This is a genomic window from Thalassospira sp. SN3W (genome assembly GCF_038070535.1).
GTDB lineage: Bacteria > Pseudomonadota > Alphaproteobacteria > Rhodospirillales > Thalassospiraceae > Thalassospira > Thalassospira xiamenensis.
Map to the genome: position 1 here is coordinate 550,687 of NZ_CP121124.1, position 57,538 is coordinate 608,224.

57 protein-coding genes and 2 tRNA genes (2 of these 59 running past the window's edge) are annotated in these 57,538 nt (G+C 53.2%); 24 read left to right on the forward strand and 35 right to left on the reverse strand.

Annotation, left to right across the window (positions count from 1 at the left end):
• The 14 genes from P8T57_RS02335 to P8T57_RS02400 form a co-directional block, all read right to left on the reverse strand.
• Positions 1-1,877 carry the 5' portion of a heavy metal translocating P-type ATPase gene (locus P8T57_RS02335; protein ID WP_063093927.1) on the reverse strand. 580 nt of this gene lie to the left of the window's left edge, so 1,877 of the gene's 2,457 nt are visible here — the first part of the coding sequence; the start codon lies at positions 1,875-1,877; its stop codon lies beyond the left edge, outside the window.
• A 188-nt stretch (positions 1,878-2,065) separates the two neighbouring features.
• A complete protein-coding gene (locus P8T57_RS02340; protein ID WP_063093929.1) occupies positions 2,066-2,806 on the reverse strand; it encodes a cytochrome c biogenesis protein CcdA in 741 nt (246 codons plus the stop codon).
• A gap of 84 nt (positions 2,807-2,890) precedes the next feature.
• Positions 2,891-3,538 carry a hypothetical protein gene (locus P8T57_RS02345; RefSeq protein ID WP_062956572.1) on the reverse strand — a complete coding sequence of 216 codons (648 nt, stop codon included), beginning with the start codon at positions 3,536-3,538 and terminating at the stop codon, positions 2,891-2,893.
• Entirely contained in the window at positions 3,535-3,984 is a 450-nt protein-coding gene (locus P8T57_RS02350) for a copper chaperone PCu(A)C (protein WP_062956573.1), read from the reverse strand. The genes P8T57_RS02345 and P8T57_RS02350 overlap by 4 nt, the downstream gene beginning before the upstream one ends.
• On the reverse strand, positions 3,981-4,631 hold the full coding sequence (locus tag P8T57_RS02355) for an SCO family protein (protein WP_063093931.1): 651 nt from the start codon (positions 4,629-4,631) through the stop codon (positions 3,981-3,983). Before P8T57_RS02355 ends, P8T57_RS02350 begins: the two co-directional genes overlap by 4 nt.
• Positions 4,632-4,693: 62 nt before the next feature.
• Positions 4,694-4,954: a hypothetical protein gene (locus P8T57_RS02360; RefSeq protein WP_063093933.1), complete on the reverse strand. Its 261-nt coding sequence runs from the start codon at positions 4,952-4,954 to the stop codon at positions 4,694-4,696.
• Positions 4,947-5,363, reverse strand: a complete 417-nt coding sequence (locus P8T57_RS02365; protein WP_197464517.1) for a hypothetical protein — start codon at positions 5,361-5,363, stop codon at positions 4,947-4,949. The genes P8T57_RS02360 and P8T57_RS02365 overlap by 8 nt, the downstream gene beginning before the upstream one ends.
• A gap of 13 nt (positions 5,364-5,376) precedes the next feature.
• Positions 5,377-5,979 (reverse strand): TlpA disulfide reductase family protein, encoded by a 603-nt coding sequence (locus P8T57_RS02370; RefSeq protein ID WP_223305185.1) that lies wholly within the window; start codon positions 5,977-5,979, stop codon positions 5,377-5,379.
• Positions 5,976-6,581: a DsbE family thiol:disulfide interchange protein gene (locus P8T57_RS02375; RefSeq protein WP_063093935.1), complete on the reverse strand. Its 606-nt coding sequence runs from the start codon at positions 6,579-6,581 to the stop codon at positions 5,976-5,978. Before P8T57_RS02375 ends, P8T57_RS02370 begins: the two co-directional genes overlap by 4 nt.
• Complete coding sequence (locus P8T57_RS02380) at positions 6,578-7,063, reverse strand: cytochrome c (protein ID WP_063089329.1); 486 nt, start codon at positions 7,061-7,063, stop codon at positions 6,578-6,580. The genes P8T57_RS02375 and P8T57_RS02380 overlap by 4 nt, the downstream gene beginning before the upstream one ends.
• Positions 7,060-7,218 (reverse strand): hypothetical protein, encoded by a 159-nt coding sequence (locus P8T57_RS02385; protein WP_022733241.1) that lies wholly within the window; start codon positions 7,216-7,218, stop codon positions 7,060-7,062. The genes P8T57_RS02380 and P8T57_RS02385 overlap by 4 nt, the downstream gene beginning before the upstream one ends.
• The gene (locus P8T57_RS02390) at positions 7,211-7,699 is read right to left on the reverse strand and encodes a DUF411 domain-containing protein (protein WP_196871077.1); all 489 of its coding nucleotides are present in this window, start codon (positions 7,697-7,699) and stop codon (positions 7,211-7,213) included. The genes P8T57_RS02385 and P8T57_RS02390 overlap by 8 nt, the downstream gene beginning before the upstream one ends.
• A gap of 14 nt (positions 7,700-7,713) precedes the next feature.
• Positions 7,714-8,670 (reverse strand): hypothetical protein, encoded by a 957-nt coding sequence (locus tag P8T57_RS02395; protein ID WP_197464518.1) that lies wholly within the window; start codon positions 8,668-8,670, stop codon positions 7,714-7,716.
• A 350-nt stretch (positions 8,671-9,020) separates the two neighbouring features.
• On the reverse strand, positions 9,021-9,350 hold the full coding sequence (locus P8T57_RS02400) for a hypothetical protein (protein WP_063089330.1): 330 nt from the start codon (positions 9,348-9,350) through the stop codon (positions 9,021-9,023).
• 355 nt (positions 9,351-9,705) lie between these two features.
• On the opposite strand from P8T57_RS02400, the gene P8T57_RS02405 reads away from it, so the two are divergent.
• From P8T57_RS02405 to P8T57_RS02445, 9 genes are all read left to right on the forward strand, one after another.
• A complete protein-coding gene (locus tag P8T57_RS02405; protein ID WP_139834769.1) occupies positions 9,706-10,062 on the forward strand; it encodes a hypothetical protein in 357 nt (118 codons plus the stop codon).
• Positions 10,063-10,216: 154 nt separating this feature from the next.
• A complete protein-coding gene (locus P8T57_RS02410; protein WP_082822664.1) occupies positions 10,217-10,783 on the forward strand; it encodes a plastocyanin/azurin family copper-binding protein in 567 nt (188 codons plus the stop codon).
• Between the two features lie 78 nt (positions 10,784-10,861).
• Positions 10,862-12,544, forward strand: a complete 1,683-nt coding sequence (locus P8T57_RS02415; RefSeq protein WP_341364459.1) for a copper resistance system multicopper oxidase — start codon at positions 10,862-10,864, stop codon at positions 12,542-12,544.
• 2 nt (positions 12,545-12,546) lie between these two features.
• Positions 12,547-13,269, forward strand: coding sequence for a copper resistance protein B (locus P8T57_RS02420; RefSeq protein WP_022733249.1), 723 nt, complete (start codon positions 12,547-12,549; stop codon positions 13,267-13,269).
• 70 nt (positions 13,270-13,339) lie between these two features.
• A complete protein-coding gene (locus tag P8T57_RS02425; protein WP_341364460.1) occupies positions 13,340-14,539 on the forward strand; it encodes a hypothetical protein in 1,200 nt (399 codons plus the stop codon).
• A 551-nt stretch (positions 14,540-15,090) separates the two neighbouring features.
• Positions 15,091-15,426 carry a YHS domain-containing protein gene (locus P8T57_RS02430; RefSeq protein WP_211219034.1) on the forward strand — a complete coding sequence of 112 codons (336 nt, stop codon included), beginning with the start codon at positions 15,091-15,093 and terminating at the stop codon, positions 15,424-15,426.
• Between the two features lie 109 nt (positions 15,427-15,535).
• Positions 15,536-15,985: a c-type cytochrome gene (locus tag P8T57_RS02435; RefSeq protein WP_341364461.1), complete on the forward strand. Its 450-nt coding sequence runs from the start codon at positions 15,536-15,538 to the stop codon at positions 15,983-15,985.
• A gap of 7 nt (positions 15,986-15,992) precedes the next feature.
• Complete coding sequence (locus P8T57_RS02440; protein WP_341364462.1) at positions 15,993-17,330, forward strand: APC family permease; 1,338 nt, start codon at positions 15,993-15,995, stop codon at positions 17,328-17,330.
• A 42-nt stretch (positions 17,331-17,372) separates the two neighbouring features.
• Positions 17,373-19,739 (forward strand): heavy metal translocating P-type ATPase, encoded by a 2,367-nt coding sequence (locus tag P8T57_RS02445; RefSeq protein ID WP_074624822.1) that lies wholly within the window; start codon positions 17,373-17,375, stop codon positions 19,737-19,739.
• Positions 19,740-20,154: 415 nt separating this feature from the next.
• Here the strand turns inward: P8T57_RS02445 and P8T57_RS02450 are convergent, their stop codons facing one another.
• Together P8T57_RS02450 and fliN are read right to left on the reverse strand one after the other, a co-directional pair.
• Positions 20,155-21,582: a hypothetical protein gene (locus P8T57_RS02450; protein ID WP_341364463.1), complete on the reverse strand. Its 1,428-nt coding sequence runs from the start codon at positions 21,580-21,582 to the stop codon at positions 20,155-20,157.
• Positions 21,583-21,783: 201 nt separating this feature from the next.
• The gene (gene fliN / locus P8T57_RS02455; protein ID WP_007090379.1) at positions 21,784-22,086 is read right to left on the reverse strand and encodes a flagellar motor switch protein FliN; all 303 of its coding nucleotides are present in this window, start codon (positions 22,084-22,086) and stop codon (positions 21,784-21,786) included.
• A 185-nt stretch (positions 22,087-22,271) separates the two neighbouring features.
• On the opposite strand from fliN, the gene P8T57_RS02460 reads away from it, so the two are divergent.
• On the forward strand, positions 22,272-23,375 hold the full coding sequence (locus tag P8T57_RS02460) for a PLP-dependent cysteine synthase family protein (RefSeq protein WP_341364464.1): 1,104 nt from the start codon (positions 22,272-22,274) through the stop codon (positions 23,373-23,375).
• Positions 23,376-23,456: 81 nt separating this feature from the next.
• Here the strand turns inward: P8T57_RS02460 and P8T57_RS02465 are convergent, their stop codons facing one another.
• Complete coding sequence (locus P8T57_RS02465; protein WP_341364465.1) at positions 23,457-23,960, reverse strand: Hsp20/alpha crystallin family protein; 504 nt, start codon at positions 23,958-23,960, stop codon at positions 23,457-23,459.
• A gap of 308 nt (positions 23,961-24,268) precedes the next feature.
• On the opposite strand from P8T57_RS02465, the gene P8T57_RS02470 reads away from it, so the two are divergent.
• Positions 24,269-25,363 (forward strand): NADH:flavin oxidoreductase/NADH oxidase, encoded by a 1,095-nt coding sequence (locus tag P8T57_RS02470; RefSeq protein WP_341364466.1) that lies wholly within the window; start codon positions 24,269-24,271, stop codon positions 25,361-25,363.
• 122 nt (positions 25,364-25,485) lie between these two features.
• Here the strand turns inward: P8T57_RS02470 and groL are convergent, their stop codons facing one another.
• Entirely contained in the window at positions 25,486-27,141 is a 1,656-nt protein-coding gene (groL, locus tag P8T57_RS02475; protein WP_037990063.1) for a chaperonin GroEL, read from the reverse strand.
• 59 nt (positions 27,142-27,200) lie between these two features.
• The gene (gene groES / locus P8T57_RS02480; protein WP_007090384.1) at positions 27,201-27,488 is read right to left on the reverse strand and encodes a co-chaperone GroES; all 288 of its coding nucleotides are present in this window, start codon (positions 27,486-27,488) and stop codon (positions 27,201-27,203) included.
• 437 nt (positions 27,489-27,925) lie between these two features.
• Between groES and rfbC the strand changes: the two genes are divergently transcribed.
• Entirely contained in the window at positions 27,926-28,489 is a 564-nt protein-coding gene (rfbC, locus tag P8T57_RS02485) for a dTDP-4-dehydrorhamnose 3,5-epimerase (protein WP_341364467.1), read from the forward strand.
• Positions 28,490-28,497: 8 nt separating this feature from the next.
• Here rfbC and rfbA read toward each other — a convergent pair whose 3' ends face one another.
• The 5 genes from rfbA to glmU all read right to left on the reverse strand — a co-directional run bounded on the left by rfbA (position 28,498) and on the right by glmU (position 34,619).
• Positions 28,498-29,379: a glucose-1-phosphate thymidylyltransferase RfbA gene (rfbA, locus tag P8T57_RS02490; RefSeq protein ID WP_341364468.1), complete on the reverse strand. Its 882-nt coding sequence runs from the start codon at positions 29,377-29,379 to the stop codon at positions 28,498-28,500.
• A gap of 3 nt (positions 29,380-29,382) precedes the next feature.
• A complete protein-coding gene (gene rfbD, locus P8T57_RS02495) occupies positions 29,383-30,285 on the reverse strand; it encodes a dTDP-4-dehydrorhamnose reductase (RefSeq protein ID WP_341364469.1) in 903 nt (300 codons plus the stop codon).
• 2 nt (positions 30,286-30,287) lie between these two features.
• Positions 30,288-31,343 (reverse strand): dTDP-glucose 4,6-dehydratase, encoded by a 1,056-nt coding sequence (gene rfbB, locus P8T57_RS02500; protein ID WP_341364470.1) that lies wholly within the window; start codon positions 31,341-31,343, stop codon positions 30,288-30,290.
• A 44-nt stretch (positions 31,344-31,387) separates the two neighbouring features.
• Positions 31,388-33,211 (reverse strand): glutamine--fructose-6-phosphate transaminase (isomerizing), encoded by a 1,824-nt coding sequence (gene glmS / locus P8T57_RS02505; protein WP_341364471.1) that lies wholly within the window; start codon positions 33,209-33,211, stop codon positions 31,388-31,390.
• A 64-nt stretch (positions 33,212-33,275) separates the two neighbouring features.
• Positions 33,276-34,619 (reverse strand): bifunctional UDP-N-acetylglucosamine diphosphorylase/glucosamine-1-phosphate N-acetyltransferase GlmU, encoded by a 1,344-nt coding sequence (glmU, locus tag P8T57_RS02510; RefSeq protein ID WP_341364472.1) that lies wholly within the window; start codon positions 34,617-34,619, stop codon positions 33,276-33,278.
• Between the two features lie 245 nt (positions 34,620-34,864).
• Here glmU and P8T57_RS02515 point away from each other — a divergent pair, with 245 nt between their 5' ends.
• Both P8T57_RS02515 and P8T57_RS02520 read left to right on the forward strand, forming a co-directional pair.
• Entirely contained in the window at positions 34,865-35,548 is a 684-nt protein-coding gene (locus P8T57_RS02515; RefSeq protein WP_341364473.1) for an HAD-IA family hydrolase, read from the forward strand.
• 79 nt (positions 35,549-35,627) lie between these two features.
• Positions 35,628-35,704, forward strand: a tRNA-Val gene (locus P8T57_RS02520).
• A 154-nt stretch (positions 35,705-35,858) separates the two neighbouring features.
• On the opposite strand, the gene araD is transcribed toward P8T57_RS02520, so the two are convergent.
• From araD to chvE, 4 genes are all read right to left on the reverse strand, one after another.
• Complete coding sequence (araD, locus tag P8T57_RS02525) at positions 35,859-37,607, reverse strand: L-arabinonate dehydratase (protein WP_071240520.1); 1,749 nt, start codon at positions 37,605-37,607, stop codon at positions 35,859-35,861.
• A 153-nt stretch (positions 37,608-37,760) separates the two neighbouring features.
• Complete coding sequence (gene mmsB / locus P8T57_RS02530) at positions 37,761-38,948, reverse strand: multiple monosaccharide ABC transporter permease (RefSeq protein WP_071240519.1); 1,188 nt, start codon at positions 38,946-38,948, stop codon at positions 37,761-37,763.
• Between the two features lie 11 nt (positions 38,949-38,959).
• Positions 38,960-40,483: a multiple monosaccharide ABC transporter ATP-binding protein gene (gene mmsA / locus P8T57_RS02535; RefSeq protein WP_341364474.1), complete on the reverse strand. Its 1,524-nt coding sequence runs from the start codon at positions 40,481-40,483 to the stop codon at positions 38,960-38,962.
• A 148-nt stretch (positions 40,484-40,631) separates the two neighbouring features.
• Entirely contained in the window at positions 40,632-41,711 is a 1,080-nt protein-coding gene (gene chvE, locus P8T57_RS02540) for a multiple monosaccharide ABC transporter substrate-binding protein (RefSeq protein ID WP_007090395.1), read from the reverse strand.
• 223 nt (positions 41,712-41,934) lie between these two features.
• On the opposite strand from chvE, the gene P8T57_RS02545 reads away from it, so the two are divergent.
• From P8T57_RS02545 to msrB, 5 genes are all read left to right on the forward strand, one after another.
• On the forward strand, positions 41,935-42,921 hold the full coding sequence (locus P8T57_RS02545) for a LysR family transcriptional regulator (protein WP_007090396.1): 987 nt from the start codon (positions 41,935-41,937) through the stop codon (positions 42,919-42,921).
• Positions 42,922-43,034: 113 nt separating this feature from the next.
• Positions 43,035-44,072, forward strand: a complete 1,038-nt coding sequence (locus P8T57_RS02550; protein ID WP_341364475.1) for a hypothetical protein — start codon at positions 43,035-43,037, stop codon at positions 44,070-44,072.
• A 170-nt stretch (positions 44,073-44,242) separates the two neighbouring features.
• On the forward strand, positions 44,243-44,797 hold the full coding sequence (locus P8T57_RS02555; RefSeq protein ID WP_341364476.1) for an AAA family ATPase: 555 nt from the start codon (positions 44,243-44,245) through the stop codon (positions 44,795-44,797).
• Positions 44,798-44,829: 32 nt separating this feature from the next.
• Entirely contained in the window at positions 44,830-45,294 is a 465-nt protein-coding gene (locus tag P8T57_RS02560) for a thermonuclease family protein (protein ID WP_341364477.1), read from the forward strand.
• A gap of 101 nt (positions 45,295-45,395) precedes the next feature.
• Complete coding sequence (gene msrB, locus P8T57_RS02565) at positions 45,396-45,836, forward strand: peptide-methionine (R)-S-oxide reductase MsrB (protein WP_007090400.1); 441 nt, start codon at positions 45,396-45,398, stop codon at positions 45,834-45,836.
• Between the two features lie 45 nt (positions 45,837-45,881).
• Here msrB and P8T57_RS02570 read toward each other — a convergent pair whose 3' ends face one another.
• From P8T57_RS02570 to P8T57_RS02595, 6 genes are read right to left on the reverse strand one after another with little or no spacing between them, the layout of a single operon-like run.
• Positions 45,882-46,373: an HAD family acid phosphatase gene (locus tag P8T57_RS02570; protein ID WP_082822713.1), complete on the reverse strand. Its 492-nt coding sequence runs from the start codon at positions 46,371-46,373 to the stop codon at positions 45,882-45,884.
• A complete protein-coding gene (locus P8T57_RS02575) occupies positions 46,370-46,960 on the reverse strand; it encodes a histidine phosphatase family protein (RefSeq protein ID WP_341364478.1) in 591 nt (196 codons plus the stop codon). The genes P8T57_RS02570 and P8T57_RS02575 overlap by 4 nt, the downstream gene beginning before the upstream one ends.
• 17 nt (positions 46,961-46,977) lie before the next feature.
• Complete coding sequence (locus tag P8T57_RS02580) at positions 46,978-48,066, reverse strand: MBL fold metallo-hydrolase (RefSeq protein ID WP_341364479.1); 1,089 nt, start codon at positions 48,064-48,066, stop codon at positions 46,978-46,980.
• Positions 48,066-49,142, reverse strand: coding sequence for an ABC transporter ATP-binding protein (locus P8T57_RS02585; protein ID WP_341364480.1), 1,077 nt, complete (start codon positions 49,140-49,142; stop codon positions 48,066-48,068). The genes P8T57_RS02580 and P8T57_RS02585 overlap by 1 nt, the downstream gene beginning before the upstream one ends.
• The gene (locus tag P8T57_RS02590) at positions 49,130-50,866 is read right to left on the reverse strand and encodes an iron ABC transporter permease (RefSeq protein ID WP_037990921.1); all 1,737 of its coding nucleotides are present in this window, start codon (positions 50,864-50,866) and stop codon (positions 49,130-49,132) included. The genes P8T57_RS02585 and P8T57_RS02590 overlap by 13 nt, the downstream gene beginning before the upstream one ends.
• Positions 50,866-51,849: an ABC transporter substrate-binding protein gene (locus P8T57_RS02595; RefSeq protein ID WP_258548392.1), complete on the reverse strand. Its 984-nt coding sequence runs from the start codon at positions 51,847-51,849 to the stop codon at positions 50,866-50,868. The genes P8T57_RS02590 and P8T57_RS02595 overlap by 1 nt, the downstream gene beginning before the upstream one ends.
• 228 nt (positions 51,850-52,077) lie before the next feature.
• On the opposite strand from P8T57_RS02595, the gene P8T57_RS02600 reads away from it, so the two are divergent.
• Positions 52,078-52,851, forward strand: coding sequence for a DeoR/GlpR family DNA-binding transcription regulator (locus P8T57_RS02600; protein ID WP_037990920.1), 774 nt, complete (start codon positions 52,078-52,080; stop codon positions 52,849-52,851).
• Positions 52,852-52,853: 2 nt separating this feature from the next.
• On the opposite strand, the gene P8T57_RS02605 is transcribed toward P8T57_RS02600, so the two are convergent.
• Positions 52,854-53,648 (reverse strand): class II glutamine amidotransferase, encoded by a 795-nt coding sequence (locus P8T57_RS02605; RefSeq protein WP_341364481.1) that lies wholly within the window; start codon positions 53,646-53,648, stop codon positions 52,854-52,856.
• A 220-nt stretch (positions 53,649-53,868) separates the two neighbouring features.
• On the opposite strand from P8T57_RS02605, the gene P8T57_RS02610 reads away from it, so the two are divergent.
• The 4 genes from P8T57_RS02610 to P8T57_RS02625 form a co-directional block, all read left to right on the forward strand.
• Positions 53,869-53,944 (forward strand) — tRNA-Thr (locus P8T57_RS02610).
• 197 nt (positions 53,945-54,141) lie between these two features.
• Positions 54,142-55,905 carry a hypothetical protein gene (locus tag P8T57_RS02615; protein WP_341364482.1) on the forward strand — a complete coding sequence of 588 codons (1,764 nt, stop codon included), beginning with the start codon at positions 54,142-54,144 and terminating at the stop codon, positions 55,903-55,905.
• The gene (locus P8T57_RS02620; RefSeq protein ID WP_037990915.1) at positions 55,905-56,546 is read left to right on the forward strand and encodes a hypothetical protein; all 642 of its coding nucleotides are present in this window, start codon (positions 55,905-55,907) and stop codon (positions 56,544-56,546) included. Before P8T57_RS02615 ends, P8T57_RS02620 begins: the two co-directional genes overlap by 1 nt.
• Before the next feature lie 259 nt (positions 56,547-56,805).
• Positions 56,806-57,538 carry the 5' portion of an RNA polymerase sigma factor gene (locus tag P8T57_RS02625; protein ID WP_007090411.1) on the forward strand. Its footprint extends 482 nt past the window's final position, so the window shows 733 of its 1,215 coding nt (coding positions 1-733); it begins with the start codon at positions 56,806-56,808; its stop codon lies beyond the right edge, outside the window.

Sequence of the window (57,538 nt, forward strand, 5' to 3'; positions counted from 1 at the left end):
ATAACAGCAGCAACCTGTCCGTCAATTGCTGCGTACAATGCTGTTCGCCCGTTTCGTGAGAGCTTTTGAACAACTGCAGGAAAATCTTTGAGATCAATCTGTTCTCGTCGCATCAGGCGTTCAGTTCCAACTAGGACAGTTGCATCATCAACCTTTGCTCGGACGCCGTAACCAGTGAATGAGGTGAAATCTGTAACTGGTTGGTCTGCGTCAATATTCTCACGGCGCGCCGTAGATACGATTGCGTTGGCAATCGGGTGTTCCGATCTGGCTTCAACAGCAGCTACATACCTTAAAACTTCAAGTTTTGTGAAGCCTTGAGCAACCACAAAATCGGTTACCTCTGGCCGCCCTTCCGTCAAAGTACCAGTCTTGTCGAGCGCAACGATCTGAACGGAACGAAGTTCCTGAAGTGCGTCTCCCTTGCGAAACAAAATACCCATTTCAGCTGCACGACCTGTTCCAACCATGATGGAGGTTGGTGTGGCTAACCCCATTGCGCAAGGACAGGCTATTATTAGAACAGAAACACCTGCCACCAACGCCATTGTAACGGCTGGCTCAGGACCGAACAAAAACCATGCCAAGACACTTAGTGCAGAAAAAAACATGACTGCAGGTACAAACCATTGAGTTACGCGATCAACCAGACTCTGAATGGGAAGTTTGGTGGATTGGGCTTCTTCAACCATCCGAATTATTTGCGATAATGTTGTGTCTTCACCAACACGAGTTGCGCGAAAACTGAAGCCTCCTGCACCATTCACGGTTCCTCCTGTGACTTTTGAATCAGCTTGTTTGGCAACAGGAATTGGCTCGCCCGTTATCATGCTCTCGTCAATATGACTGTTTCCCTCAACAATTACACCATCAACCGGGATTCGTTCACCCGGGCGCACTATAATAACATCGCCAACTTGAAGGTCATCAACAGGAACAATGACGCTTTCGCCATCGCGTTGTACTCGTGCTTCTATAACTTGAAGTCCCAGAAGTTTTTGGATCGCCGCTCCAGTCCTCCCCTTTGCACGGGCTTCCAGAAAACGGCCAAGCAGGATGAGAACAATGATGACTGCTGCGGCTTCGAAATATACTGCGCGAACTTCCACAGGTATAAGTTCAGGAAGAAATGTGGAAACGGTAGAGAATATATAAGCCGCTCCCGTTCCGAGTGCGACCAGACTGTTCATATCTGGAGAACCTTTCAGAAGAGAAGGGACACCTCTGATGAAGAAGTATCTGCCCGGCCCGGCAAGAATTGCTGTTGTTAAGATAAATTGCAGCGTCCAGTAAGTTTGCTGCCCGATCGTGCTTTCGATAACATTAGCAAGTTCCGGGATGATATGACCGCCCATTTCGGTCAGAAAAATAGGCAGAGTTAGCAAAGCAGCCCAAAGCGTACGGTAGGCTATTTCACGCGCAACCTGTTTATTCTTGATAGAACTGTCCGTTGTTTCTTTGATCTCAGATGGATAACCGGAAGCAGTCAGTTGGGAGGACAATTCAGTCGGAGAGACAACATTCTGTAGGAATTTCACCGCTACAGTCTCAGCTGGAAGGTTGACGGCTACGTCTATTACGCCGGTGACTTGGCCAAGCGACTTTGAGATGCGATTAACACAAGAGGCGCATGACATTGAATTCACACTTAGAGTTACGTTGCCATATTGGGGGGCATAACCAAGTTTCTGAAGCGCTTGAGCAATCTCGACAAGCCTTTGCGCCTTGTCGACCTTCATTCGGGCTGTCTCATTCGCCTGATTGACCGATACTTCTCCGACACCTTTCATCGCGGATAGAGTTTGCTCGATTCTTGCTACGCAAGAGGAGCAGGTTATGCCATCAAGTTTTATTTGCACGTGATTATGGTTTTGCATCTGAACCTCTGATTGTCTGCTGTTTAAGCAAGCATGAAGGTTCCAGTCACTGGAAGGTCAAGTATTTTGTTCGAAGTGTCTCACACGACGTGTACTTTGCTGTTTTCTTCCAATTTTTCGGCAAAAAATAGCGCGCACAAGTCACTGCTAAGAAAGCCATTAAGTGTTGGAAGGTTCTTCCTGGCCCGTCAACCAATGCGCCCCAAAAGCGGGAATGTTTCCAGCAGCCAGAACGCAAAGGCGGACATATAACCGGTCATCATCGCCGTCCCCATAGCAATCATGATCAAGGCCGCCGCTGCACGGAGATAACGCCCAAAGCGTCCTATGGATTTCAATCTGACAGACAGACTCTCGGTAAGCAGTGCTGCCAAGAGAAACGGCACACCAAGCCCCACGGAATATACGATCAGCAAAGCAATACCATCGCTGACAGTTGCCGACGCGGCGCTGACAGTCAGAATGGCACCGAGAATAGGGCCAATGCAGGGCGTCCACCCGAACGCAAAAGCAAGCCCAAGCACATATGCCGAAGTCACACGCCCACCAGGCAGATCAAGATGAAAGCGTGCTTCTCGCATCATCCACGCCGGACGGAGCGTTCCCAGCATGAACAGCCCGAACAGAATGACAATGCCGCCACCAATCAGATTCATCTCGAACCGGTACCCGAGCAGGACCTGACCAAGTGCTGTTGCACTGGCCCCCAGAAGGACGAAAACCGTGGTGAAGCCCAAAACGAAACACAGGCTGAAACCAAGAGATGACAATCGACCAACTCGGATTGCCTCCGTTCTGGTCGAAAGAGAGGCACCACCCGCGATATAGGAGATATATCCGGGAACCAGAGGCAGCACGCATGGCGAGAGAAACGATATGAGGCCTGCGGCGAACGCGCTTATTATGCCGATATTGGAAAGTTCAGGCATTAATCTGTATTCCGTAAAATCAGGAACCAAGTATTCAGAGAACAGGAAGGTCAGCTAACCAAACAGTGCTAAGCCTATCTTTGTTCAGGGCTCTTTTCCTACTTTTGAGAACCAGTCTGTTAACTGATCGAGCCACCCCTTTTCAACAGGCGGCTTTGGGGGGTGGACAGCGTTTGTCAATCCGTTCACGTAAAGGATCAGATTCATCTGATTGAAACTCGTGCCGTGAAAAATACCGGCATGGCGGGTATTCCGATCGATAATATGAATCATCGGCGCAGACCCGTCACGCTGGCTCAATTTGGCGAATTTATCGGCAACAGTTACAGCACTGATATCCGAAGACGGCATAACAGGCCGCCAGTTCACCAGATCCCAAGAAGGAGTATCTGAAAAATCTTCGGAATGAACGGTAATGAACGTGACCATTTCCCGCATCGGGCTAATATTCAGCCTCGCCTGAGAGGACGCCAGTAGGGTTTGCTGTTCTGCACAGGCTGCACCACAATCCCTTGGCACAAAACTTAAAATAAGTATCTGATCATCAAGGTCGCTCAAATTAAAGCGACCTTGATTTTGGTTAAAAAGTTCTATCTCTGGAACCTTTCCGGTGTTTGTCACCTCAAAATATGGCTCTTTATCCGCCATCACCTCGTCAAGGTGTTCACCGGGATGATTCGCAAAAGCTGGTGAGGCCGTCAACGCCAGGATCAAAAACAACCACCGGATCATTCTGTTTCCCCCTGCGGCCCGGCGGCAGCTATGCCAAGAATGGCGACGTCAATGCTAATCTCGCCTGCGTTTTCAAAGCGCAATGTCATGGGAAACTTCTCACCTTCACGGAGTTTTTCATGCAATCCCGTCAACATGAGATGCATTGCCCCCGGCGCCAGAGTGACCGGGCGGTTGGCCGGAACATCCAGAGCCATGACATGTCGCATCCGGCGAACATCATCGACCGTGACGACATCATGTATCATCACATGGTCGGCCACAGCTGTGGTGATTTCCAGAAGGCGGTCGGTCGCAGCGCTTGTGATCGTAAGATATGCCACACCCGGACGGGATGTCAGAATCGTGGCACGTGCCCAGGCGTCAGATATTTCGACAAGGTTTCCGGCAGAAACCGGTAGTGCTGATAGCAAGGTCATGACGAGGGCGATGGCTGTTCTTTTCATATTGTACTCCCATTCATGATCGCGAGAATCCGGATTGCCATGTCTTCTGCCGGCTGATCTCCTTCACGAAAGACAGTCAGGTAACGCCCATCCGGTGCCATCAGATAAAGATGCCCGGAATGGGCCATCAAATAGCCGTCCGGTGCTGTATCGTCGTCCAACTTTTCGTAATAGACCCGAAAAGCCTCGGCGGCTGCAGCGACATCCTCCTTACTACCGGTCAATCCGATCAGCGCCGGATGAAAGGCCTCGACATATTCAGCCATGACATCAGGTGTATCGCGTACCGGATCAATTGTAATGAATATCGGTGCCACACGGTCGGCTTCGGATTCCATTCGGTCAAGCGCATCCGCCATATAGGCAAGTGTGGTCGGACAAACATCAGGGCAGTGTGTGAAACCAAAAAAGACAAGTTGCCAACGCCCCGGAAAGCTTGCTTCGGTCACACGGTTTCCCTGATGATCGGTCAAGGAAAAATCAGAGTGAATGGCGGCTTCTCCCGTCCCTTCGGCCCCCGACGACATTTGCTTGCGGTCGGAAGCCTGGAAGATATATGCGCCGCCAAAGAGCAGGGCAGCAAGAACAACCATCCCCCATAATATAGAACGGATGAAACGTAACCGGTTGAAATTATGCGATGTCATGAAACGATCCCGTAGAAAATCCCGCCCGGGTATTTGTCCCGGGCGGGTGTCATGTCACGATGTTATTTGTCGGAAGGCTTCGGCATTTGATCGGTCATTGCAGCCATCATTTCAGTACACTGCTCCATCATCGGACCCATCTGGCTCATCATCTTCATCATACCCATCATGCCCTGCATATCCCCCATGCCGGAATTGCCGTCATGCTCCATCATCGGGGATTGCATGTCCGGAGTTTGGGCTTCCTGGGCATAAAGGGCTGTTGTCGCCAGTCCCGCGACCATCATTGTGGCAATAGCGGTGAGTTTGATTGACTTACGCATCTTTAACATTCCTTTCGGTTGTGGACTCATGTCCCGACTGCGGAGTTAAAGACGCTATATTTGCGCCTGATGCAGCCGGGGACCTTCCGGCCTCATTGCCGGGAAGACTGTTTTTCGGGATTTCATCGGAGGAAGGGGCGATATCGCTGGCGCTCTTTTTCGACGAACAGGCCTTTTTGTTCATGCATAAACCCAGCGCACACATCGCTACGCACGGCAGAACGGAGAGGAGCAAAGGCGCGATGCCGGCGGCAACCAGCCAGCTCCAGTTAAATGCAAGTCCGGCGACAAGTGCGGTTCCTGCCAGCACGAGCAAACCGCGACGTCCCTTCAGGTAGTATCGAACGGCATGAACCACGTCATGTCCAAGCGAGGTATTGCCGGATTTGGTCCGTTGTATTTCAGTCATAGGGGATCCTTCCTCAATCGGTGTAGATGTGGGTTTCAAGAAATTTTATCATCTCTGCTGTCGCCCATTCGGTCGGTCCGACAAGTCGACCAAGCTCGCGGCCGTTCCTGTCAATCAGAAGCGTCGTCGGTAAACCGGGGATACCCAGAGCCGTCGTGGTTTTCATGGTTGGATCGATGAAGAAGTCCAGATTCCGGATACCGATTTCGGTATAGAAATCCTGCACGACATCCACTCCGGCCCGGTCGATCGACAAGGCAACGACTTTGAACTCCGAACTGCCGAGTTCGGCCTGCAGGGCATCCAGAGTCGGCATTTCCTCCCGGCATGGAACACACCAAGTAGCCCAGACATTCAGCAAGACGACCGTTCCCTCGAAATCACTCAATGTCATGGGTTGACCTTCGACGTTTTCGAACCCGAACTCGGGAAGAGGCCGGGGAGCATCATGCATGACAAACGAGCGCTGTTGACTCTGCCTTACATTGTCCGCTGCCTGATCGGTGACATTCTTCTCGTTGCGTAACGAAACTATGGTCAATGTGGTAACAACCACCAGTATGATGCCAGCGGCAAACCCCACTTTCAGGTTCATATGCACTAAGAGGCTCTTCATCGAGGTGCCTCCGCAGTTCCGGCACCTGAGGCCTCATTACGCAATTTTTCGACCCTTGGCAGAATGGTCTCGGCCATCACTTTTTCCGTCACCGGCCCGACATGCTTGTATGCAATGTTCCCTTTCGCATCGACAACGAAGGTCTCGGGGACGCCATAGACGCCCCAGTCGATCGCCACACGTCCATTAATATCCGCGCCGGTTCTCGTATAGGGATCACCAAGACTATCGAGCCATTCTGCAGCGTCGTCAGGTTGATCCTTATAGTTCAGGCCATGCAGTGGGACGGTGCCGTCGCGAGCCAGTTTCATAAACACGGGATGCTCTTCGCGACACGCAACACACCAGGAGGCAAAAACATTGACCAGCGACACCTCACCTCTGATATCTGTACTCGACAAACCTTGTGTTCGACCTTTTACCGGTGGAAGGTCAAATTCCGGGACCTGTCTACCCAACAGGGCAGAGGGGAGTGTGTTGGGATCAAGAGTTAATCCCTTCGCTAGGGCCACACCCAATATCAATGCTATGCCAAGCGGTAAGAAATAGATCAGCCGGTTGAACCGTTTCTGCGGGCGATGTTCTTTGGGGACTGCAATCATCTCGCCCTCCCGTCTTTAAGATTGAGATTGTGCTGGAATTCGCGTTCTTCGTCCGACCAGACACTCTTGATATAACCGAGTACCGCGATGATCTCCTCATCACTCAGCACATCCTCAAATGCAGGCATATCGCTCTCATACCCCGGCACGACAGCGCCAACCCCGAACTTGGTGATCGCAAACAGTTCCTGATCGCTATGGCGCCATGTGTGGCCACTGGCATCGTGTGGCGGCGCGGGCATCCGCCCGGTGTCAAGGCGGCGCTTCCAGTTTTTCTGCCCCTCAAGATTTGAGCCATGACACGATGCGCAAAATTCAACATAGTCATCCTTGCCCAGTGCTATCTGTTCCGGAGTGAGCGGCTTTTCGAGAAAAGTCAGATTCTCGGGCTTCGCGCTGGCATCCATCACGCCGAACAACAAAGCCATGCCGACGCCAGCCATTAATCCGGTGACCATTGATCCGGGCGATACCGCACTCATTTCCCGCCCCGAAGATATTTAAACAACGCGAGAACGCTCATGATCAGGATCGCAAGGATCAGAAGAAACACAAGACCGCCTCCTGCCATCATCAGCATCATCATCGGGCCACCCATCATCGAACCATCCATCATCTGTCCAAAACACTCATTCATTGGCGTAAACGGCAATGCCGTCCTCTCCGAACGCATAGGTTTTCAGCGTCCCGGTTTTTTCACGTGCCATGCCCGGCGCATTTGGTGGCATGCCGGGCAGCGTGATACCCGTTATATCCGGGCGTTCATCAAGCATCCGTTCAATGATCTCGGCGGGAACCAGCCCGCTTACGACATATCCGTCAATCTCGGCCAAATGGCAGCCCAGCCCTTGCTCCGGGACACCGGCGGCAACGGATCGCTTGTCGAAATCGCGATCATCGACACGGGTAACCTGATATCCATTGGTCTCAAGATATTCGCCATAGGCATCACAGCATCCGCAGTTCGGGTCCCGATAGATTGTGATCGATTTGCTTCTCTCACCAGCTACTGTCACGTTCGTTTGCGCCTCTCCTTTTCCCGGAGCAAACATTGTAAATGCAGCACTTCCGGCAACAGCCAGAATCGCAACACCTGTCACAATCACTAATTTTCTCATCTGTTTCTCCATCATCATATGTTCGCAATGGCGGTCCACGTCCTGCCACCGTCTGGGCTTTGTAAAACCCCGTCGTTATTCACAATTACGAGATCATCAGCGCGTAGCGGATGAACCGCGAGTGCTGTTGCGATAACTTCTGAACGCTTTAACCAGGTGACACCCGCATCCTGCGATTGCCAAATTCCGGATGGCAATCCGGCATAAAGTGTGGCCGGTCGCGATACCGCACTGACCAGCGCACTCACAGGTTCACCCTCAGGTAAGGGTACTTTGGGAGTTGCCTGCTTTCCGGACGCAAGAGCATCCATGGCATCGCCCGGCTGAACATCCTGCCAACGGCAGAAACAATCCGGCACACGCGTTACACCGGTATCGGTTCCGGCATATAGCCAGATCCCACCCATTCCGGTTGCCAGATCGACTGAAGACAGTGCTGTCAGATCTCGCTCGGCATTCGCTAACCATGGCCGGTCCATGACAAACACCCATGACTGACCAGCATCATCGCTCTGCCATAAGCCGTCACCGCGAATGGCGGCATATATGGTATCTGGGTTTGTCGCCGCAGTTGTGATGGCAGTGACTGCCGCTTTTGGCAGTCCTTGCCCACGTACGTCCCAACTTTTCCCGCCATCTACAGACAGAACAATCCTGCCGGTATCCAGACCACCAATAACTCGGCCCGGCCGTTCCGGATGTGTTGCAAGTGTGAGAATGGAACCTGCCGACATCTCCGGCAATGTTATCCAGTTTCGATCCCTATCGCGATACAGAAGCAATGACCCGCGTGCAATAATCAGCGCATTGCTATCAAAAGCAATTGCACTGTTTGAGCTTTCACTAACCGCGGCAAGGGTTGTTGCTGGCAACAGGTAGAGGCCAGCACATGTCACGAGACCGCGAAGCAGCGCACGTCTGGAAACAGAGCCCGCGACTATGGTATTTCTTTTCATATGCAAGTTTCTCAAGGAGTTGGAGCATCAGAACGTAATCCGAATCCCGCTCACAATGATCCTATAAGGTTTGATCTTCAGAGGCCGGGCACCAGTAAAAGCGGGACGCTCAAGGCCGGGGCGGATTGCCGCCTGCTCGTTGAGTGAAGCTGAAGCTATGCTTTGGTGCATGTCGCGACTGCGCCAAGAAATACCGACCAAAGCCGACATTTTGGCACCCGTAGATCGGAAAACATGATTTCCAACCTTGTCTGAAGAAGCTGTAAGGCCCACAACAAAAATTGCGGGCACGAAGCATGTCATGAGAAATCGCGGTGATGCCCCATGACACTGATATCCTCAAACCAAAACGGATTAAGGAGATATCAGTTCAGAGTGTTGGTTCTGGGAGGGAATGGATCGGGAGAGTTTGAGCGGCCGGTAAGGCTGCCTGTCGGCCCGAAATGCTCGACTGAGGCGAGTGCAGGTATTGCAACTTGTACAGGCGAAATTGCGATAGTTGATACCTGAGGGCACGCAATATCGCAGTCCGGCATGATGTCGCCGCTGCCAGAACAATCCTGACAATTGTCCATTGCCAATTCCGCCATCGGCATCCCGACCTCCATAACAGCAGCATTGACCGTCTGGAAACTTGTCCCGACGGCAAAAGCAGCTATCAAAAGTATGGTCAAAAACCTGATGCGATTGAGCATGGTTTACTTCTATCCCAAGGATGCGATGCTGTCTATATCGAACTACAGTAAATCCTATTGCTGCACCTCTGTGCCCATATCCAGAGACTAGGAGAATTGTTGGGTTACGCAGCATTTAATAGGATTTGATTGTGCTTCATCTATAAATTGATTGTTAGCAAGTCATACCCGCAGATTAGTGAATAACTCAGCACAACAGGTTGTTCATCTGTAGCGCATAACGTGATTTCATGGCGACGAATGCAGTAATCTATTGTTTTCACCTTGCTGATGGCTCAAGCAGCAGATGTAAATTCGTGAAATAGTCTGTCTTTGCCACAATATTGCCACTTGACGAAACCGGGGGAGCCCGATATTGCGTATGTTGCAATGCATCACTAAGGAACGTTCCGTGCGCATTCTTTCCTGCTTTCTTGCAATCGCGATAGCCATGACAGTTCTGCTGTCGGGGGTTGAGGGTGTGCAAGCAGGTTCGGGACATGGCCATGACAATCATCACGGCGTCATGATCGATGTTTCTGATAGCTCGCAACATGATCGACGTGACATGCATGCGGATCTTTGCGGTATGGCGGTTTGCGGCCCGTTCGTTAAAGAAGTAGAAGGTGTTCTGTCTTCCAGCCCAACGGTGCTTGCGGTAACATACTGGTATCAGGACCTGACTTTGACTTCCGCAGGTTTGGACGTTAGAGCCAAGCCTCCGCGTTCCTGAGATATTTCAGATTTTCCGAACATCCCTTTGCCTGGTTCAATCACTGTTCCTCGAATGAAACAGCGTTTTGCCTGAATTACAGCAGCGCAGACTGTTGTCGTGATTGAACATGGGACGAGGGCCTTCTTACTGAATATCTATTAGGAGCATATACATGCCCAACTTCAAGAATTCCCTTATGCGTCGCGTTAGCGTTTCAACCTTTATTCTTGGCGCGCTTGTCGGTCTTCAGTCACCTGCCTTTGCGGGTGCGGGTCATAGTGGCGGTCATAATGACGGTGCATCGGAAATCGGGGCACCAGGCGAGATATCTGATGTGCGGCGCACCATCAGAATCACGATGGAAGACAATTTTTACGACAAAGAGAAAATTATCGTCCGAGGTGGCGAAACAGTTCGTTTTCTGATCGAAAACAAGGGTGAATTCGTTCATGAATTCAACATTGGAACTGCAGCAATGCATGCAGATCATCAGGAAGAAATGATGATGATGATGGAACACGGAGCCCTTGAAGTAGACAAAATCAACATGGACATGATGGAAATGGACATGGGGAACGGTAAAACCATGAAGCACAACGACCCGAATAGTGTGCTTTTGGAGCCGGGTGATTCTGCAGAGGTGATCTGGACTTTCCCCAAAGATGCGGAACTTGAGTACGCATGCAACGTGCCAGGCCATTATGAAAGTGGCATGGTTGGGAAAGTACGCCTGCAGTAATCACTGCTTTTGGGGCTTGTGCCAGAGGGAAACCCTACCTATCCCCTCTGGCGCACCCGGCTCAAAGGATATCAAAAAATGAACAAGTTTCTTGGTAGTGCCCTTCTCGGTGCGCTAAGCGTTATTGCTGTGTCATCAGTAGCGAACGCAGCAACATATGACCTGTCAGTCGACTACGTAACAATCGACACAGGGGAAATGAAAACAAAAGCAATTGGCTATAACGGATCTTCGCCCGGCCCGACCTTGCGCCTGAGAGAAGGTGAAGAGGCCGTTATCAATGTGACTAATAATCTTGATGAAAGCACGTCCATTCACTGGCATGGTTTGATCCTCCCCTATCAGATGGATGGCGTACCTGAGATCAGTTTTCCGGGAATTGCTCCTGGTGAAACATTCACATATCGCATTCCAGTCTCGCAAAGCGGTACCTACTGGTTCCACAGCCATTCCGGTTTTCAGGAGCCGGACGGAGCGTATGGTTCGATCATTATCGAACCCAAAAAGCGAGAACCGTTCAAGTTCGACCGGGAGTATGTGGTTGTCCTGAAAGACAAGCACCCGCATTCCGGCGCACGTATTTTGCGCAACCTCAAAATGATGCCCGATTATTATAATCGCAACCAACGCACCCTTGGCGATTTCATCAGTGATGTCTCTGAAAATGGCTTCGGTGCGACGTTGTCGGAACGTGGTGACTGGGGCAGCATGCGCATGATGCCGACCGACATCGAAGATGTTCAGGGATTTGTCGGTCTGATCAACGGAAAGTCACCAGAGCAGAACTGGACAGGCCTGTTCAAGGCCAATGAACGTGTGCGCCTGCGCTTCATCAATGCATCTGCCATGACTTACTTCGACGTCCGCATTCCGGGACTTGAAATGACTGTTGTGCAGGCCGACGGCAACAACGTTCAACCGGTCAAGGTTGATGAATTCCGCATTTCGGTTGCAGAAACCTACGATGTGATTGTTCAGCCGACCGCAGATAAACCTTACGCAATCATGGCGGAATCGATGGGGCGCTCGGGTTATGCATTCGGGTCGCTGTCGCCGCAAGAAGGGCTGAAAGCTGAAATGCCAGCCAGACGCATGGACGCTCCGTTGTTGACAATGGCTGATATGGGGATGGATCACGGGAACATGCCCGGGATGGACCATTCCTCAATGAGCAGTGGTAACGAGAACAGCATGGCTGGAATGGACCATTCGAATATGGCCGGGATGGATCACTCTCAGATGGCGATGTCCAAAGATGATCCTTTCTATGCCGCTGGCAGTGGTTTGACACCAAAAGCAGCGAATGGCGGCAAGTTCTTGTCTTATGCCGACTTGAAAGCACAGAAGCCCTTGTATCCGGAGCGGCCGGCAACGCGTGAAATTGAACTGCGTCTTACGGGAAACATGGAGCGCTATACTTGGTCGATCAATGGCGTCAAATACGAAGATGCAGAACCTATCCGCTTGAAATATGGCGAACGGGTACGGTTCAAGTTCGTCAATGAGACCATGATGTCACACCCGATGCATTTGCACGGGATGTGGTCAATCCTCGATACCGGTAACGGTAAATGGGATCCGGTAAAGCACACCATCAATATCAATCCAGGCATGACTGTTTATTCGGAAACCGAAGTTGATGAACCAGGGCAATGGGCGTTCCATTGTCATTTGAGCTATCACATGGCTTCTGGAATGTTCCGCAAAGTGATTGTTGAGGGCGGTCCAGCCGTCGCAGCACTTGAGAATGGAGTTCAATAACAATGAAAACCCTAACACTGGCCGCGATTGGTGGTGGTGTTCTTGCCACGATCCTGTCCTTCTCGTTCACTGCCAAAGCAGACAATCACATCTTCTATGGCATTCAAATGGAGCAGTTTGAATACCGATCAGGTGATGAAGACGAAAATCTCTTTGTTTGGGATGGTGACGCATTTGTCGGAACCGATGAGTTGAAGCTGCGCTGGCAAGGCGAAGGCGAGCGTGATCTCAAAAACGACCTTTACGAAAACTTCGAGAACAGGCTGGTCCTGCAAACACCAATCAGTGACTTCTTTGATGCCAAGGCCGGTATTCGTCTGGATACGCCAAGCACAACAGATCGTTGGTATGGAACGGTTGGTATCATGGGGCTTGCTCCTCAATGGTTTGAAGTCGACGCTGACCTGTTTGTCAGCGAAACCGGAGACGGTAGTGCGCGACTTGATGTTGAGTACGAAGGCTTGTTGACCAATCGTTTAATCCTCACGCCTTCGCTTGAGCTGAATGCAGCATTCTCTGAGGATCGCGAAATTGAGGTCGGGCGCGGGTTTTCAAGCGCAGAAATCGGACTGCGGCTTAGCTATGATCTAATCGACCGAGCCGTTGCACCATACATTGGGGTTGCCTATGAACGCAAACTTGGCAAAACCGCAGACTTTGCAAAAGACGACGGCGAGGATTACGAAGCAACTTACCTCGTGACCGGTCTCCGCCTTCTTTTCTAAGCTTCATATGACAGGGAGGATTTTCCTCCCTGTCTGTTTTTATCGAACCTTTTGAAGGAACCTGACACAGATGATGGAAATCGTCCACGATATGGGGCACCGTTTAACGCACTACATATCAAGCGATGCACACTGGTGGGTTCATTTTGTCTTCCATTTGGTTGTGTTTGGGGTTCCAGTTGCACTTATTATTATTCTCAGTGCAACGGGATACAGGCTTTTAAAACGCCGCAAATCTGTTCTTGCGTGGCAAGCTCAAAAGTCCTTCTCAAAGAACGGAACACCGCTCCTGCAGTACATATTCAGAGCATCATGGAAACGACAGCTAAAACTGGGCCTGCTGGCAATAACGTCACTACCGGCACTTTACATGAGTCTCGAACTACCGAAGCTAATCATCAACAATGCCATAGAGTCCGGACACTTCCCAATCATGTATATGGGTATAGAACTGTCACAAACGCAGACGTTGCTTGCACTATGCATGCTGTTCCTCTTGGCAATTGGCGTACATGGTGGATTGAAATACCAGGTCAATTTGCAATCCGGTGCATTGGCAGAACACATGTCACGCCGCCTACGGCTCGATATCTCAAAATTCAGCTTTCGAAAGCCGTCCCCCAGAGGCGGGGAATTAATTCCGGTTATTGTTCAGGAGGTAGAGCCCGTAGCTGGGTATGCATCGGAGTCCATTGTATTACCTTTGTTACAAGGTGGCACGTTCCTGACTATTCTGGCTTTCATGCTCGTGCAAGATTTGGTCTTGGGCATCGCCGCAACAGCACTGTTGCCGCTTCAGATTTTTGTCATTCCCAGATTTCAAAAGAAAATTAATGCTTTGTCTCGAACGCGGCTGAAAGAAGTCAGGGTTCTCGGGGAGAAGATCGGGAATATCTCAAACGACCACCAGCCAAGTGCTCGGGATATTTACGGGTCGTACAAACGACTTCACGATCTTCGTCTTTCTATCCACAAAAACAAGTTCGCCATGAAGTCTTTAAACAACTTTATATCTCAGATGACGCCATTCTTCTTTTACACAATAGGGGGGTATCTGGTGATAAAGGGCGACCTCACGCTCGGAGCACTAATCGCAGTATTAACTGCATACAAAGACATGGGCGCGCCGCTCAAAGAGCTCTTTCGTTACTATCAGGCGCAAGCCGATGCTCACGTCAGATACGCCGAAATCAAACCTTACATCTCCAAGGAAATCGAGATTACGGACAATCAGTTTGCAGATGTAACGGTTCTATCTGAAGCAGGGTAAAAAAAGACTTACCCATAGTTGAGGTAGGTCAACGTAACTCGATATTCAGGGGCATATGTGTTACCTTCTGCCCAGAGGGGATTTGATCAATGAATGCACAGCAAGCACTTATACGCGCCGTACTGATCCTGCTCGTCGGGATAAGCGCTATAATGCTTGCTCCCCATATCGCAGTCGCGTCGACTGGCTCTTTTCCTGCGCATTCTGCAGAAATCAGTGGTTTTGACGTTGAACACCAGCATGACCTGACTTCGTGCTGCTCTCAGGTTTCTTGTCACTCCACATCAGCGGTCCTTACCGAGATTATCCTACCGGTTTCCGAGTTTTCTCCTGTACAGAACGGGACAGAAGACGTGTCCCTTCGACCGGTATCTCGGTCATGGATTTTCCAGCCCCCCATATTCTGATCCTCCCAAACAAATAGCGAATAACTGTTCTGGTTTCTGCGCGTGCCGACGGCATGCGTACAGATCGAGCGTCGGTGTTCTGCACCATGCTGTTTTCAGACAGAACAGTCACACTTAAAGGTATTTATGGGATGGCAAAGAGAAATGGAAAATATTCTCAGTTGGTTGCTTTGGGGAGCCTTCATCATATTGATGATGCGCTTTGGTTGCGGTGCTCACATGTTTGGCCACAAAAAGCATAACCACAATAAGAAACAAGCGGACGGGCATGCTGAGGCGATCCGATGGGAGCACCCTCATTCCGCCGTTGACCCGGTTTGTCATAAAACTGTCGATCCGCGCATCGCCAAAACAACCATTCATGGTGGCGAAGTATTCTACTTCTGTTCAGACACCTGTCGTTCGAAATTTGAAGTGTCGCCAGATACCTCTGTCGATAGCAGCGCAATTAACCGACAAACTCACGTATCGCCAAGCTAGTTCAGCGAAATCATAGGCCGCACCAACCTGACCAAGGTTAACTAGTCCACTTGGTCTCACGTGTCTTCGAATATTTGATACATACGCATAAAACAAAGGCCCGAAGAAAATGAAAAAAGAAATCAATTGGTCAAAATATTTGGTCATCGGTTTTTTCGCAGTAGGGATCATCGCCATGACCCTGAATTCGTTTCTGCCCGGGAAAGATGACATCAAAGATCTTGAACTGACCGATAGCGGGATTGCGCTCCCCAGTTTCAGCAAGGAAGCCATGGTAGGAAAGCAGCTTTTCGATATGAACTGTGCTGCTTGTCACGGACGCAATGCAACAGGCACGGAACAAGGCCCGCCACTGATGCACAGAATCTACAATCCGGGACATCATTCAGATCGCGCATTCTATCTAGCTGTTCAAAACGGGGCGAAACAACATCACTGGCCCTTCGGCGATATGCCAGCCCAACCTCAGGTAAGTTCGGAACAGGTATCGCGGATCATTCGTTATATACGCGAGCTGCAGGAAGCAAACGGCATTATGTACCAACAACATCAAATGTGAGGCAGGGATGGACCATCAGTCAGAATACAAAAAAAACAGTATCTCGCTCCTTGGCGCCATATCCATGGGCACCGGTGTTATGATCGGAGCAGGAATTTTTGCTTTGACCGGACAAATTGCCGAACTTGCAGGAAAGTGGTTCCCGTTGTCGTTCCTGTTTGGCGCACTTGTCACTGCTTTTAGTGCTTATACCTACATCAAGATGTCAAACGCCTTCCCGTCAGCGGGCGGGATTGGAATGATTCTTCAAAAAGCATACGGGCCGGGAGCCATAGCAGGTGGCGCAGCATTGCTGATGGCCTTTTCGATGGTCATCAACGAGAGTTTGGTCGCAAGAACATTCGGAACCTATGTTTTGCGGGCTTTTGACCTGACAGATATTGAAGTTCTGATACCGATCTTGGGTGTCTGCCTGATCATTTTTGCATATGCTGTCAACAGAGCTGGCAACAAATCGGTTGGCCTGTTTTCAATGGTTATGGCTGGCTTGAAGATCGGCGGGATTGCATTGTTTGCAATTGCAGCTCTTTGGGCTGGTGGATATTCATTCGAGCCCTCATCACCCGACGGCGCGAGCTTTCCATTGGCCGGTTTTGTCGCATCAATTGCTCTTTCAATTCTGGCCTTCAAAGGGTTCACAACGATCACAAACAGTGGTGCTGAAATCGTGAACCCTCATAAGAATGTAGGTCGTGCGATTACGTTCTCAATCCTGATTTGCGTTGTCGTATATATTCTCGTGGCGCTCGCTGTTGGCTCAAGTCTTGGGTTGAATGAACTGATACAAGCCAAAGACTATGCCCTCGCCCAAGCTGCACAGCCAGCATTGGGGCCCATCGGATTTTATCTGACTGTGCTGCTCGCAGTCGTTGCGACGGCCTCCGGTTTACTTGCAAGCGTGTTTGCTGTCTCAAGAATGCTCGCGATGCTGACTGATATGGAGATGATCCCACACAGTCATTTTGGAATGTCCGGTTCAATCAAAGACCACACGCTTGTTTACACGGTTGTCGTGGCAGCGCTGTTGACAATCTTTTTTGATTTAAGCCGGATCGCTTCACTTGGAGTGTTTTTCTATCTCGTCATGGATGTGCTCATCCACTGGGGATGTTTTAAGTATCTACGGCAGGAAATAGGTGCACGCGGCTTTGTTATGATTACAGCGATTGTCTTTGACATCATCGTATTGCTCGTTTTCGCCGGCATGAAATTGCAAAGCGACCCATCCATTGTTCTCATTGCAACCTTGATGATTGTTGCTGTGTTCATTTTTGAACGTTGGTTCCTGTCAAACCGGATAAACCAATCGGCCAAGGCGCACAGTCACGATCACTCAGGACATTGATAAACCGCAGTGACATTGAGGCATAACAGCAGGAAGCAGACCATGTCTGAGCATCATCATAAAAAGCACCAGCATAATCACAGAACGTCGGATCAAGCAGAACATGCAACCGATCCTGTTTGCAGCATGTCGGTCACGCTGGATTCCGATACACCACGCTCACCGTACGGCGATGAGACATATTACTTCTGTTCCCAGAAATGTAAGAGCAAGTTCGATAGCTCTCCTGAAAGCGTATTATCCGCAAAGGAAGAGACATCTGCTGCAAACAGCGCTTCGTCATCCGCTTCTCGCCGCTACACCTGCCCGATGCATCCGGAGATCATACGATCCGAACCTGGTTCCTGTCCGATCTGCGGAATGGCACTGGAACCGATGGATATACCAACAGAAAATGAGGAACCAAACCCCGAGATTCAAGACTTCAAAAAGAGATTCTGGTTAGGCGCAGCTCTTACGGTGCCGCTGATTGTCCTAACGATGGGGCCCTTTGTTGGTTTGGGTTTCATCCGAGAAATGATTGGAGAACGCGTTACTCTTTGGGTTGAGTTAATTCTTGGAACGCCTGTCGTCCTGTGGTCTGGCTTCCCTTTCATGGTTCGTGGATGGAATTCTGTGGTGAACCGTTCTCTCAACATGTTCACATTGATCGGGATGGGTGTTAGCGCAGCTTATATATTTAGCGTCGTCGCAGTGATTTCTCCTGACATTTTTCCTGATGGATTCAGAGATGCACAGGGACATGTCGGTGTGTACTTCGAAGCTGCAGCTGTCATCGTTGTACTTGTGCTTCTTGGCCAACTGTTGGAATTGGGGGCTCGGGAACGAACCGGTTCGGCAATCAAGGCGTTATTGGGTCTTGCTGCAAAAACAGCCCGCATTATTGAAGATGATGGTTCTGAACGGGAAGTTCCTCTTGAAGATGTGACCGTCGGAATGAGCTTGAGAGTTCGTCCAGGTGACAAGATACCTGTCGATGGCGTTGTCGTTGAAGGACGATCGTCAGTTGATGAATCCATGATCTCGGGTGAACCCGTTCCAATTGAAAAGAATCCAGATGATGATGTAACCGGAGCAACAATCAACGGGAATGGCAGCCTGATTATCCAAGCCAAACGGGTTGGCAAAGATACTGTCTTGAGCCAAATCGTTGATATGGTCTCTAATGCTCAGCGAAGCAAAGCGCCAATCCAAAAGGTTGCAGACACGGTTGCAGGCAAGTTTGTGCCTGCTGTTATCCTGGTTGCTTTAGTTGCCTTCGTCGCTTGGGCCATCTGGGGACCAGATCCGTCATTGTCATACGGGCTTGTCGCAGCAGTCGCTGTTCTGATCATTGCGTGTCCTTGCGCTCTTGGTTTGGCAACACCAATGTCAATCATGACCGCTACCGGTCGTGGTGCGCAAATTGGTGTGCTCATTAAAAATGCAGAGGCCCTGGAGCGATTAGCGAAGGTCGATGTGCTCATCGTCGATAAAACCGGGACTTTGACAGAGGGTAAACCGAAACTAGCAGGTGTAATCGCTCAATCAGACTATCAGGAGGAGGAAGTTCTCTCTGTCGCTGCGGCGCTCGAAAAAGGATCCGAACATCCATTGGCTGACGCCATTGTTAGTGCTGCTCAGGAGCGCGGCTTGTCCCTTGATAAGGCAGAGGACTTTGAAGCTGTAACCGGTCAGGGCGTCACCGGAAAGGTGGATGGCAAGTCGGTTGCCCTAGGTAATAGTAAACTCCTTCAGACTCTCAATATCGATCATTCTGCTGTTGATAAAACAGCAAATGATCGGCGAGATATGGGGGAGACGGTAATGCATGTCGTTATTGATGGAAGAATTGCCGGGCTCATTTCCGTAGCCGATCCGATCAAGGACACGACGTTGGAGGCTTTAAAGGCGCTCAAGAAGCAAGGCTTCAGAATCGTCATGGCAACCGGTGACAACCAACGAACAGCAAAATCCGTTGGCAATAAACTTTCCATTGACGAGATTCGGGCCGATGTCTCCCCAGAAGACAAAGCCAATTTAATTATGGAACTCAAGGCTGAAGGCCATCAGGTAGCCATGGCAGGTGATGGCGTCAACGACGCCCCTGCTCTTGCTCAGGCTGATGTCGGAATTGCGATGGGTACGGGCGCTGATGTTGCAATTGAAAGTGCTGGTTTCACCCTCGTCAAAGGTGACTTGAGCGGGATTGTTAGAGCCCGAGAACTCTCGGAAGCAACGATGCGCAATATCCGGCAAAACCTCTTCTTTGCGATGGTCTATAACGCAGCCGGTGTGCCTGTTGCTGCGGGTCTGCTCTATCCGTTCTTTGGCATTCTCATCTCACCAATGTTTGCAGCTGCAGCCATGAGCTTATCCTCGGTATCAGTCATTGCGAATGCACTGAGGTTACGTCGAGCAAGTTACTAGCATCCCAATATTGACTGATTGGGCGAGGGGTGAACCAGACAAGGCTGACTTTAATACAAGACAGTTCACCCCTCGCCCATTTTAAATGACATACCAGCCAGCACTCAGAACTTTAAATCTCTTCTGATCCGTTCCCAAAATTCATCTGTCGGCTTTTTACACTTGGTAGCCAGAAATCTATTTTCACCTTGATAATTTCGAGTTTACGCACCGATAGATGCAATCCTGTATATTTACATTGTAGGGTTACATACATGCGATCATCATCAATTGGCCAATCTATTTTCATCGAGTCAGTGTTGATGCATTTATCTTCTAACCGCCTATACAATTTGACTGAACAGTTTTTGTATGAACAAAAATAATAATATACTTGTATTTACTCTTTTAAATCAGAGCTCTGAATAATAACGAACTATATTAAATGTAATATAAACAATGCGGGCTGTGCCGGGACATCCATATCCCAAAGGTCGTGATGCACCGTCTGGCGCACCCACTGGACCTGTCCGGTTTCTAGGCTAAGCGCGACGATGGATGATGAATAGGTTTCAACCTCTTCACTACGACCCATCCCCAATTGATCGGGCACCTTGTTGCCCAGCGGCACATAGATCATGCCGAGCTCCTCATCTGCGCTCGACACTGACCAGCTATTGGGTGAATTCGCGGTATAGGTCTGACCTTCGGGGATCGGTTCGGTCTGTTCCGGATTGCCAGAATCCCAGTTCCACACCAGCTCACCGCTATTGACGTCATAGGCACGAATGACACCCGACTGGGATTTGGTCGAATAATTGTCATTCACCGCGCCGCCAATAATGATCTTGCCATCAGCAACAACCGGCGGCGAGGTAGAATAATAATATCCGGCCGGGTTGTAGGGCATGCCCTCTTCCAGATGGACGGTTCCCTGATCACCAAAGTCGGCGCAAATCTCGCCGTTATTAGCATCAAGGGCAATCAGTCGCGCATCCGACGTCGGCAGATACACCCGTGCGGCACACGATGCATCTGCTGACATCGCGGTATCCTGATAGAATGTCACTCCTCGGCAGGTTTGGTGCTGCCGGTCGGTATTATCGGGAACTTCCGGATCAAACCGCCATTTTTCCTGCCCGGTTTTGGCATCAATCGCCATTGCCCAGCTATGTGGCGTACACAGATAAAGCGTGTCATTGATCTTAAGAGGGGTCACCTGATAGGTCGTTTCAGGCACGTCTTCGGACCGCCTGACATCGCCGGTCTGAAAAACCCACGCCTGTTCAAGTGTCGCAACATTATCGGTGTTGATCTGATCAAGAGGCGAATAACGTTGCCCGAACGGTGTCCGTCCATATTGATGCCAATCACCTGCCGGAACATCGCCGCCCAGGTCAGGATTGGAAACAACCGGGCTGTCGTTTAACTGGCCCTCGATTGCATGGGGGTTATTCATCATCGAATACACCGCAACAACAATCGCCAGGACAAGGCTGCCCTCCAGCACGAACGAACGTGTTGGTTTGACTTCCGGCACTGGCTGTCCGACCAGAAGCGTCTTGCGATAGGCAGGCATGGCAAGCCAAAGGCCGATCAAGACAATCAAACCACCGCGCGGTCCCAACTGCCACCAGTCAAACCCGACTTCCCAAACGGCCCAGCCAAGGCTTGCGATCATGAAAAGTGCGTAAAACGGTAAAACGACAGGTCGTTTTGCGAATGAAAGAGCCGCGGCAATCAGAAATGCCAATCCGGCAAATGCATAATACCAGCTACCATCCAGCAAAATAAGCCAGACGCCCCCGGCACCAAGTGCCAGTCCGATCAAGGCCAGCAACCCGGATGTCAGAATATTGATCATGAGATTGTCCTCGTTGTGCGTAAAAGCGGGACATAAGACACAGCCTTTGACCACAAAATGGCAGGTTAAAGGCAGTATCGGCATTTGTTCCAGAACGCACAGACAGCAACACCGGTTCCAACCAACATCGGGAAAAATAAAAACCACCGGCCGTCAATAATCCGGTGGCTTGCAAAATCGCCGAGTTCTTTGGAAAATCTCTTAGTGATGGGTCTCGATAATGGTGCCGGATTTAACAACTTCGGTGATCGTTACACCAAGGTTTTCATCCACGACAACGAGTTCCCCACGTGCCACCAACCGGTTATTGACGTAAATATCAACCGGCTCCCCCACTTTGCGATCCAGTTCAAGAACCGCACCGCGGGTCAGGCGCATCAATTGTGCAACCTGAATCTGGCTTTTGCCGATCACGGTAGATACGCGTACCGGCACATCATACGCCGCCCCGATTTCAGATGCAGCGTGACGTTTGGCAAAAGGATCGTCGTCGTTTTTAGCCATGGTAACCAGATCACCCGGATAAAATGGAAGAATCGCGAAACTCTATTCTAGAGGTTAGCTTTGAAAAAAGTGTTAGCAAGCTTATTCGCAAAATTTACGGTAGTTTTATGTATAATAATCGCCTACATGAAGAAATCTTCAACGATCCGCGTCACCAGCGCCAAACAGAAATAGCAGGACTTTTCATGAGCTACGATCGCCAATGGGTGGCTGATGCCATCAACATCATCGAAGCCGACTTCAACCGGTCTGCAGACACCCATCTGATCCGTCTTGATCTGCCGTCACTTGATGGCATCGGGCTTTACCTCAAAGATGAATCGACCCATCCGTCCGGCAGCCTGAAGCATCGCCTGGCGCGCTCATTGTTCCTGTATGGCCTTTGCAATGGCTGGATATCCAAAGACACCCCGATCATCGAGGCATCAAGCGGCTCCACTGCCGTGTCCGAAGCCTATTTTGCCCGCCTTCTGGGGCTTCGCTTTATTGCGGTGATGCCCAAATCCACATCGCAACAGAAAATCGATCAGATCGCCTTTTATGGCGGCGAAAGCCATCTGGTCGATCACAGTGGCCAGATTTATGCCGAATCCCAACGTCTGGCGCGGGAACTGGGCGGCCATTACATGGACCAGTTCACCTATGCCGAACGCGCAACCGATTGGCGAGGCAACAACAATATCGCCGAAAGCATCTTTGATCAGCTCAAACGCGAACCCCACCCTGTTCCGCGCTGGATCATTGTTAGTGCCGGTACGGGTGGAACATCTTCTACCATCGGTCGCTATATCCGTTACGGACAGATCCTTGGCATGGGATGCGAACTTTGCGTCGCCGATCCGGAAAACTCGGTTTTCTATGACGCTTATGAAACCGGCAAATGCGACATCACCGGGCAAAAAGCATCACGTGTCGAAGGCATCGGTCGCCCGCGCGTTGAACCAAGCTTTAACCCCAACGTCGTCGATCACATGATCCGCGTACCGGATGCCGGCAGCTTCGCCGCCCTGCAATATCTGGAAAAACATATGGGCCGTCGCTGCGGCGGGTCGACCGGCACTAACCTGATCGCCACCCTGTCACTGATCAGTCAGATGAAAAAGGCCGGCGAAAGCGGATCGGTTGTTACCCTGCTGTGTGATGGCGGTGACCGCTATCGCGACACCTATTATAACCCGGACTGGATCGCCAGACAGGGTATCGACCTTGCACCTTGGCATGCCGCCCTCGAAGCCTTCGATAAAACCGGTGTGTTTGAAATGCCAATGGATTGTTGCACGGCTCACTGACCATCGCCATGCGACCGCAGACAAAAAAGACGGGCGGATTTCTCCGCCCGTTCAGGTGCTTCATCAAGGTTGAGGCAAAACTTACCCGGAAATCGCAATCTTGCGCGGCTCCGGCTTCACTTCCGCTACTTTAGGGAGAGTGAGCGTCAGGACACCGTTCTTGAACGATGCCGCAATCTTGTCTGCATCGACGGTATCTGGCAGACGGAATGAACGTTTGAAGCTGCCATAGGTGCGCTCAACAACACGCGCACCATCATTGCTTTCACGGGTTGATTTCTTTTCACCCGTAATCGTCAGGACACCTTCAAGCACCGAGACATCAACATCGCCCTGTTCAACACCCGGAAGTTCGGCGGAAAGTTCGATGTTGCCATCGGTCTCATGAACATCGATACGCGGGGTCAAAAGCTTTTGCGGCGCTTCATTGCCACTTGTATCGGCTGAATTCACAAGCCCGTCACGTCCAAAGATCGAGCCGATCATACGATCAAAATCGCGTCCGAAAACACCAAACGGATCACCATATGCCGGACGCGAAGCCAAACGACGAGCAGTACCATTTACAGTCTGAAGACCAGTCATAATTACCCTCCTAAACAGACAGGTAGTTCTTGCGCCGCAGGTCCAGTCATGCTGCAACCCTGACGCGTACAAGGCCACCATGGCCCTTCGATTCAACAAATAGATCAGGGTCATTTTTCCGCAAGTAGGTGGACGCATTTTTTTGAAAATTTTTTCGCTCCTTATCTCGCCCTCATCGGTGTCCTTATCTGGCCGACCATTCCACAAGACGGAAAAGCCTAGGATCCCTATGGCGCGAACTGCAATTTCCAACTAGCTTCATGTCATTGTCGGCAGTCCCCCTGCCCCCACTGATACAGGACACCTCCATGAGCCACCTTTTTACGCAGCTCTGCCTTGGCAAGCTTGAACTGGAAAACCGCATTGTCATCGCGCCGATGTGCCAATATTCCGCCGATAACGGTAAAGCCACGGCATGGCACGACATGCAACTTGGCAATCTTGCCCAATCCGGTGCCGGCCTTCTGATAATCGAGGCCTCTGCGATTGAACCCGAAGGCCGCATTACCTATGGCGATCTTGGACTATGGGACGATGAAACCGAAGCAGCCCTTGGCAAGACCCTAGCCGCTGTGCGCAGCCATTCCGACATGCCAATTGCCATCCAGCTTGCCCATGCCGGGCGCAAGGCATCCTGCGAAAAGCCTTGGGATGGTGGTGGCGCCATTGCACCGGATCATGAAAATGGCTGGCAGGTTGTTGCCCCGTCCGCTGTTCCGTTCCGTGCAGGCGACCCGGAACCCGAGGCACTCAACACCTCACGCATCAGCGAAATCATTCAGGGCTTTGCCGATGCGGCCAAGCGCGCGGATCGACTTGGTCTTGATGCCATCGAAATTCACGGGGCACACGGGTACCTGCTCCATCAATTCCTCTCACCACATTCCAACAAACGCGATGACGACTATGGCGGATCGCTTGAAAATCGTATGCGGATCGTGATCGAGGTTTATGACGCAGTTCGCGCCGCTTTCGATCCAGCCAAACCGGTCGGCATTCGGATTTCGGCTTCTGATTGGGTCGAAGGCGGCTGGGATATTGATCAAAGCATCGAACTGGCCCGTGTCCTGAAGGAACGCGGTTGCGATTTTATCCATGTGTCATCTGGCGGTCTTCACATCGATCAGAATATCCCCGTTGGCCCGAACTATCAGGTCCCCTTTGCAGATCGCATCAAATCGGAAACCGGCATGACCACCATCGCGGTTGGCCTGATTACCGAAGCAGAACAGGCAGAGGCCATTGTCTTCACCGGTCAGGCCGATGCCATTGCGCTGGCGCGTGGCATTCTTTATGACCCGCGCTGGCCGTGGCATGCGGCAGCAAGCCTTGGTGCCGAGGTCAAGGCGGCCAATCAGTATCTGCGCTGTCAGCCACGCACACTTAAAAAGCTGTTCGGTTAATCTGAAAAATCCCCGCAACTCATCTGATTGCGGGGATTTTTATCGCAATCGATACAAAAACAAAAAGGGCCTCGCAAATGCGAGACCCTTTCCGTAGCAAGAAGGTCGGTTGGTGGTAAGGCTTAGAAGCCCATACCGCCCATGCCGCCCATACCACCCATGCCGCCCATGTCAGGCGCGCCACCGGAGGATTTATCTTCCGGCTTTTCAGCGATCATGCATTCGGTGGTGATCAGCAGACCTGCGACCGATGCTGCGTCCTGCAGGGCAGTACGAACAACTTTGGCCGGGTCGATGATGCCGGCTTTGACCAGGTTGGTGTATTCACCTTTCTGGGCGTCGAAGCCGAATTCAACATCGTCCTGCTCAAGCAGCTTGCCAGCGACAACTGCGCCATCAACACCTGCGTTCTGAGCGATCTGACGGACCGGAGCCTGCAGCGCGCGACGAACGATGTCGACACCGATGGTCTGGTCATGGTTTACACCTTCAAGACCGTCAAGAGCGCGGGTCGCGTACAGCAGAGCCGTACCGCCACCAGCAACGATACCTTCTTCAACAGCAGCGCGAGTTGCGTGCAGGGCATCGTCAACGCGGTCTTTGCGTTCTTTCACTTCGATTTCCGAAGCGCCACCGATTTTGATCACGGCAACACCGCCAGCGAGTTTGGCAAGACGTTCCTGCAGTTTCTCGCGGTCATAATCCGAAGTGGTTTCTTCGATCTGTGCACGGATCTGGCCAACGCGGGCTTCGATCTGGGCTTTCTCACCGGCACCATCAACGATGGTGGTTTCTTCTTTGGTGATGGTGATCGATTTCGCGGTACCGAGCATATCGAGCGTAACGCTCTCAAGCTTGATGCCAAGATCTTCTGAGACAACCTGACCACCGGTAAGGATGGCAATGTCTTCGAGCATTGCTTTGCGACGATCGCCGAAGCCCGGTGCTTTGACAGCAGCGATTTTCAGACCGCCGCGCAGCTTGTTGACGACGAGGGTCGCAAGAGCTTCGCCTTCGACGTCTTCAGCAATGATAAGAAGCGGCTTGCCCGACTGAACGGCAGCTTCCAGAAGCGGCAGCAGCGGCTGCAACGAGGAAACTTTTTTGTCGAACAGAAGAACATACGGGTTGTCGAGTTCGGCAACCATCTTTTCCGGATTGGTTACGAAGTACGGCGACAAGTAACCACGATCAAACTGCATGCCTTCGACAACGTCGAGTTCGGTGTGCAGGCCCTTGGCTTCCTCGACGGTGATAACACCTTCGTTGCCAACTTTTTCCATGGCTTCAGCGATCATGTCGCCGACTTCACGGTCACCGTTGGCCGAAATGTTACCAACCTGTGCAATCTCGTCCTTGCCCGAAACTTTACGAGCGCGGCTCTGGATGGCTTCGATTACTTTGGTCGTCGCAAGATCGATACCGCGTTTCAGGTCCATCGGGTTCATGCCAGCAGCAACGGACTTGTTGCCTTCACGAACGATTGCCTGTGCCAGAACGGTTGCGGTGGTGGTGCCGTCACCAGCCAGATCGGCGGTTTTGGAAGCCACTTCACGCAGCATCTGTGCGCCCATGTTTTCGAACTTGTCAGAAAGTTCGATTTCCTTGGCGACCGAAACGCCGTCCTTGGTCACGCGCGGTGCGCCAAAGGATTTTTCGATGACAACGTTACGGCCTTTCGGGCCGAGCGTCACTTTAACGGCATCAGCAAGGATGTCGACACCGCGCAGCATTTTGGCGCGGGCGTCGGTGGAGAATTTTACTTCTTTAGCAGCCATAGTATTCTTTCCTCTCTATGAGACGGATGAACGTGGATTTAAGTCACCAAAAGGCTGACTTATTCCATGATGCCCATAATGTCGGACTCTTTCATGATCAGCAGCTCTTCGCCATCGACCTTGACTTCTGTGCCCGACCATTTGCCGAACAGAACCTTGTCACCAGCCTTGACGTCAAGCGCGACAAGCGAGCCGTCTTCTTTGCGAACACCGGAACCGACAGCGATGATCTCGCCTTCCTGCGGTTTTTCTTTCGCGGTATCCGGGATAATGATGCCACCGGCAGTCTTGGTGTCGGATTCGACACGACGGACCAGCACACGATCATGTAACGGACGGAACTTCATGTTAGACAACTCCGTGTTTAAGTATGGCTCGATTAAGTACAAAACTAACCGGGATGAGTCCGTATTAGCACTCACCCCCAGCGAGTGCTAACAGCATGTATTGAAGCCATCGGAATTTGTCAACAGAAGAGAACAAAAGGACGCAAAAATGTCATGATTTTGGGGATTTTCTCGCACTTGCGAGAATGAAGCCGACGCGCTTCGCCCACGCGCCGCGCCACGATCATTTTCTGATGCCATGCCTATCACGCGACACCTCACATGACAAAGGGCAATATTGTGACACGATTTCCGAAATTCTTCATTCGCCAGCATAAACTCATTGGCGTTGATTTGACCAAATCCCCAACGCATCTTTATAAGTTATGCTAAGTAGGATATTCGTCTTGTAGGTTATTAGCCCGACTGGACCACTAGGATCCCCAAATGGTGATTTTATGAAGATCGAATCTCTGGAAATTCCCGAGGTCAAACTGCTCTTCCCGAGAAAATTCGAAGACGAGCGGGGATTCTTCTCCGAAACCTATAATCAGGAGGAGTTTTCACAGGCCGGAATCACGCAGGATTTCGTTCAGGATAACCATTCCTTTTCCAAAAGCCCCGGTGTTTTGCGCGGCCTGCATTTCCAGCGCGAACCGTATGCCCAAGACAAACTCGTTCGGGTTCTGCGCGGTCGAATCCTAGACGTTGCCGTCGACATTCGTCCCAATTCGCCAACACTTGGCAAATCGGTTATTGCCGAAATCAACGCCGATGACTGGAACCAGATTTTTGTTCCGCGCGGATTTGCTCATGGTTTTCTGACGCTCGCCCCCGACACAGAAGTCGTCTACAAAGTCAGCAGGCCTTACACCCCTTCGGCCGAGCATGCTATTCTATGGAACGATCCGGATCTTGGCATCAACTGGCCGGTGGATGAAAGCCAGCTGATACTGTCAGCCAAAGATACCAATGCGATGTCGTTCAAAAAGTATCTTGAAACAGTTAGAGACGAAAACTGAACTGTCGTCTACATCCGATGCAGGCTGCGCAAAACGGATATTAGATAGTCGCGATACGAGCTGGCACCAAAGGCATCAATCAGCTTTTCAAATTGCCCCTCATCAATCAGACCTGTGCGTAATGCTATTTCTTCGGGGCAAGCAATTTTAAGGCTTTGCCGCTTTTCTACTGTTTCAACAAAGTTTGCGGCGTCAAGCATCGCACCATGGGTTCCTGTATCAAGCCAGGCATATCCGCGCCCCATCTTTTCTACATGCAACTGCCCACGTTCCAGATACGCATTGTTGACATCGGTAATTTCAAGCTCACCACGCGCCGATGGTTTTATGGATCTTGCGATTTCAACGACCTGCGCGTCATAGAAATATATCCCGGTCACGGCATAATTCGATTTCGGCTCTTTCGGCTTTTCTTCAATTCCCTTTGCCATTCCCTTGTTATCGAATTCGACGACACCGTAACGTTTAGGGTCCTGCACATAATAGGCAAAAACCGTTGCGCCGGTGGTCTGCTTCATCGCGTTGACCAGAAGCTCGGTCAGGCCATGCCCGAAAAATATGTTATCCCCCAGAACCAGACAGCACGGGTCATCGCCGATAAACGCAGCACCGACCCGAAACGCATCGGCAAGACCGCGGGGCTCTTCCTGAACTGCATATTCGATCTGAAGCCCCCACCTCTGACCATCACCCAACAGCTCACGAAATAACGGTAAATCGCGCGGCGTACTGATCAAAAGGATTTCCCTGATCCCGGCCAACATCAATGTCGTCAGCGGGTAATAGACCATTGGCTTGTCGTAAACCGGCAACAGCTGCTTTGACACAACCATTGTCGACGGATGCAACCGCGATCCGGTTCCGCCCGCAAGAATGATGCCTTTACGCATTTTCTATCTGCCCGCTTCAAGGTTGTTCAAACATGTCGGAAGGCTTTCCGAAATATCGGGCAGCCCATAACCGAAAGTATCGGTAAATTTCTGTGTCGACATTATGGAATAGGCTGGACGCCTGGCAATCGTTGGAAAGGCATCCGAGTTTACCGGATTAATCCTGCAATTTTTTCCGGTCCAGCTTGCCCCAAACTGCGCAATCGCTGCATCCTGAATACGTTTGGCGAAATCAAACCACGTCATCTGATTATCGGAAACAAGATGGTATGTCCCAAACCCGTTAAAGTTCAGATCAAGTATCACCGGTAATAATCGCAAGGTCGCATTCGCCAGATCAATTGCCGATGTCGGACATCCATGCTGATCATTCACAATCGTCAGAACATCACGTTGGGTCATCAATCCCAGCATCGTTTTGACGAAATTCTTGCCAAACGGGCTGTAAACCCAGGCAGTACGGAAAATAAGGTGGCGTTTAGTCGCAGCCCTGACCGCGCCTTCGCCCGCCAGCTTGCTGGCACCGTAAACGCCAAGTGGCGCGACCGAATCATCTTCGCAGTATGGTCGCTGTGACGCGCCATCAAAAACATAATCGGTTGAAAAATGGATCAGCGGAATATCAAGATCGTCGGCAGCCCGGGCCATCATATCAACAGCATCGCAGTTGATATGATAGGCGTTCTCACGATCATTTTCGGCAAGATCAACAGCCGTATAAGCAGCAGCATTGATGATCACATGCGGTTGATTGTCCCGAATGGCCGAAGCAATTGTCGACAGATCAGATAAATCACACTTGCTTCGATCCAAGAGTGTCAAACGGACTTTCGGAAAAGCCGCGCCACATAGCGCCAGACTTCTTCCCAATTGGCCGTTTGCGCCAAAGACAAGTGCATCAATCATCACTATTTCACCGTTCCGAGCCGCTCACCTGCATATTTATCTTTCAGGATGGGCTCCCACCACGCCCGATTTGCCAGATACCATTTCACTGTCTGCTCCAGACCGCTTTCAAAGCTGTGTTTTGGTTCCCAGCCAAGCTCGTCGCGTATCTTCGATGGATCAATCGCATACCGCCAGTCATGCCCCGGGCGGTCGGCCACGAACTGAACCTGCGCCTCAAAGTCACCTGTCACAGCATCGGGCTGAAACCGCGACACAACATCAAAGATGCTGCGCACGACATCAATATTTGCAACTTCGTTGCAACCACCGACATTGTATTTCTCGCCAATTCGTCCCTTTGTCAGAATGGTAAAAAGCGCGTCTGCATGGTCTTCAACATGAAGCCAGTCCCGCGTGTTTTTGCCATCGCCATAAACCGGCAACGCCTTGCCATGCAAGATATTCAGGATCATCAGGGGGATCAGCTTCTCGGGGAATTGATAGGGCCCGTAATTGTTCGAACAATTGCTGATAATCACCGGTAACCCATACGTATGATGCCAGGCGCGCACCAGGTGATCCGATCCCGCCTTGCTTGCAGAATATGGCGAATTGGGCGCATAGGGGGTTTCTTCTGTAAAAAGCCCCTCGTCCCCAAGCGAACCATACACCTCGTCAGTCGAAATATGATGAAACCGGAAAGTCGACCGTCGTTCAGCAGATAAGCCGTTGAAATAATCCCGTGCTGCTTCCAGCAGGGTGAATGTACCAACAAGATTCGTCTGAATAAATTCAGCCGGCCCGTCAATCGAACGGTCTACATGGCTTTCTGCCGCCAGATGCATCACAGCATCGGGTTGAAAACCTTCAAAGACCCGGTCAAGTTCCGCCCGGTTGCAGATATCCTGTTTTACGAAACAGTAGTTGGGTAGCGAAGAAACACTTTCAACAGTGCGCAAATCGGCCGCATATGTCAGCTTATCAAGGTTGAGAACCTCGATCTTTTTCTGCCCGGCCAAAAGCCGGCAGACCGCCGCCCCGATAAACCCTGCACCACCTGTCACAATGACTTTCATAGGCCCCGCCCGTTTATCCAACTTTGTCGCCAGAAATATCGACTTTATTCCACCGTAACCGACTTGGCGAGGTTACGGGGCTGATCGACATCCGTGCCCTTGTGAACCGCCACATGATAGGCCAGCATCTGAACCGGAATCGTATAAAGGATCGGTGCGACGAAGTCCGCAACCTTTGGCAGCTCGACCGTGGCGGATGCCATATCGCCAAGCTTCGCAAGTCCCTCTGCATCAGACAGGAAAATTACCCGTCCGCCGCGTGCAGCAGCTTCCTGCATGTTCGATGCAGTTTTTTCAAAAAGTTCGTCGGAAGGTGCAATAACGATGATCGGAACCGACTGATCAATCAGGGCAATCGGGCCATGCTTCATCTCGCCCGCCGCATAGCCTTCGGCGTGGATATAGGAAATTTCCTTAAGCTTCAGCGCCCCTTCCATTGCAATCGGATAGCCAAGGCCGCGGCCGATATAAAGCACATCGCGCGCATCAGCGATATTGATCGCAAGTTCACGGATTTCATCGTCATGATGAAGGACTTCGGCCGCATGTTTTGGCACTTCGGTCAGCGCGTTGACGATGGCGGCTTCCTCCTCCTTGTCCAGCGTCCCGTTATCTCGTCCAATCGTCACCGCAAGGCAGGCCAGCACCGTCAATTGCGTGGTAAATGCCTTGGTCGAGGCGACACCGATTTCCGGCCCGGCATAGGTCAGCAAGACCACATCGCTTTCGCGTGCAATCGTGCTTTCGGCCACATTGACGATGGAAACGATTTTCTGGCCCTTGGACTTCGCATAACGAAGGGCTGCCAGCGTATCAAGCGTCTCGCCGGATTGCGAAAGAAAGAGCGCAACGCCCCCTTTTGGAAGCGGCGGGCAGCGATAGCGGAATTCGGACGCAATATCGACATCAACGCCAAGTCCGGCATAGCGTTCGATCCAGTGCTTTGCCACCATTCCGGCATAGAAGGACGTGCCGCACGCCACAATCGTCAACCGGCTGACATCGTTAAACGAAAACGGCATATCGGGCAGCTTGATCGTACGCGTTGCCGGATTGATGAAGGCATGCAGCGTATCGCCGATTACCGCTGGCTGTTCGAAAATTTCCTTCTGCATGAAATGGTTATAGTTACCCTTGCCCATCATGGCCCCGGAGACAGCCGAAAGCTTTGTTTCGCGGGTAACGTCATTATCATGCTCGTCCCGGACCCGAACGCCGTCGCGAGTCAGTTCGACCCAATCGCCTTCCTCAAGGTAAATCAGCTTGTTTGTCAGGTGCGACAGTGCCATCGCGTCCGAGCCAAGATACATCTCGCCCTCGCCCAAACCAACCGCAAGCGGTGTACCGCGGCGCGCACCAAAAATCACATCATGCTGACCGGCAATCATGATCACGAGCGCAAAGGCCCCCTCAATGCGATGCAAGGTGGCAGCAACCGCGTCGCGCGGCGATTTACCCTGGTCAAGGAAATCGGATACCAAATGCACAATCACTTCGGTGTCGGTATCCGTGGCAAAAACCCGGCCCTTGCCGGAAAGCTCAGCCTTGATTTCCTGATAATTTTCGATGATGCCGTTATGCACCACGGCAACCTTGCCATCGGTGTGCGGATGGGCATTGTTTTCGGTCGGCACACCGTGGGTCGCCCAGCGGGTGTGACCAATGCCGACATCCCCCGCCAGCGGCATTTCCGCAAGACGGTTGGCAAGATTGATCAGCTTTCCTTCGGCCCGGCGGCGATCAATATGACCATTCACAAGGGTCGCAATCCCGGCACTGTCATAGCCCCGATATTCAAGCCGTTTAAGCCCCTCAAGAATACGGTCACTGACGCTGTCCTTGCCAATAATGCCGATAATGCCGCACATAGTTGTTGTCTTCCCCGTCGAAATTTTGCCCGTCGCGCACGCAAATGCCGCGCGTTAATTGCCGTTACTTACCCAAAAGGGCCTTCATCTTCTCGCGAAATACCCGCGCCCAGCCCGGTTTATCAAGCCGTTGCGCACGCTCTATCACCAAGGCATCGGCTTCGACCGTTCCGGTAATCGTGCTGCCCGCACCAATAATGGCACCATCCCCGATGGATACGGGGGCGACCAGTGCCGAATTGGAACCGATAAATGCCCCGGCCCCGATATCGGTATGTTGTTTGCGGTATCCGTCGTAATTGCATGTGATGGTTCCGGCACCGATATTGGCCTTTGCCCCGACACGGGCATCACCGATATAGCTGAGGTGATTGACCTTCGCCCCGTCTTCAACAACAGCCTTTTTGATCTCGACAAAATTTCCAACCCTGGCACCGGCACCAATTTCCGCGCCCGGTCGCAAACGGGCATAGGGCCCGATATCGGCTTTGTCCCCCACCACACAGCTTTCAAGATGGCTGAAGGCCTTGATCGTTACCTCATCGCCAACCGTAACACCGGGACCGAAAAACACATTCGGCTCGATAACAACATCCCGGCCCAATCTGGTGTCGCTGGCCAGATAGACCGAACCCGGATCAATCAAGGTCGCGCCATTCACCATTGCCGCCTCGCGCAGGCGTGACTGCATAATCGCTTCGGCCACGGCAAGCTGGCTTCTGGAATTCACGCCAAGCGTTTCTTCCTCGGCGACCTCAACAGCAACGCAACTATTGCCGTTGGCACGCGCCACCTCGACCGCATCGGTCAGGTAATATTCGCCCTTTGCATTGGCATTTCCAATCGCTTCAAGGGTTTCAATCATGCTTTCAGCACGGAAGCACATCACACCGGAATTGCAAAAATTGATCGCACGTTGCGTTTCGTCACATTCCTTGTCTTCAACAATCGCCAGCAACTCACCATTTGCCGGATCGGTAACAAGACGGCCATAGCCGGTCGGGTCTTCGGGCCGGAACCCCAGAACCGCAACCGCGTGATCGCCATGCTCGCGCGCCGCGACAAGGCGTAACAGGGTTTCGGTAGTAAAAAGCGGACTGTCGGCATAAAGCACAAGCACATTGCCCGTAAGGCCACGAAGGGCCTCTTTGGCGGCAAGAACCGCATGTGCGGTTCCAAGTCGATCCGTTTGTTCGAATGTCGAATGCGGGGAGACGGCCTCAATCAGCTTGGGCATATCCGGCCCGACAACAACCATGGTTTTGGTTGCGTTCAGATGGGCCGCCGTATCAATCACATGATTGACCATCGGTTTGCCTGCTATCTTGTGCATGACCTTGGGGATCGCGCTTTTCATTCGCGTTCCCATACCCGCAGCCAGAACCACCACACTTAATTCACGCGACATGCTTTAATCCTGTTGTGCCATGCGTTACACGGCGTCCCCTTTGTTTTCGATCCGGTCACGATATGCCGGTCCGAACCTTTCACAGCCGATTTGAAGCAACTCCTAACCTATAATCCCCAAAGGCAAAAGCCCCGAAAGAATCACGTTTTGTTACTTCGTGTTAGCAGATGTTACCGTTTGTTAATGACACCATTTCGGTTAAGGTCCGATAAATCGATATTCGTTTTCAAAGGCAGCATCGCAAAATGGCAAAATTCATCCTGTTAGATCTTGACGGCACCCTGATTGACGGGGTGGATGATCTGCTGTTTGCGATGAACGAAACCCTCGCCGCTCACGACCTTACGCCACTTGCTCGTCCCGAACTGGAAGCCATGCTGGGCGATGGCACCAAAATGCTGACCAAACGGGCGTTTGATGCGCGCGGTGTCACGATTGATGGTCAACAGCTCGATGACTGCGAAGGCGATTTCACCACACGTTATATCGACACCGACTATGCCCATACCCGCCTGTTTGAAAATGCCGAAGCAACCCTTCGCGATCTGGCATCAGATGGCTGGATCATTGGTCTGGCCTCAAACAAACCGACCGCACCCTGCAAACGCATCCTTGAACGGCTGGGTGTCTTCGATCTGTTTGCCGTGATTGCCGGCGGCGATGCAACGCACGTTAAAAAGCCCGACGGCGCTCATTTGGCATTCGCCCTTGATCAAGCCGGATATGACCGGGCACGCGGCGATATCGCGATCATGGTTGGCGATCATGCCAATGATGTGAATGCCGCACGCGATTTCGGCATTCCGGCCATTGCGGTGGCCTTTGAAGTCGATGATACACGTGCAAAAAATCTCGCCGCGGATGGGGTTGTTACTACATTTGAAAACCTGCCCGACGTGATCGGAAAAATCGTCAAACAGGCTGCTTGACACCCCCTGATCACCCCCTTATAACCCCGCGCATCCGACGTAGAACAAGCTGCCCAACCGGGCCGCGATTTCCGTTTTCGGGCGTATAGCTCAGTTGGTTAGAGCGTTCCCTTCACACGGGAGAGGTCACAAGTTCGAATCTTGTTACGCCCACCATTTTTTCCATAAAACTTAAATCGTCATACCGTTCCCTGAACAGGGAAGCAGGCTGCATTTTCCTCTATGGGGAATAAAAAAACCGGTCAGCAGCTTCCTGCCGACCGGTCGGGAGTGCGCAATCAACGCTATCGCGTCTTGCGGGAGCTTTGGCCTAATGGCTGTCTTTCGGGATCGCCTTGCCGCGATGACCGACGAGGAAGTCGAAATCGGCCCCCTTGTCCGCGCCAATGACGCTTTTGTAATACAGCGATGCATAACCGCTTTCCGGTACCGGCACCGTCGATTTCCAATTATCAAGGCGCTTCTTAAGCTCCTCGTCACTGATATCGAGGTGCAGTTTGCGGTTTGGCACATCCAGCTCAATCATGTCGCCATTCTGCACCACCGCCAACGGGCCGCCAGCAGCGGCTTCAGGGGATGTATGCAGAACCACCGTGCCATATGCCGTGCCGCTCATACGGGCATCGGAAATACGCACCATGTCGGTAATGCCCTTGCGTAGCACCTTGGGCGGCAAGCCCATATTGCCGACCTCGGCCATACCCGGATAGCCTTTCGGCCCGCAGTTTTTCAGAACCATGATGCAGTTTTCATCGATATCAAGGCTTTCGTCATAGATCTTGGCCTTGTAATCATCAATGTCCTCAAACACCACGGCACGACCACGATGGGTGAGCAAGGAAGCTGTTGCCGCCGACGGTTTCAACACCGCACCATTGGGCGCAAGGTTGCCTTTGACAACCGCGATGCCACCGCTTTGGGTCAGGGCCTTTTCGAACGGGCGAATGACATCGTCATTCCAGTTCTGAACATCCTTGACCTGCTCCCACATGGTGTCGCCCGAAACGGTCAAAGCATCATTATGCAGCTTGCCCGCCTCACCCAGTGCCTTGATGACCACCGGTAAACCACCGGCATAGAAGAATTCCTCCATCAGGTATTTGCCCGATGGCTGCAGATTCACAATCGTCGGAATATCACGACCCAGACGGTCCCAATCATCAAGTGTCAGGTCGATGCCAACACGACCGGCAATGGCGAGCAAATGGATCACAGCATTGGTCGAACCACCAATCGCCCCATTGACCCGGATCGCATTTTCAAACGCTTCCTTGGTCATGACGTCGGATGGTTTCAGGTCGTCCTTGACCATCTGCACGATCCGGCGGCCGGTCACATGCGCCATCACGCGACGACGGCTATCCACGGCCGGAATCGCGGCATTGCCCGAAAGCGCCATGCCCAGTGCTTCGGCCATGCTGGCCATGGTGGATGCGGTGCCCATCGTGTTGCACGAACCGGGCGAACGCGACATGGCGATTTCGGCTTCAAGGAAATCCTCTGTACTGATCTTGCCGGCTTTGCGGTCTTCGGAAAGCTGCCAAAGCGACGTGCCCGAACCGATATCCTGACCGCGCCATTTACCGTTCAGCATCGGCCCGCCGGTGACCACAATCGCCGGGATATCAACACTTGCAGCCCCCATCAAAAGGGCTGGGGTGGTTTTATCGCAGCCCACCATCAGAACCACACCGTCAAGCGGCGTTCCGCGCAGCGCTTCCTCGACATCCATCGCGCACAAATTACGGAACATCATGGCGGTCGGGCGCAATGTGCTCTCGCCCGGCGAGAAAACCGGGAATTCAAGCGGCAAACCACCAGCTTCGTAAATACCGTGTTTGACGCGTTCCGCCAGATCGCGCAAATGCGCGTTGCAGGGCGTCAACTGCGACCAGGTATTGCAAATCCCGATCACCGGACGACCGTCAAACAGGTCCGATGGCAGGCCCTGGTTCTTCATCCAGCTGCGGTGATAGATATTGTCCTTGCTGGTTCCGCCGAACCAACCTTCCTGCGAACGCAGGACGCGGGGCCATGCTGCCGGTTTGAACTTCGTCATGCCCGTTCTCCTTTATGAGTTTTTATCGAGACGGGTCCGATTCCATATGGATGTGGCATTCCATATGGGGGACTTTGAACGGCATGGCTTTGCAATTGCTTTATCCAAGCAACTGATCCAGTCAGAACCGTGGCGTTCCTCGTCTGCATGTTGTTACGCTTTGTTCTTGTTATAGACGTCAAAGATCACAGCCGCGAGCAGCACCAGACCCTTGATGACCTGCTGCCAGTCGATACCGACACCAATGATCGACATGCCGTTATTCATGACACCCATGATCAACGCGCCAACCACCGCACCGATCACCTTGCCAACCCCGCCCGACATCGATGCGCCACCGATAAACACGGCCGCAATCACATCAAGCTCGAACGCAAGACCGGCTTTCGGGGTTGCCGTATTCAAACGCGCGGCAAACACCAGACCGGCGAGCGCGGCCAGCATGCCCATATTGGCAAAGGTCAGGAAGGTCAGGCGTTTAGTATTGATGCCCGAAAGCTTGGCGGCTTTTTCATTCCCGCCCAGCGCATAGATACGGCGCCCAAGCGTTGTGCTGTTGGTGATGAAGGTGAATATCGCAATCAGAAGCGCCATCACGATCAAAACGTTCGGCAACCCGCGATAGGTCGACAGAAGATAGGTGACATACAGGATCGCAAGACCGGCAATCGCATGTTTGGCCGCAAAGAACGCTATCGGTTCTTCAACCTCGGCGAACTTCGCCTGCTTGGCGCGTGCCCGCAGGCCAAGAACCGGCAGAATCACCGCAATTGCAACGCCCAGAACCATCGAAAAGATGTTAAAGCGGCCTTCGATCAAACCGGCAAAGAAATCCGGCAGGAAGCCCGAAGACATCGCCTGGAAGCTGTCAGGGAACGGACCAACCGATGCCCCGCCCAGAAGCGCCAGCGTCAAACCTTTAAACACCAGCATACCGGCCAGCGTCACGATAAAGGACGGAATGCGCCAATAGGCAACCCAGTATCCTTGGGCGGCACCGATAATCGCACCGACGATCAGACAGGCCGGGATCACAATAATCGTCGGCAAATCCCAATGGACAATCATCACCGCAGCAAGCGCACCGATAAAGCCGACGACCGATCCAACCGAAAGATCGATATGGCCGCCGACAATCACCAGCAGCATGCCCACTGCCATGATGATAATATAGCTGTTCTGAAGGAACAGGTTGGTCAGGTTGACCGGTTTAAGCATCACGCCATCGGTCATCACCTGGAAGAAGGCCAGAATCGCGATCAGCGCGACCACCATGCCATATTCGCGCATATGCGTGCGCAGGTAATAACCCATCGATTTGCTGCTAGAAGTATCCGTCATTGTCTGCTTCCTTACGCTTTCAGGATCATGCGCATGATTTTTTCCTGATCGGCATCATTTGCCGCCAGTTGCCCTTTGATCTCACCCTCGTTCATCACATAGATGCGATCGCACATGCCCAGAAGCTCCGGCATCTCCGACGAGATCATGATGACCCCCTTACCATCGGCTGCCAGCTGGTTGATAATCGTATAAATCTCGTATTTCGCACCAACATCAATGCCGCGCGTCGGTTCGTCCAGAATAAGGACCTCCGGCCCGGCAAACAGCCATTTCGCCAAAACGACTTTCTGCTGGTTACCCCCCGAAAGATTGACAGCCTTCTGTCCGACATTCGGGGTGCGGATATTGATTTTGTTGCGATATTCTTCGGCCACCTGACGTTCGGCCCCTTCATTGATGACGCCGTGTTCGGCAACACCGTCAAGATTGGCCAATGTGATATTGGTCGTGATGCTTTCTTCAAGCACCAGCCCCATTTCCTTGCGATCCTCTGTCACATAGGCAAGACCCGATGCAATCGCCTTTTCTACGGTCGACACATCGGCAGGTTTGCCATTGATCAGGACCTCGCCGCTGATATCCGCGCCATAGGCACGGCCAAAGATGCTCATGGCAAGTTCGGTACGCCCGGCCCCCATCAGACCGGCAATCCCGACAACCTCGCCTGCCGCCACATCGATACTGACATTTTTGACGACCTTGCGTTCGGGATGGAGCGGATGGGTCACATTCCAGTTGCGCACTTCCATCAGCTTGGTCGTGCCGATATTAGGTGTGCGATCCGGATAACGATGCGCCATATCGCGCCCGACCATATCCTTGACGATATCGTCTTCGGTAATTTTGCCGCCACGCGCATCAAGTGTCGAAATCGCCTTGCCATCGCGAATAACCGTGATGCGGTCAGCCACGCGATTGATTTCGTTCAGCTTGTGCGAAATCAGGATCGATGTGATCCCCTGCGCCTTGAATTCAAGCAACAGGTCCAGAAGTTTCTGGCTGTCATTTTCCTGCAAACTTGCCGTCGGCTCGTCAAGGATCAGAAGCTTGACCTTTTTCGAAAGCGCCTTGGCAATTTCAACAAGCTGCTGCTTGCCGACACCGATATTGGTGATCAGTTCGCTGGGTGTTTCGCGAAGCCCGACTTTTTTCAAAAGCTCGCTCGTGCGTGCAAAGGTCGCGGGCCAGTTAATCACACCGTTTTCGCAAATCTCGTTGCCCAGAAAGATGTTCTCGGCAATCGACAGCAACGGCACAAGAGCCAGTTCCTGATGAATGATGATAATGCCGCGTTCTTCGCTGTCGCGGATATCCTTGAATTCCTGCACATCCCCGCCATAAAGGATGTCACCTTCATAGGTGCCAATCGGGTAAACGCCGCTCAATACTTTCATCAGGGTCGATTTACCGGCCCCGTTTTCGCCGCAAAGGGCGTGGATTTCACCACGTTCCACTTTCAGGCTGACATCGTCCAGCGCCTTCACCCCCGGAAAGGTTTTGGTGATATTGCGCATTTCCAGGATGGTATCCATCCGGTCCTCCCACTGCCGATGTTTTCACAACGGCGCTATTCTCGCTCGCAGTCTTGTTTGACTGTTACCGTCAGTTTCAGACAGCACAGAAAAAGGCGGGCCAGCATTTCAGAGCGAGCCCGCCCTCTGTCACATTCAGATCAACGGATTACTGGACTTCGTCCTTGGTGTAGTAACCCGAACCCACCAGGATTTCTTCCCAGTTGGATTTATCAACCATAACCGGCTCCAGCAGGTAGGAAGGAACAACCTTCACACCGTTGTCATAGGTTTTGGTATCGTTGATGGTCGGCTTTTTACCGGCAAGAACACTGTCGACCATCGAAACGGTGACGCGTGCAAGTTCACGGGTATCCTTGAAGATCGTGGAATACTGTTCACCAGCAAGGATCGATTTGACCGACGGCAGTTCGGCGTCCTGACCGCTAACAACCGGCATTTTCATGTCGCCGGAACCATAGCCAACGCCTTTAAGCGACGACAGTATGCCGATCGAAAGACCATCATAGGGCGACAGAACGCCATCAACCTGATCGTCGGTGTAATAAGCCGACAGCAGGTTATCCATACGTGCCTGTGCAACCGCGCCATCCCAGCGAAGGGTACCAACCTTGTCCATGCCCATCTGGCCAGATTTGACAACAACCGTGCCTTCATCAATCAGCGGCTGCAGAACGGACATCGCACCGTTATAGAAGAAATAGGCGTTGTTATCATCCGGCGAACCACCGAACAGTTCAACATTATAGGGCGGCTCACCAGCCGCGGTCAGACCTTCAACCAGCGAGGTTGCCTGCTGAACGCCGACTTTGAAGTTATCGAAGGTCGAATAGTAATCAACATTGGCGGTGTCACGGATCAGGCGGTCATAGGCGAACACCTGAATACCGGCTGCCTTGGCATTTTCCAGCGCGTTCGAAAGCGTGGTGCCGTCGATTGCCGCGATCACAAGAACATCAACGCCTTTGACGATCATGTTTTCAATCTGGGAAAGCTGGTTGGGAATATCGTCTTCTGCATATTGCAGATCGGTTTTGTAACCGGCGTCTTCGAACTGCTTGACCATGGACTCGCCGTCCGAAATCCAGCGTGCCGAGGATTTGGTGGGCATCGCGATCCCGACATATCCTTTTTCATCGGCATGTGCATAGCTGCCGGAAATCATCGGGCTCATCATTGCGGCCGCGCCAAAGGCGACCCCTGCCATTACGGCACTGAGACGTTTCATATCTTTCCTCCCTAAAAGACACGGCCTTTACAGCCTTTTGCCCGACTTTCCAGGCAAAGCTGCCTGTATGTGCCGCGTCTTTGTTTTCGCTTGATAATGCATCCCGTTTTCCCGCGAGATGCGGCGCCATTATTCCGGGGCCAGACATAACAATCAAATAAGTATTTTCGAAACTTGCATATCAATAATGATATATTAAACTCGCCGGGAACGGAGGATCCCCATGACTGAGCCCGCAAAAACATTACCGCTGAGTTCCGCAAAATCCCTGTTGTTTCGATCCGGCAATCTGTTTCAGCGCGGCCTGAAGCTTAGCCATCTGCGCATGATTGTCGCGATGGAAGAAACCGGGCAGATCAGCCAGGCCGCCGCCATGCTGCAAACATCGCAGCCCGCAGCATCACGTCTGTTATCAGAAATGGAAACCATTCTTGAAGCCCGGCTTTGTGTGCGCGGATCGCGCGGCATTGAAATGACCAATGCTGGACGCGCACTGGCGAGGCGCGCGCGCAGCATGCTGATTGAAATCCGCGAAGCCGAACGCGAGATCGAGGATATCAAGCATGGCGGCGGCACGGTTTTCATCGGCGCTGTGACCGCAGCAGCAGTTGATCTTGTCGTGCCGGCCATCCGCACGGTGCAGTCGATCAACGCCCTGCTTGAAGCACATGTGTCGGTCGGACCATCGCATCTGCTGATCAAGGATCTGCTGGCGGGGGATCATGATTTTGTCATCGGCCGCGTCCCCGAAGATATGGACCCTCGCCAATTCAACATCCGCGAAATCCGAAGCGAGAAAATCCGCCTGATGGTTCGCGCCGGGCATCCTTTGCTTGCGGAAAACAAGCCTGTTTCACTGGCCCGTCTTGCCAAATTCGAATGGCTATTACCGCCACCAGGCAACCTGATGCGCCGCACCATCGAAGACGTGTTTATCTCGCGCCATCTGCCGCTGCCGCATTCCAGTCTGAATTCCGCGTCACTGCTGGTTACCCTTGCCACCCTGTCGGGCACGGATGCCATCGCACCGATGGCGGAGGAGGTCACATCGCTTTTAAGCATCGGGGGCATGATTGCCGAACTGCCGTTTGACGGAACGATTGAAATCAAACCCTACAGCCTGATTACAGCGCGCGGACACCGCCTGTCACCATCCGCGCAGCTGGTTTCTGACCATATTCTTGCCCGTATCGAAAAGCCCGATGCCTGATTTCATGCCGGGGCCTGTCCTCTACCAAAAGCGAGTGGCGCGATGGCATGTCTTTCGCATAAAGTTCCGCACAAGATTTCAACACAAAGACCAAACATTCCGCCGGACAGATAATGCAATCAGCAACACTTGCCTTTTTGACACTGGGCTTGACCCATTTTGCCTTTGCCTGCACGGCACAGCAAAATCCTGTCGCGATGCCGGAAACCGATCCCTATGTTCTGTTTGATCTGCGCGATAATTTCGTCTGGAACCTGACGCATTATCAGATCCTTGATCCCGACGAGACAATGGTGGAAACCCTGATCACAGAAGCAGATCAGGGTCAGATGGTTTTTGACATGGTCCTGCGCGATACGGTCCCGCCCTATTGCGAATTGCGGTTTGATCCGACGATTTGCGATGATCGTGGCTCCCCGGTCAACTGGTTCAGCGACCTGCCCCAGACCATCTGCATGGATATCCCGGCCAACGTTTCATTCAGCCATGCCGAACAGCTCAAGGGCGCAAAGTTCCTGTGCCTTGAACCACGCGAAAAGCTGTTGCTGCCCGAAAGCTGGCAAAACCAGCAGACCGGTGCTCAGACCTATTTGTCGCAACGCATCGAACCTGGTGCGGTCACCGTACGCGATGATATCGCCACCATTGATATCCTTGTACTTGATGCCATAAACACCCCGCTTGCGACCCTGTCGCCCGAAGGATATGGCGATGCCAAAATCGGCATGACCGAGGATCAGGTCCGTACAGCCATGGTCGAGCCCATGACATCAACCCGCGACGGGACCGAAAATAACGCCTGTTATCACCTGCAATCGGCAGGCGGCCCGACCGGGCTTGGCTTTATGATGCTTGATGAAAAGCTGGCCCGGGTTTCGGTTTATGCCGATGAATATGATATCGCCACCAGCCTGATCCGCACCGGCCATAATATTCAGGTTGGCGATACCATTGATGATGTCCGTGCGGCCTATGGCGATAACCTGATCGATGAAGAACACGAATATGAAGGCCCAGATGGCCGTTACCTGACCTGGTGGGCAAATGATGCCAAAACATCGGGCATCCGCTTTGAAACCGGGCCGGATGGCGCGGTAACCGCCATGCATGCGGGCACCGGTTCGATCACGCTGCTTGAAAGCTGCTATTAAAGCAGATCCCATCGGGCAATCTCTGTATTGACAGTCTTTGCGGTGCGGATTAATGCCCTGCCTCCCCATGCCTTTCGGGCGTCCTGCCCCAAAGGCCCAAACAATCATTTTTACGCCATCAGCTTGCCGCAAAGCGCTTTCATATCGTGCGCCTTGTGCAGGGAATACGAATGCAATCGCCTTATCCATCCAATCTTGTTGTCATCACCGGCGGGCCCGGTGCCGGCAAAACCACATTGATCAATTATCTTCATGAACGCGGCTATGAAATAAGCCGCGAAGTCGCGCGCGCCGTGATCGAAGAACAGCAGGAACGCGGCGGCAATGCCCTGCCCTGGGGCGATAATGAAGCCTATGTCGGGTTGATGACGCGCGGCTCGATCCGCGCATGGCAACACGGCATGGGTCAGGACCCGCAAACCGTGTTCTTTGATCGTGGCCTTCCCGATACGCTGGCCCATCGGGAACTTTCCGGCCTACCCGATGACCCCGGCCTTAAACGCGCCATTGAAACCTATCGCTATCGCAAAACGATTTTCATCCTGCCGCCATGGTCGGAAATCTACAAAACCGACAGCGCGCGAACACAAAGCTTCGCGGACGCCGTCAGAACATATGTCGTTCTGTATCGCACCTATCTGCAATGCGGTTACGAGCCGATTGAAATCCGCAAAGGCCCGGTCGAACAGCGCGCCGCCCAGATCCTTGCCCGCCTGAAACTTTAATCCGCCTTAGACAAGTCAAAAGAACACCCCACATGCCCCGCACCTCAATCCGACTCACCATCGCACCTCTAACACTTTGCAGCATGTTTCTGCCCGCGGCCTCCATCTCGGCTATCGCTGCCTGCTATGACTGGCCGCTGCGCGAACGGCACGGTGAATACGCTTATGATGGCGATACCATCTATGTGAACCTCCCCGGCCTTCCCGGCGAAATTGCCGAAATGTCGGTACGTGTGCGCGGCGTGGACACCCCCGAAATACGCGGCAAATGCGAAAGCGAAAAGTCCCTTGCGGGCAAAGCCCGCGATTTCGCCCGTCAAAGCCTGAAATCGGCCAAACGCGTTGAATTCTGCGAACCGGAATGGGGCCGTTATGGCGGACGCGTCGTCGCATCGGTGCGCATTGACGGCAGGGCACTCGATCAGGAACTGATCAATCAGGGTCTCGCCCGCCCCTATGACGGCAAAACAAAACGCCAACCCTGGTGCCAAGGGTGATCCGGTCCCAAAATCCATAACTTTGCCGTGAAGGCACTGGACATTGCGCCCAATCCGACCATCTTCGGAAGCATGACCAAATCACGCCTCCCGGAGAAACCATGACGAAATACACCAAGAACCCGGACGCCATCAAAGCCCTTGACGCCAACCAATATCACGTCACGCAAAACAGCGGCACCGAACCACCGTTTCGCAATGAATTCTGGGATCACAAGGAAGACGGGCTTTATGTCGATATCGTCTCGGGCGAGCCGTTATTCACATCCCGCGACAAGTTTGATTCCGGCTGTGGCTGGCCAAGCTTCACCCGCCCTGTCGAAACAGATCATGTCGTCGCACGCGAAGACAATACCCACGGCATGCGCCGGATCGAAGTCCGCTCCAAACATGGTGACAGTCATCTGGGCCATGTCTTCCCCGATGGCCCCAAAGAAGCCGGTGGCCTGCGCTATTGCATCAATTCCGCATCGCTGCGTTTTATCCCCGTCCGCGATCTAGAGGCCGAAGGATACGGCGAATACAAACCGCTTTTTGATTAAAACAGCAAAGACCGGCACACGCGCCGGTCTTTCTCTATCAAGGCCTTAAAAATCCCCCGGCGCACATTGCAGGCAGGTCAAACCCATATCGCGCCATTTGTCCACCACCCGCTTGCGATCATCGACTACCAGCCACGGGTTGAAGCCGTCGGCACGGATTTGTGCCAGAAGGTCTTCTTTGACTTCCTCGTCCGTGCGGTGATCGGCATCTTCCGGGCGCAGATACATGCCATCAAACGGAATGCCATGCGCCCGAAGCCATGCTTCGGACCGGTGCTGCCACCCGGCCGGGCGGCCCGAACAAATCACAATCGCCTGCCCGGATTGGTGCAAAACGCGCAAAAGCCGTTCGATATCGGCAATCGGGGCGGCTTTATCCATTGCATCGAAAAACGCATCCCAATGCTTTTCCACCCCATGCACCAGATGCCCCAATTCATCGGCATCGAAATAGGCCAGCGTGCCATCCATATCGAACACCACCGCATCACGCGGGTTACTGATCGAACCGGATATTATGGTTTCTGGCTGGGTCACGCGGAAATCTCCCTGATCAGATCTTCGGTCAAATTTTCATATTCCCATCCCGTTACGACCGGGCGAAACAGAATCGGCGTTGCGTTTGCAATACGCGGACCTTCGGCATCAAAACCGGTCATATAAAGAATACAACGCCCGACACCGGAATGGGCAACCACCACGGTCAAACGGTCGCTTACCTCGGCCAGGACGGTTTGCATGGCAAACGATACCCGCTGACACATCGCATCGAACCCTTCGCCATTGGGCGGGGTATCGAACCGTGATCCAGCCTCGACAATCGGGCGGCCTTCAAGGTCACCCCAATGGCGTTCGCGCAACCCGTCAAGAATATGCAAATCATAATCGGGCAAAACCAGCTCGGCTGTTTTGCGCGCCCTGTCCTGCGGGCTGACATAAACCGCCTGCCATTTGCCCATCGCCATCAATGGCGCAATCGCACGCGCCTGTTCGCGACCGGCATTGTTCAATGGCGGCTCGCTTGACCCGGCGATGATTTCGGCCTTGTTGGCATCGGTTTCCCCGTGCCGGATAAACACAAACGGCACTTTCGGAAAATCGAACGTCTTTGCAGGATAAATCATGTCTGGTCATTGCCCATTTACAGATAAAACCGATCCGAAAGCTGTAACCGCCCCTCAAAGCCATCGACAAGGCTAAAGTCCTCGGGACGGCCATTAAACAGCGGCACGATCTGCATCGCGTGGCAATCATTGGCCATCGCGACCACATCATCAAACAACGGATGCACATTCCAGCGCCGGAAATGCGCATGCCCCTTTTCGACCATGCGGCGCGCCTCGGCTGGCATGAAACCGGTAAAGATTACATGCGCATCGCGGCCCAGCCGTCCGTCCTGCCCCCATTTTTCAATCAGTTCGCCCGCCATGCCATATGTGCCGCAAGGCGCGTGACACAAAAGCAATCTGGCATCCGGATTGAAATCACGCGCCTTGTCCTTAAGCACGCGCAGTTTTTTGATCGCATCAAACGATACATAATCCGATCCGCCATCACCCAGAACCTGTTTGACCCGGCCATAGCACCGCGCATCCATCGACCAATCGGTAATGCCGTGCTTTTCAAACAGCAATGCCATTTCAGCTGCCCGTCCGCTCGGCGGTACGGGAAACAGGATTTGGCCGTCAAGTTTGGACATCTTGGTCAAAAGCCCGTCGATCCGCACCTGTTGTGTCAGGCGCTCCATACCATAGGACGCATCCATCAAAACCGTCGCCGCGTCGGGCGGCGTGTCATATAGGAAGTAATCAGACTCCTTGCAGAAATCACCGGTGTAAAGAACCCCGCCGCCCAGTTCGAAATGCAGCCACACCCCGCCAAAGGCATGCCCGGTCCGCCCGGTGGTGACGGTGACACCGTCAACCTGGATTTCCCCATAGGGCGGCAGAATGATCACATTCGCCCCAGCAGGCAGGGATCGCGCCGTGACCTCGGTACAGTAAATCGGTAAACCGGCTGCTATCACCTCCGCCGCGGCACCGATATGATCGACATGGTCGTGAGTAATGAAAACGGCGTTAACTTTGTTCAACCATGCCGGATCAAAACCGCTGTCATTTTCCGGACCGACCCCGCAATCCAGCAACCAGCGCCGATTGAAAAATTCCAACCGCAAACAGGCCGGGCCTTTTTCACCAAGGCCCGATAAAACACGCATCCGGGCAGACATCAGGCGGCCTCACCTTCTGATCGGTTAAACACCCAACCATCTGAAATCACCAATCCGACGGTTTCGCCGATCCGTGCGCGTTGCGTCGCATAAACCGGTAAAACCTGATCGGCACCGACCCGCACCTGAAGACGGAACCGACCGCCCAGATAAACGCAATCCTCGACCGAGCCGCGTAATGTCCCGGCCTCATCGACCCAGACATCCTCTGGCCGCAAACACAAACCAAGTTCGTTCATATTGCTGGCCGCTTTCTGGCTAATCCGCGCATGGATCGCCGCATCGCCCAATCGCACCGAACACCGTCCGGCACCCCGCATGGATACGTCACCAATCGGCAACACCGCCCCGGCCCCGACAAAGCCCGCGACCATATGATCGGCCGGTTCCCGGTAAAGGGTTTCCGGGGCCGCCATCTGACGAATGTGGCCCTTGTCCATCACCGCAATCCGGTCGGCCATGGCCATGGCTTCGGCCTGATCGTGGGTGACGTAAATCATCGTCGCCCCGGTCCGGCGATGGAAATCCAGAAATGCCTGCTGCATGGTTTCGCGCAGATGCACATCAAGGTTTGCAAGCGGTTCGTCCAGCAACACCGCGCGCGGCTCCATCACCAGACATCGCGCCAATGCAACCCGCTGGCGCTGCCCACCCGAAAGTTCCGTCGGACTGCGATCCGCGTAAGGTTCAAGGGCGACAATCGACAATGCCTCGGCAATCTTCGCCTCACGTTCCGCCCGGCCAAGCCCGCGTACCTCCAACGGATAACCGACATTGCGTGCAACAGACATATGCGGCCAAAGCGCATAGGACTGAAACACGATGCCAAGGTTGCGTGCCTCTGGATTGATCATCACCCCGTTGGCCGGATCGGCAACTGCCTGTCCGCCCAGGGCTATGACGCCCTGATCGGGTTCCTCGAAACCGGCCAGAAGACGCAGCAACGTCGTCTTGCCACAACCCGACGGCCCCAAAAGGGCAACAAATTCGCCATCATGGATATCAAGCGATACCTGATTGACCGCGCGGTAATCGCCAAAAGATTTGGTAATCCGCGAAAGATTTATGTCTGCCATGGTACAACTCCCTTGGGCAAACGACGTGATGCCAGTTGGAAACCGGTCATCAACGCAATAACAACCAGCACGACCAATACCGCCACGGCCGAGGCCAGAACGGTATCGCCACTGTCATCCAGATTGAAAATCAAAACGCCCAGCGTCTCATTTCCGGCCGACCACAGAAGGGCCGAAACCGTCAATTCGTTAAACGCCGTCAAAAACACCAGCAACGCTCCCGCCGCCGCAGACGGCGCCGCCAGCGGCAAAAGAATATCGCGCAACCGGCGGCCAAGCCCGGCACCGCAGGCCTGTGCTGCTTCTTCCAATGCCGGATCAAGCTGGGAAAAACTGTTCATCACCGGGCGCAGCGCAATCACCAGAAACCGCGCCAGATAGGCAACAAAAATGATCGCAAGCGTGCCATACAAACTGACATCGATTACCGGAATGCGGATGAACAGAAGAATGCAGGCAATCGCCAGAACCACACCGGGCAAGGCATAAGGCACCTCGACCAGAAGATTGACCATATGGGTCAACCGGGTCGGCCGCCTTACAATCACATAGGCCAGCGGCAAGCAGATCGCGACCAGCGTCACCGCCGCCCCGACCGACAACATGAAACTGTTATGGAACGCCCGGATGGTCGATGGCTGAACAAACAGGACTTCGTAAAACGCATCAAAACTGTAATTGGCAAGGCTCAGCTTAACACCAAATGCCGGGACCAGTGCGGTCGCAACCAACGCCATCAACGGGATCACCAGAATGGCGATCAAAACCGTCCAAAGCACCGCTTCAACCAATGTCCTGCGTGCGCCCAACCGGATATCAAGTGGCCGCCCCACCATCCCCATCAGACGATAGTCACGCTTGCCCAGTAACCGGTGATGCACCGCCACACCCAAAATCGCAATCATCCCGATCAGCATCGCCAGCACCGATACCTCGCCCAGAACCGACGGGCCAAATCCGGCCAGCTTCTGATAAATCAGGGTCGGTAATGTCGAATAATTGGCGGGTATCCCCAGCATCGCCGGTATCCCGAAATTGCCAAGGGCCGTGACAAACGCCATCGCCGTCCCGGCGATCAGACCGGGACTGGTCAGTGGCAAAATGATCTGCCACCACAAACGACCGCCACGCGCACCTGCCAAACGGGCTGCTTCGATCTGTTCGCGCGGCAGCATGCGCAAATTGGCCCGAAGGGTCAAAAACACAATTGATGCATGCTGAATACCCAGCAAAAGCGCAATCCCCTCGGCCGAATAAAACGGCTGGGGCGATCCCATCGGGGGAGCCATGCCAAGCGCATTCAAAAGCGCACTGCTCGGCCCGGTCAGTTGCACCCACGCCAACGCCGTGATCTGCGGCGGGATCATCATCGGGATCATGAAACAGAAAACCAGCACCGCCTTGGCGCGGATATCGGTCAGCGCGACCAGAAAGGCAAACGCGCCCCCAATCAAAAGCGAAATGATCGTTCCAAGCCCTGCGGTATAAAGACTGTTGGCAGTTGCCCGCCATGTCGTCGAACTGCCCAGAACATCGCGGATGTAAACCGCACTGGGCACACCGCCAACAAACACGCCTTCAATCGCAAGGCGCGCAATCGGTAAAATCGAAATCACGAACACCGGCAATAAAAGCCACGGTAACAACCGGTCCGAAGACCGGTTGCCAACCGTTGGGCTTGCAAAGCCGGGCATGAAGCCGCGAAGGCGACTTGCAGCCTGCATTATTCAGCCCCGAAAATGTCCGCGAACTTTTTCTTGTTCGCTTCTGCCTGTTCCAGGGCCACTGCCGGATTGAAATCCATCAGCTTGATGTCGCTGCGTGCCGGGAAACCTTCCGGCAATGCCATGTCGCCGCGTGCCGGGACATAACCCATGTCCAGAACCAGTTCCTGGCCTTTGCTCGACAGAACAAAATCAACAAACTTGTGCGCCGCATCGACGTTTTTGGCGTCTTTCATGATCGCAACCGGCTCAGTCACATAAGTGACACCCTCGGTCGGGAAGACGAAATCAACCGGCGAACCTTCGGCCTTGCCACGGATCGCAAGGAAATCGACAACCACACCATACGGCTTTTCGCCCGATGCAACGGCCTTGAACACGCCGCCATTACCACCCTGTGCGCGCGCTTCGTTCGCGGCCAGTGCCTGATAATAATCCCAACCCAGCTCCTTGTTTTCCGTCAGGGTCGACAGATGAATAAGGGCCGCACCAGAATAAAGCGGACTTGGCATCACGACCTGATTTTTCATCGCCGGATCGGCAAGATCGGCCCAGCTTTTCGGGGCTTTCTCGACACCGGTATTATAAACGATGCCGGTCGTGATCAGCTTGGTCGAATAGTAATAACCGTCCGCATCATAAAGGGCGGCTTCATAGGCCGATGCTTCGGGCGATTTATACGCCTGCAACAGGCCTTCGCCCTTCATGCCTTCCAGTGTCACGGTATCGGCAATCAGCAAAACATCCGGGCGCGGATCACCTGCCGCAATCTCGGCACGCAGTTTTGCCATCAGCTTGGTGGTGCCATCACGCACCCATTCGACTTCAACATCCGGATAGGCGGACTTGAAGGCATCGACGGTGGTCTGGGCATCCTGATTTGGCTGGCTGGTATAAAGAACCAGTTTTTCGGCGGCCTGACCAACAACTGGCAGCATCATCGCAGCCGAAGCCACGGCAGCAAGAAGAACGTTACGCATCATCCACATCCCTTGATTGCGTGGGGCGTACCTTTGCGGCCACCCCGAAGGTTTCGTTCGAAAACAATCCGACGGGGACGCTATATGGATTTCGATTTCAGTTGTGTGACAAAGCAAAGAATTAAATGTTTCAACAAGCGTGCCGGGCTTTTCAGACACAACCAAGCCTGTTTATACTCCCTGACATCGCGAAACACATGCTTTCGAACGAAAGAACATCAAAGGAAACCAATGTCCGATCCCGTGCCACTTGACCGCCGCCGCGACCGGATTGTCGCCCTTGTCAAATCCTGCGGCTTCATGGCGGTCGAAGAACTGGCACGCCGCTTTAACGTCTCGGTCCAGACAATCCGGACCGATCTGCGCGATTTACAGGAACAGGGGCGCATCTTCCGCCGTCATGGCCTTGCCGGTCCGGCGCCCGATCCGGATAACTCGGCCTATGAAAAACGCGAAGTCTGGAATCGCAGCGGCAAACGCGCCCTTGCCGCCAAACTCGCCGATATCATCCCCGAAGGCTGCACCATCGCGATTGGCACCGGCACCACCGCCGAACTGGCCGCCCAAAGCCTGGCCTCGCACCGCAATCTGACGGTGCTGACCAACAATATCCATGTGGTACTGACATTACAGAACGCGCCCAATGTCACGTTGCGCCTTGCGGGCGGGACCATCCGCACCCGCGATCTTGATATCATCGGGGCTGACAGTGCGGAATTCTTTGGCACCTACCGCGCCGATTTCGGGATTGTCAGTGTCGGGGGGATGTCGGAAACCGGGGACCTGATGGATTTCAACATGGACGAAGTCCGCGCACGTCGCGCCCTTGTCGCCTGCTGCGATCACGCGATCCTATTGGTCGATGAAAAAAAGGTCGGTCGCAAGGCCCTGTGCCGCGATGGTCATGCATCGGATTTCAAAACCGTAATGCTTAACACCGCACCGGGCGATATTTTGCAACAGCAACTGGTTCGGGGCCGATCACAGGTGATCGTCGCGAACTAGGATCAGACTGCGCCCTTGCACCCGGTCGCCGACAGTGTCGGTTCTTCGCAGATATTCAAATCTCGGCAAACATGCAGGGTATGATTGGGGGCCACCGCGATCCAGCTATCGCTTTCGGCATCCAGCGGTTCGGACACGACAATGACATGATCCCCACGCTTGCGCCAGTAAAGCGATGGCGGCTTGTCATCGCTGGCATGGCGGATGGCACAAACGCTTTCGCCATTTGACAGACAGGCGGTGAAACGGAAGGGCGCAGTTGCGCCTCGTTCGTTCATTTCACGTTCGACAACTTCAATCGTCTTGCGGATCGCGCGATGCGGATCGGTGCGCAAACCAAATGTCAGCATCAGACAGAAAATAAGCTCGCTATCGGTCGTGCCATGGCGAGTGGCGTAAAATTCATCATCGATCATCGCTTCCAGCACACGCCGCACCAACGGATAATCCCCAATCTGTCCGTTATGCATGAACAGGTAATTGTCATGCGCAAACGGATGGCAGTTGGTGCGGCTGGTTTCGGTCCCCGTCGATGCCCGGACATGGGCGAAAAACATGCCTGATCGGATATGATGGGCAAGCGACCGCAGGTTTGGATCATTCCAAGCCGGAAGGATTTCACGATAAAGACCAGGCGTCTTGCGCTCGTCATACCAGCCGATACCAAACCCGTCGCCATTGGTCGGCGTTTTGGCCTGTTCGGCATGCAGGCTTTGTTCAACAAGGGAATGGCGCGGCTCGAACACCAGTTTTTCAAGATAAACCGGATCTCCGATATAGCTCAGCCAGCGGCACATATGACTTCCCTTGATTGACGTTACGGCATGAAGCGGCGCGACGCGTTATCTATGCCGGGGAACTACATAACGGTCAATGTGATATTTATGGTTTTGGTCGATCTTCCGGCTGCCTTGCGCAATCTGTCCGATACAGTTGGGGATGGATAATAAAAAGAAGAATAAAGCACTTGCCAACCGGGGGGATTATCCGTATTTTCCGCGCCACAAAATGAATCGTGCTGATGTAGCTCAGCTGGTAGAGCGGCGCATTCGTAATGCGTAGGTCGTAGGTTCAAATCCTATCATCAGCACCACTATAACCCCGTCGGGCGAACAGCCCTGCGGGGTTTTTTGTTGCCTTTCCCAGGACGCGATTTGACGTTTTTTGTCACAACCTCCGGTGCTCCCCGTCCTTTTGACATGTGAACCGTCGCAATCCTTGTGAAATCCGGTTCGGCGCAGGCGTGCACCCTCCGCAGCGTTTCGCAAGTGCAACCAGGGGATTGTCAGCATGACCGACAAAGACCAACAGCCCAACAGCACCGAAAATGGCGGAAGCAATCCCGCCGCCACCAACGGCCCCAAAAGCCCGGCCGTCGATAACTGGCCGTGGGCCCATGTGCTGGGTTTCGACACGGCAAAGGAATGGGGTCTTGACGCCGTCATTCCCCGCCCGTCATCGGCCTCCCCGATCCCCGATCCGTCCAGTGGCGCGAACGGCGGCAACAATCCGGGGCCGCTCGATGGGCTATCGGGCCATACACCACTGCAAGGCCAGAATCTGATCGAATATGCCATGCAGAAAATCGAACAAGCCCTTGGCCAGCCGATGCAGGCAGTCCCGCCACTGTCATCTTACAGCTACGACGAATACGGCAACCTGACCACAACGGCGAGCGCGACCGTACCGGCTCCGGCCCCGCAAAACGCGACACCGGAAACATCATCTAACGGCTCCGCCCCCACTGCTGCCGACACCCCCGATAACGGGGACGACGGGGACGACCGGGACGACGATCTCACCGACGAAGAAGCCCCCCCCCGCTTTCAGGATCACGACGATACCTTAACCATGCCAAGCCGCCCGACATCCGGCATGTCCAGCCCCACAGGCCCGCAATCCTATCGCGTTGACCTGATCCGTGATGACGGCCGTGTGACACGGCTCGAAGGCAGCGTGACGTATGGCGATCTTTATCGCCCGCTTCTGCCCGAGCTATCTGGCAATGCCCAAAATGCCCAGACGCCGGACTGGTCGATCACACTTGATCAATTGCCCAACCCCGGCCCTACCGGCAGCGACACGGATGCCATTGTCACCGCACGGCTTGATGCCGCCGAAACCCCGGCTGATATCCGGCAATGGGCGCTATCGGTAGGACCACAAGATATCAACACCGCCCGGCTGGCACTTGATATCCCGGCAACCCTGCCGTCTCTGACACGGGCCAGCATCATCGGTGGATTACCGTCCAGCGAATGGCACATGGCCGCGGCAACACTGGCAGCGGGCGGCGTCAGTACGGACAACTCCGGCACTTCGATCCCGGACGCTGCCGAACCCGTTGCTCCGGCAAGCCTTGGCATGGATCAGCAACTCGGTACGATTGACAGCACGCAGGATCCGTTCATCGCCACCCTGCGCATCACATCGGCCATCACCAGCATCCCGACCTCGATCCCGGTTCAACTGCAATATACAGGTGCTTTGCCCAGCCCGATCTTGCAGGGTGACGTCCCCCTCACGACCGAAACCAGCCTATCGCTTCGCATGCAGGTCATCGCCCCCAACGACGGTAAATCGGGCGCAACCCTTGTCGCGCTGATCCTGCGCGGGGCTGCGTCGGGCTTTTCGGTCACCGCACAACTGCGCGGCGATCACAAAATCTCGACCCCGACCGCGATGCTCGGCTGCATCGATCCGGGCCAGGATACCGAATGCCGCGCCGAAAGCATGATCGCCAATGCAACATCCAGCCTGCAAACCAGCCTGATCAGCATCACCGATACCCCGGACGATGACGGGCTTGCCGCCTATGGGTTTGTGCTGCCCGCACCGTCCGGTAACGACAGCACCACCGACGCAACCCAGACCGACAAACCGGACAAAGGCACAAATATCGCCAAATCAGCCCCGGCGAAGCCAGCATCGGTAAAAGGCAAGGCCGCCATCACTGACAACACCAACAGCCCCCCCGATGCTGACAGCAATAACGGCGATACCGGCACTACTGCCACCAACAGTCCCGGAAAACCGGACAAGGGAGCCTCCTGATGACAAGCGGCCCGAACTTTCCTGGCGTCGAAACGGCAAGCAGTAAAAAGGATGCGGTAAAAAAGGCCTTCAATCAGGAATATCAGGCCACCATGAAAGCCATGGCGAATGCCGCGGACCGTGCGCGTGCGCAAGTTTTGAACCAGAAACTCGCCGCGGGAAGCCACGCACAATCAAGCCAAAGCACAAAAGCCGTCGCAACCGCCCCGAATGCATCGGGCACCAACAACGCGCCATCAACCCCGATCGAGCCGGGCGCAATGGTCATGATCGAAATCGCCAATGAATTGCGCCGCATCATCGTCGCGGAAATTGACATGCGCATGAACCATCTGGCGGGACAGGTCGAACAGGCAATCGCACAGTCAATTCCGCCTGTGGCATCAAATGCACCTTCCGATGCAAAACCCGCGGCCGCCCAGCCTGCCGGAAGCGAAACCGGCACTGCCCAACAAACGCCTCAACCAAATATTCCCGCCACGCCGCAAAGCAACGCGCAAAACCCAAACGCCGCAGCGCCTCCCCAACCTACACCTTCTCCGGAAACCGCCCCGTCGGAAAACACCCGGCCCACAGCACCACAAACTGCCAATGCCGGTTCCGAAAATCCACCAAACGCCGCCCCACCGGCGGATGGATGATTCGGCTTTTGCCAAAGGTTGCAAGTCCGACCTGCAACTCGATCCCGCAGGACGTGGGCCACGACCTAGGCGAGAAATCTGGAAAATATCTTTTAAAACAGAAGGTTAAAGGGTGTCATCTGCGACTTTCCCAGCCAAGAATTGCGCAACCTTAAATAGTATTTTTCTTTTTCTTCACAATTAAGACTGCGCGCCGTCATAATAGTCGCGAGAGACCTAAACAGCCTTTGGTTGTAATCTTTCTGAGGAGGGGTCCGAAGTGCAGTACGAAAAGAATACCGAACAGGGACAGACAGAACTATCGGAAAACGAAATCACGTTTGCCCAATCCCTAGACGATGCCTTGGAAAAGGCATTGGGGACAGGCGACAATGTCACATCAATCTGGTCGCACCTCAAAGATGAACAGCGCGCCAGACTGGCTGCGGACTACCTTGCCGCATTGAATACTGATTCTCGTAAAAGTAGTAATTTTGAAAACAATTCGTCAGCCTCACCCACCACGCCAGAGGCACCGCCAGAAGCACAGCAAGGAACAGCAGCAGCCCACACAGCCCCCCCGCAAACCGGGCCAGAAACCTCTGCCGTGCCGCGTGGTTATCCGGCGAATTTCAATCCATTGGCCGGATTTCCGGGACTGGAACCATCGTCAAACGGTCCAAGCCCAACCGATATCATCGCCGGTAGTCTTGGCAATCCTGGCAGTCTTGCCGGGCTGGCCGGGTTGCAGGGAATGCCGGGAATGCCCGGCTCGCGAGGATCGGGCAACACCGGCAATCAGATCGACCAGATGCAGCGATCCCTGCAGGATGCGATGTCGCTGCTGGGCAATCTCGGTTTCGAACAACCGGCTCCTTGCCAGCCCCTTGGCACCCCGCCAACACACGCCCCCCATCCACGAGCATGGCAATCCGATCCCCTCGATGATTCCGACCTTCCCGGTATGGAACCGGCCGCGCCAAATTTCTGGCCGCTCTGGATGGATCAACAGG

Excerpts from the sequence above, each read along its gene's own strand:
- P8T57_RS02360 (WP_063093933.1), bottom strand. The coding sequence starts at position 4,954 with ATGCGTAAGTCAATCAAACTCACCGCTATTGCCACAATGATGGTCGCG.
- P8T57_RS02580 (WP_341364479.1), bottom strand. The coding sequence starts at position 48,066 with ATGTCTGCCCGGATGCGTGTTTTATCGGGCCTTGGTGAAAAAGGCCCG.
- P8T57_RS02440 (WP_341364462.1), top strand. The coding sequence starts at position 15,993 with ATGGACCATCAGTCAGAATACAAAAAAAACAGTATCTCGCTCCTTGGC.
- P8T57_RS02415 (WP_341364459.1), top strand. The coding sequence starts at position 10,862 with ATGAACAAGTTTCTTGGTAGTGCCCTTCTCGGTGCGCTAAGCGTTATT.
- glmS (WP_341364471.1), bottom strand. The coding sequence starts at position 33,211 with ATGTGCGGCATTATCGGCATTATTGGCAAGGACAGCGTCAGTGACCGT.
- P8T57_RS02555 (WP_341364476.1), top strand. The coding sequence starts at position 44,243 with ATGCAATCGCCTTATCCATCCAATCTTGTTGTCATCACCGGCGGGCCC.
- chvE (WP_007090395.1), bottom strand. The coding sequence starts at position 41,711 with ATGAAACGTCTCAGTGCCGTAATGGCAGGGGTCGCCTTTGGCGCGGCC.
- P8T57_RS02515 (WP_341364473.1), top strand. The coding sequence starts at position 34,865 with ATGGCAAAATTCATCCTGTTAGATCTTGACGGCACCCTGATTGACGGG.
- mmsA (WP_341364474.1), bottom strand. The coding sequence starts at position 40,483 with ATGGATACCATCCTGGAAATGCGCAATATCACCAAAACCTTTCCGGGG.
- P8T57_RS02465 (WP_341364465.1), bottom strand. The coding sequence starts at position 23,960 with ATGACTGGTCTTCAGACTGTAAATGGTACTGCTCGTCGTTTGGCTTCG.
- P8T57_RS02600 (WP_037990920.1), top strand. The coding sequence starts at position 52,078 with ATGTCCGATCCCGTGCCACTTGACCGCCGCCGCGACCGGATTGTCGCC.
- P8T57_RS02470 (WP_341364466.1), top strand. The coding sequence starts at position 24,269 with ATGAGCCACCTTTTTACGCAGCTCTGCCTTGGCAAGCTTGAACTGGAA.
- araD (WP_071240520.1), bottom strand. The coding sequence starts at position 37,607 with ATGACGAAGTTCAAACCGGCAGCATGGCCCCGCGTCCTGCGTTCGCAG.
- P8T57_RS02620 (WP_037990915.1), top strand. The coding sequence starts at position 55,905 with ATGACAAGCGGCCCGAACTTTCCTGGCGTCGAAACGGCAAGCAGTAAA.
- P8T57_RS02385 (WP_022733241.1), bottom strand. The coding sequence starts at position 7,218 with ATGAATGAGTGTTTTGGACAGATGATGGATGGTTCGATGATGGGTGGC.
- P8T57_RS02365 (WP_197464517.1), bottom strand. The coding sequence starts at position 5,363 with ATGACTGAAATACAACGGACCAAATCCGGCAATACCTCGCTTGGACAT.
- P8T57_RS02595 (WP_258548392.1), bottom strand. The coding sequence starts at position 51,849 with ATGATGCGTAACGTTCTTCTTGCTGCCGTGGCTTCGGCTGCGATGATG.
- P8T57_RS02560 (WP_341364477.1), top strand. The coding sequence starts at position 44,830 with ATGCCCCGCACCTCAATCCGACTCACCATCGCACCTCTAACACTTTGC.
- P8T57_RS02550 (WP_341364475.1), top strand. The coding sequence starts at position 43,035 with ATGCAATCAGCAACACTTGCCTTTTTGACACTGGGCTTGACCCATTTT.
- P8T57_RS02545 (WP_007090396.1), top strand. The coding sequence starts at position 41,935 with ATGACTGAGCCCGCAAAAACATTACCGCTGAGTTCCGCAAAATCCCTG.
- P8T57_RS02420 (WP_022733249.1), top strand. The coding sequence starts at position 12,547 with ATGAAAACCCTAACACTGGCCGCGATTGGTGGTGGTGTTCTTGCCACG.
- fliN (WP_007090379.1), bottom strand. The coding sequence starts at position 22,086 with ATGGCTAAAAACGACGACGATCCTTTTGCCAAACGTCACGCTGCATCT.
- rfbD (WP_341364469.1), bottom strand. The coding sequence starts at position 30,285 with ATGATTGATGCACTTGTCTTTGGCGCAAACGGCCAATTGGGAAGAAGT.
- P8T57_RS02370 (WP_223305185.1), bottom strand. The coding sequence starts at position 5,979 with ATGAAGAGCCTCTTAGTGCATATGAACCTGAAAGTGGGGTTTGCCGCT.
- P8T57_RS02400 (WP_063089330.1), bottom strand. The coding sequence starts at position 9,350 with ATGCTCAATCGCATCAGGTTTTTGACCATACTTTTGATAGCTGCTTTT.
- P8T57_RS02450 (WP_341364463.1), bottom strand. The coding sequence starts at position 21,582 with ATGATCAATATTCTGACATCCGGGTTGCTGGCCTTGATCGGACTGGCA.
- P8T57_RS02390 (WP_196871077.1), bottom strand. The coding sequence starts at position 7,699 with ATGAGAAAATTAGTGATTGTGACAGGTGTTGCGATTCTGGCTGTTGCC.
- P8T57_RS02425 (WP_341364460.1), top strand. The coding sequence starts at position 13,340 with ATGATGGAAATCGTCCACGATATGGGGCACCGTTTAACGCACTACATA.
- P8T57_RS02615 (WP_341364482.1), top strand. The coding sequence starts at position 54,142 with ATGACCGACAAAGACCAACAGCCCAACAGCACCGAAAATGGCGGAAGC.
- P8T57_RS02410 (WP_082822664.1), top strand. The coding sequence starts at position 10,217 with ATGCCCAACTTCAAGAATTCCCTTATGCGTCGCGTTAGCGTTTCAACC.
- groES (WP_007090384.1), bottom strand. The coding sequence starts at position 27,488 with ATGAAGTTCCGTCCGTTACATGATCGTGTGCTGGTCCGTCGTGTCGAA.
- glmU (WP_341364472.1), bottom strand. The coding sequence starts at position 34,619 with ATGTCGCGTGAATTAAGTGTGGTGGTTCTGGCTGCGGGTATGGGAACG.
- P8T57_RS02380 (WP_063089329.1), bottom strand. The coding sequence starts at position 7,063 with ATGAGTGCGGTATCGCCCGGATCAATGGTCACCGGATTAATGGCTGGC.
- P8T57_RS02605 (WP_341364481.1), bottom strand. The coding sequence starts at position 53,648 with ATGTGCCGCTGGCTGAGCTATATCGGAGATCCGGTTTATCTTGAAAAA.
- P8T57_RS02460 (WP_341364464.1), top strand. The coding sequence starts at position 22,272 with ATGAGCTACGATCGCCAATGGGTGGCTGATGCCATCAACATCATCGAA.
- mmsB (WP_071240519.1), bottom strand. The coding sequence starts at position 38,948 with ATGACGGATACTTCTAGCAGCAAATCGATGGGTTATTACCTGCGCACG.
- P8T57_RS02585 (WP_341364480.1), bottom strand. The coding sequence starts at position 49,142 with ATGGCAGACATAAATCTTTCGCGGATTACCAAATCTTTTGGCGATTAC.
- rfbC (WP_341364467.1), top strand. The coding sequence starts at position 27,926 with ATGAAGATCGAATCTCTGGAAATTCCCGAGGTCAAACTGCTCTTCCCG.
- rfbB (WP_341364470.1), bottom strand. The coding sequence starts at position 31,343 with ATGAAAGTCATTGTGACAGGTGGTGCAGGGTTTATCGGGGCGGCGGTC.
- groL (WP_037990063.1), bottom strand. The coding sequence starts at position 27,141 with ATGGCTGCTAAAGAAGTAAAATTCTCCACCGACGCCCGCGCCAAAATG.
- P8T57_RS02590 (WP_037990921.1), bottom strand. The coding sequence starts at position 50,866 with ATGCAGGCTGCAAGTCGCCTTCGCGGCTTCATGCCCGGCTTTGCAAGC.
- P8T57_RS02445 (WP_074624822.1), top strand. The coding sequence starts at position 17,373 with ATGTCTGAGCATCATCATAAAAAGCACCAGCATAATCACAGAACGTCG.
- P8T57_RS02350 (WP_062956573.1), bottom strand. The coding sequence starts at position 3,984 with ATGAAAAGAACAGCCATCGCCCTCGTCATGACCTTGCTATCAGCACTA.
- P8T57_RS02435 (WP_341364461.1), top strand. The coding sequence starts at position 15,536 with ATGAAAAAAGAAATCAATTGGTCAAAATATTTGGTCATCGGTTTTTTC.
- P8T57_RS02340 (WP_063093929.1), bottom strand. The coding sequence starts at position 2,806 with ATGCCTGAACTTTCCAATATCGGCATAATAAGCGCGTTCGCCGCAGGC.
- msrB (WP_007090400.1), top strand. The coding sequence starts at position 45,396 with ATGACGAAATACACCAAGAACCCGGACGCCATCAAAGCCCTTGACGCC.
- P8T57_RS02430 (WP_211219034.1), top strand. The coding sequence starts at position 15,091 with ATGGAAAATATTCTCAGTTGGTTGCTTTGGGGAGCCTTCATCATATTG.
- rfbA (WP_341364468.1), bottom strand. The coding sequence starts at position 29,379 with ATGCGTAAAGGCATCATTCTTGCGGGCGGAACCGGATCGCGGTTGCAT.
- P8T57_RS02355 (WP_063093931.1), bottom strand. The coding sequence starts at position 4,631 with ATGACATCGCATAATTTCAACCGGTTACGTTTCATCCGTTCTATATTA.
- P8T57_RS02575 (WP_341364478.1), bottom strand. The coding sequence starts at position 46,960 with ATGATTTATCCTGCAAAGACGTTCGATTTTCCGAAAGTGCCGTTTGTG.
- P8T57_RS02375 (WP_063093935.1), bottom strand. The coding sequence starts at position 6,581 with ATGATTGCAGTCCCCAAAGAACATCGCCCGCAGAAACGGTTCAACCGG.
- P8T57_RS02345 (WP_062956572.1), bottom strand. The coding sequence starts at position 3,538 with ATGATCCGGTGGTTGTTTTTGATCCTGGCGTTGACGGCCTCACCAGCT.